Source organism: Streptomyces sp. NPDC013455 (assembly GCF_040632975.1).
Lineage (GTDB): Bacteria > Actinomycetota > Actinomycetes > Streptomycetales > Streptomycetaceae > Streptomyces.
This window is the reverse complement of record NZ_JBEYCX010000010.1, coordinates 208,304-263,715: the sequence shown is the minus strand read 5'-3', so window position 1 is coordinate 263,715 and position 55,412 is coordinate 208,304. Positions and strand designations below refer to the sequence as shown.

Annotated in this window: 52 protein-coding genes, 4 pseudogenes and 1 riboswitch (1 of these 57 cut by a window edge); of the genes and pseudogenes, 23 read left to right on the top strand and 33 right to left on the bottom strand. The window is 72.4% G+C overall.

From position 1 onward, the window contains the following. Positions 1-194: the 3' portion of a polysialyltransferase family glycosyltransferase gene (locus ABZ576_RS18950; protein ID WP_360741533.1), read on the top strand. It extends 1,141 nt beyond the left edge of the window; only the last 194 of its 1,335 coding nucleotides appear in the window; its start codon lies beyond the left edge, outside the window; it ends in the stop codon at positions 192-194. 45 nt (positions 195-239) lie between these two features. Here the strand turns inward: ABZ576_RS18950 and ABZ576_RS18945 are convergent, their stop codons facing one another. Beyond that, positions 240-2,561: a glycosyltransferase gene (locus tag ABZ576_RS18945; protein ID WP_360741531.1), complete on the bottom strand. Its 2,322-nt coding sequence runs from the start codon at positions 2,559-2,561 to the stop codon at positions 240-242. Next, positions 2,558-4,024 carry a glycosyltransferase family 29 protein gene (locus ABZ576_RS18940; RefSeq protein ID WP_360741529.1) on the bottom strand — a complete coding sequence of 489 codons (1,467 nt, stop codon included), beginning with the start codon at positions 4,022-4,024 and terminating at the stop codon, positions 2,558-2,560. Before ABZ576_RS18940 ends, ABZ576_RS18945 begins: the two co-directional genes overlap by 4 nt. A 262-nt stretch (positions 4,025-4,286) precedes the next feature. On the opposite strand from ABZ576_RS18940, the gene ABZ576_RS18935 reads away from it, so the two are divergent. Continuing rightward, a complete protein-coding gene (locus ABZ576_RS18935) occupies positions 4,287-5,423 on the top strand; it encodes an acyltransferase (protein WP_360741527.1) in 1,137 nt (378 codons plus the stop codon). A gap of 37 nt (positions 5,424-5,460) precedes the next feature. Here the strand turns inward: ABZ576_RS18935 and ABZ576_RS18930 are convergent, their stop codons facing one another. Continuing rightward, a complete protein-coding gene (locus ABZ576_RS18930) occupies positions 5,461-6,111 on the bottom strand; it encodes a TetR/AcrR family transcriptional regulator C-terminal domain-containing protein (protein ID WP_360741525.1) in 651 nt (216 codons plus the stop codon). Positions 6,112-6,189: 78 nt separating this feature from the next. Between ABZ576_RS18930 and ABZ576_RS18925 the strand changes: the two genes are divergently transcribed. Further along, a complete protein-coding gene (locus ABZ576_RS18925; RefSeq protein ID WP_360741523.1) occupies positions 6,190-7,554 on the top strand; it encodes an FAD-dependent monooxygenase in 1,365 nt (454 codons plus the stop codon). A 4-nt stretch (positions 7,555-7,558) separates the two neighbouring features. Here ABZ576_RS18925 and ABZ576_RS18920 read toward each other — a convergent pair. The 4 genes and pseudogenes from ABZ576_RS18920 to ABZ576_RS18905 all read right to left on the bottom strand — a co-directional run. Next, positions 7,559-7,789, bottom strand: a pseudogene (locus ABZ576_RS18920) (LysE family transporter); the annotation flags it as partial. A gap of 34 nt (positions 7,790-7,823) precedes the next feature. Then, positions 7,824-8,333, bottom strand: a complete 510-nt coding sequence (locus ABZ576_RS18915; RefSeq protein WP_360741521.1) for a replication initiator — start codon at positions 8,331-8,333, stop codon at positions 7,824-7,826. A gap of 1,042 nt (positions 8,334-9,375) precedes the next feature. Then, on the bottom strand, positions 9,376-9,738 hold the full coding sequence (locus ABZ576_RS18910) for a hypothetical protein (RefSeq protein WP_360741519.1): 363 nt from the start codon (positions 9,736-9,738) through the stop codon (positions 9,376-9,378). Beyond that, positions 9,735-10,985 carry a helix-turn-helix domain-containing protein gene (locus ABZ576_RS18905; protein ID WP_360741517.1) on the bottom strand — a complete coding sequence of 417 codons (1,251 nt, stop codon included), beginning with the start codon at positions 10,983-10,985 and terminating at the stop codon, positions 9,735-9,737. The genes ABZ576_RS18910 and ABZ576_RS18905 overlap by 4 nt, the downstream gene beginning before the upstream one ends. Before the next feature lie 189 nt (positions 10,986-11,174). Between ABZ576_RS18905 and ABZ576_RS18900 the strand changes: the two genes are divergently transcribed. The 3 genes from ABZ576_RS18900 to ABZ576_RS18890 all read left to right on the top strand — a co-directional run bounded on the left by ABZ576_RS18900 (position 11,175) and on the right by ABZ576_RS18890 (position 12,696). Then, positions 11,175-11,522 (top strand): hypothetical protein, encoded by a 348-nt coding sequence (locus ABZ576_RS18900; RefSeq protein ID WP_360741515.1) that lies wholly within the window; start codon positions 11,175-11,177, stop codon positions 11,520-11,522. 364 nt (positions 11,523-11,886) lie between these two features. Continuing rightward, positions 11,887-12,117: a DUF397 domain-containing protein gene (locus ABZ576_RS18895; RefSeq protein ID WP_360741513.1), complete on the top strand. Its 231-nt coding sequence runs from the start codon at positions 11,887-11,889 to the stop codon at positions 12,115-12,117. A 78-nt stretch (positions 12,118-12,195) separates the two neighbouring features. After that, positions 12,196-12,696 carry a hypothetical protein gene (locus tag ABZ576_RS18890; protein WP_360741511.1) on the top strand — a complete coding sequence of 167 codons (501 nt, stop codon included), beginning with the start codon at positions 12,196-12,198 and terminating at the stop codon, positions 12,694-12,696. 348 nt (positions 12,697-13,044) lie between these two features. Here ABZ576_RS18890 and leuE read toward each other — a convergent pair. Beyond that, positions 13,045-13,482, bottom strand: a pseudogene (leuE, locus tag ABZ576_RS18885) (leucine efflux protein LeuE); the annotation flags it as partial. Between the two features lie 236 nt (positions 13,483-13,718). Then, positions 13,719-15,299, bottom strand: coding sequence for a methylmalonyl-CoA mutase family protein (locus ABZ576_RS18880; RefSeq protein WP_360741509.1), 1,581 nt, complete (start codon positions 15,297-15,299; stop codon positions 13,719-13,721). Positions 15,300-15,378: 79 nt separating this feature from the next. Here ABZ576_RS18880 and ABZ576_RS18875 point away from each other — a divergent pair, with 79 nt between their 5' ends. Beyond that, entirely contained in the window at positions 15,379-16,197 is an 819-nt protein-coding gene (locus ABZ576_RS18875) for a L,D-transpeptidase family protein (RefSeq protein ID WP_360741507.1), read from the top strand. Between the two features lie 320 nt (positions 16,198-16,517). Here the strand turns inward: ABZ576_RS18875 and ABZ576_RS18870 are convergent, their stop codons facing one another. The 8 genes and pseudogenes from ABZ576_RS18870 to ABZ576_RS18835 all read right to left on the bottom strand — a co-directional run bounded on the left by ABZ576_RS18870 (position 16,518) and on the right by ABZ576_RS18835 (position 24,388). Then, on the bottom strand, positions 16,518-17,741 hold the full coding sequence (locus ABZ576_RS18870) for a hypothetical protein (RefSeq protein WP_360741505.1): 1,224 nt from the start codon (positions 17,739-17,741) through the stop codon (positions 16,518-16,520). After that, positions 17,741-18,403, bottom strand: a complete 663-nt coding sequence (locus ABZ576_RS18865) for an RNA polymerase sigma factor (RefSeq protein WP_360741503.1) — start codon at positions 18,401-18,403, stop codon at positions 17,741-17,743. The genes ABZ576_RS18870 and ABZ576_RS18865 overlap by 1 nt, the downstream gene beginning before the upstream one ends. A gap of 265 nt (positions 18,404-18,668) precedes the next feature. Then, complete coding sequence (locus ABZ576_RS18860) at positions 18,669-19,673, bottom strand: hypothetical protein (RefSeq protein WP_360741501.1); 1,005 nt, start codon at positions 19,671-19,673, stop codon at positions 18,669-18,671. A 199-nt stretch (positions 19,674-19,872) separates the two neighbouring features. Beyond that, a pseudogene (locus ABZ576_RS18855) lies at positions 19,873-20,439 on the bottom strand (RNA polymerase sigma factor); the annotation flags it as partial. A 142-nt stretch (positions 20,440-20,581) separates the two neighbouring features. Next, the gene (locus ABZ576_RS18850; protein WP_360741499.1) at positions 20,582-20,998 is read right to left on the bottom strand and encodes a hypothetical protein; all 417 of its coding nucleotides are present in this window, start codon (positions 20,996-20,998) and stop codon (positions 20,582-20,584) included. Positions 20,999-21,247: 249 nt separating this feature from the next. Further along, positions 21,248-21,835, bottom strand: a complete 588-nt coding sequence (locus tag ABZ576_RS18845; RefSeq protein WP_360741497.1) for a hypothetical protein — start codon at positions 21,833-21,835, stop codon at positions 21,248-21,250. Between the two features lie 91 nt (positions 21,836-21,926). Beyond that, complete coding sequence (locus ABZ576_RS18840) at positions 21,927-22,631, bottom strand: DUF4328 domain-containing protein (protein WP_360741495.1); 705 nt, start codon at positions 22,629-22,631, stop codon at positions 21,927-21,929. A gap of 128 nt (positions 22,632-22,759) precedes the next feature. Beyond that, positions 22,760-24,388 (bottom strand): glycoside hydrolase family 20 protein, encoded by a 1,629-nt coding sequence (locus ABZ576_RS18835; protein WP_360741559.1) that lies wholly within the window; start codon positions 24,386-24,388, stop codon positions 22,760-22,762. A gap of 207 nt (positions 24,389-24,595) precedes the next feature. Here ABZ576_RS18835 and ABZ576_RS18830 point away from each other — a divergent pair, with 207 nt between their 5' ends. From ABZ576_RS18830 to ABZ576_RS18790, 9 genes are all read left to right on the top strand, one after another. Further along, positions 24,596-25,144 carry a 2-oxo-4-hydroxy-4-carboxy-5-ureidoimidazoline decarboxylase gene (locus tag ABZ576_RS18830; protein WP_360741493.1) on the top strand — a complete coding sequence of 183 codons (549 nt, stop codon included), beginning with the start codon at positions 24,596-24,598 and terminating at the stop codon, positions 25,142-25,144. 191 nt (positions 25,145-25,335) lie between these two features. Further along, positions 25,336-25,716 (top strand): succinate dehydrogenase, cytochrome b556 subunit, encoded by a 381-nt coding sequence (gene sdhC / locus ABZ576_RS18825; RefSeq protein ID WP_360741491.1) that lies wholly within the window; start codon positions 25,336-25,338, stop codon positions 25,714-25,716. A gap of 5 nt (positions 25,717-25,721) precedes the next feature. After that, positions 25,722-26,204, top strand: coding sequence for a succinate dehydrogenase hydrophobic membrane anchor subunit (locus tag ABZ576_RS18820; protein ID WP_360741489.1), 483 nt, complete (start codon positions 25,722-25,724; stop codon positions 26,202-26,204). 19 nt (positions 26,205-26,223) lie between these two features. Further along, positions 26,224-27,978, top strand: a complete 1,755-nt coding sequence (sdhA, locus tag ABZ576_RS18815) for a succinate dehydrogenase flavoprotein subunit (RefSeq protein ID WP_360741487.1) — start codon at positions 26,224-26,226, stop codon at positions 27,976-27,978. Beyond that, positions 27,978-28,757 (top strand): succinate dehydrogenase iron-sulfur subunit, encoded by a 780-nt coding sequence (locus ABZ576_RS18810; protein WP_360741485.1) that lies wholly within the window; start codon positions 27,978-27,980, stop codon positions 28,755-28,757. The genes sdhA and ABZ576_RS18810 overlap by 1 nt, the downstream gene beginning before the upstream one ends. A 207-nt stretch (positions 28,758-28,964) precedes the next feature. After that, a complete protein-coding gene (locus ABZ576_RS18805; RefSeq protein WP_360741483.1) occupies positions 28,965-29,375 on the top strand; it encodes a VOC family protein in 411 nt (136 codons plus the stop codon). Between the two features lie 83 nt (positions 29,376-29,458). After that, positions 29,459-29,866 (top strand): hypothetical protein, encoded by a 408-nt coding sequence (locus ABZ576_RS18800; RefSeq protein ID WP_360741481.1) that lies wholly within the window; start codon positions 29,459-29,461, stop codon positions 29,864-29,866. Beyond that, entirely contained in the window at positions 29,863-30,381 is a 519-nt protein-coding gene (locus tag ABZ576_RS18795; RefSeq protein WP_360741479.1) for a DCC1-like thiol-disulfide oxidoreductase family protein, read from the top strand. Before ABZ576_RS18800 ends, ABZ576_RS18795 begins: the two co-directional genes overlap by 4 nt. Before the next feature lie 11 nt (positions 30,382-30,392). Beyond that, a complete protein-coding gene (locus tag ABZ576_RS18790; RefSeq protein WP_360741477.1) occupies positions 30,393-31,133 on the top strand; it encodes a TetR family transcriptional regulator in 741 nt (246 codons plus the stop codon). A 1-nt stretch (position 31,134) separates the two neighbouring features. On the opposite strand, the gene ABZ576_RS18785 is transcribed toward ABZ576_RS18790, so the two are convergent. Next, the gene (locus tag ABZ576_RS18785) at positions 31,135-32,694 is read right to left on the bottom strand and encodes an ABC transporter substrate-binding protein (RefSeq protein WP_360741475.1); all 1,560 of its coding nucleotides are present in this window, start codon (positions 32,692-32,694) and stop codon (positions 31,135-31,137) included. A 195-nt stretch (positions 32,695-32,889) separates the two neighbouring features. Next, positions 32,890-33,129, bottom strand: a complete 240-nt coding sequence (locus ABZ576_RS18780) for a hypothetical protein (RefSeq protein WP_360741473.1) — start codon at positions 33,127-33,129, stop codon at positions 32,890-32,892. Between the two features lie 91 nt (positions 33,130-33,220). On the opposite strand from ABZ576_RS18780, the gene ABZ576_RS18775 reads away from it, so the two are divergent. After that, positions 33,221-34,474: a D-alanyl-D-alanine carboxypeptidase gene (locus tag ABZ576_RS18775; protein WP_360741471.1), complete on the top strand. Its 1,254-nt coding sequence runs from the start codon at positions 33,221-33,223 to the stop codon at positions 34,472-34,474. Here the strand turns inward: ABZ576_RS18775 and ABZ576_RS18770 are convergent. Then, positions 34,422-35,330, bottom strand: coding sequence for a YihY/virulence factor BrkB family protein (locus tag ABZ576_RS18770; RefSeq protein WP_360741469.1), 909 nt, complete (start codon positions 35,328-35,330; stop codon positions 34,422-34,424). The two genes, ABZ576_RS18775 and ABZ576_RS18770, sit on opposite strands and share 53 nt — an antisense overlap. 85 nt (positions 35,331-35,415) lie before the next feature. Here ABZ576_RS18770 and ABZ576_RS18765 point away from each other — a divergent pair, with 85 nt between their 5' ends. Beyond that, a complete protein-coding gene (locus tag ABZ576_RS18765) occupies positions 35,416-36,180 on the top strand; it encodes a decaprenylphospho-beta-D-erythro-pentofuranosid-2-ulose 2-reductase (RefSeq protein WP_360741467.1) in 765 nt (254 codons plus the stop codon). Between the two features lie 87 nt (positions 36,181-36,267). Here ABZ576_RS18765 and ABZ576_RS18760 read toward each other — a convergent pair whose 3' ends face one another. From ABZ576_RS18760 to ABZ576_RS18750, 3 genes are all read right to left on the bottom strand, one after another. Further along, a complete protein-coding gene (locus tag ABZ576_RS18760) occupies positions 36,268-36,849 on the bottom strand; it encodes a 2'-5' RNA ligase family protein (protein WP_360741465.1) in 582 nt (193 codons plus the stop codon). Between the two features lie 137 nt (positions 36,850-36,986). Continuing rightward, positions 36,987-38,000, bottom strand: a complete 1,014-nt coding sequence (trpS, locus tag ABZ576_RS18755; RefSeq protein WP_360741463.1) for a tryptophan--tRNA ligase — start codon at positions 37,998-38,000, stop codon at positions 36,987-36,989. A 106-nt stretch (positions 38,001-38,106) separates the two neighbouring features. Further along, positions 38,107-39,561 carry a glycine hydroxymethyltransferase gene (locus tag ABZ576_RS18750; protein WP_360741461.1) on the bottom strand — a complete coding sequence of 485 codons (1,455 nt, stop codon included), beginning with the start codon at positions 39,559-39,561 and terminating at the stop codon, positions 38,107-38,109. Between the two features lie 34 nt (positions 39,562-39,595). Further along, positions 39,596-39,685, bottom strand: a riboswitch (ZMP/ZTP riboswitch). A 103-nt stretch (positions 39,686-39,788) separates the two neighbouring features. On the opposite strand from ABZ576_RS18750, the gene rocD reads away from it, so the two are divergent. Beyond that, a complete protein-coding gene (rocD, locus tag ABZ576_RS18745; RefSeq protein ID WP_360741459.1) occupies positions 39,789-40,997 on the top strand; it encodes an ornithine--oxo-acid transaminase in 1,209 nt (402 codons plus the stop codon). Positions 40,998-41,000: 3 nt separating this feature from the next. On the opposite strand, the gene ABZ576_RS18740 is transcribed toward rocD, so the two are convergent. Next, the gene (locus ABZ576_RS18740) at positions 41,001-41,462 is read right to left on the bottom strand and encodes a nuclear transport factor 2 family protein (RefSeq protein ID WP_360741457.1); all 462 of its coding nucleotides are present in this window, start codon (positions 41,460-41,462) and stop codon (positions 41,001-41,003) included. Between the two features lie 87 nt (positions 41,463-41,549). Here ABZ576_RS18740 and ABZ576_RS18735 point away from each other — a divergent pair. Further along, positions 41,550-42,104 (top strand): annotated as a pseudogene (locus ABZ576_RS18735) (TetR/AcrR family transcriptional regulator); the annotation flags it as partial. 79 nt (positions 42,105-42,183) lie between these two features. Here the strand turns inward: ABZ576_RS18735 and ABZ576_RS18730 are convergent. The 4 genes from ABZ576_RS18730 to ABZ576_RS18715 all read right to left on the bottom strand — a co-directional run bounded on the left by ABZ576_RS18730 (position 42,184) and on the right by ABZ576_RS18715 (position 46,195). After that, on the bottom strand, positions 42,184-43,368 hold the full coding sequence (locus tag ABZ576_RS18730; RefSeq protein ID WP_360741455.1) for a glutathionylspermidine synthase family protein: 1,185 nt from the start codon (positions 43,366-43,368) through the stop codon (positions 42,184-42,186). A 13-nt stretch (positions 43,369-43,381) separates the two neighbouring features. Continuing rightward, positions 43,382-43,798, bottom strand: coding sequence for a hypothetical protein (locus ABZ576_RS18725; protein WP_360741453.1), 417 nt, complete (start codon positions 43,796-43,798; stop codon positions 43,382-43,384). Between the two features lie 253 nt (positions 43,799-44,051). Further along, positions 44,052-44,564, bottom strand: a complete 513-nt coding sequence (locus tag ABZ576_RS18720) for a hypothetical protein (protein ID WP_360741451.1) — start codon at positions 44,562-44,564, stop codon at positions 44,052-44,054. Positions 44,565-44,803: 239 nt separating this feature from the next. Next, on the bottom strand, positions 44,804-46,195 hold the full coding sequence (locus ABZ576_RS18715) for a PLP-dependent aminotransferase family protein (RefSeq protein WP_360741449.1): 1,392 nt from the start codon (positions 46,193-46,195) through the stop codon (positions 44,804-44,806). 47 nt (positions 46,196-46,242) lie between these two features. Here ABZ576_RS18715 and ABZ576_RS18710 point away from each other — a divergent pair, with 47 nt between their 5' ends. Genes ABZ576_RS18710 through ABZ576_RS18700 form a run of 3 tightly spaced genes read left to right on the top strand, consistent with a single transcriptional unit; the run spans position 46,243 to position 47,938 of the window. Further along, on the top strand, positions 46,243-46,743 hold the full coding sequence (locus ABZ576_RS18710) for a carboxymuconolactone decarboxylase family protein (RefSeq protein ID WP_360741447.1): 501 nt from the start codon (positions 46,243-46,245) through the stop codon (positions 46,741-46,743). After that, positions 46,740-47,183, top strand: coding sequence for a carboxymuconolactone decarboxylase family protein (locus ABZ576_RS18705; RefSeq protein ID WP_360741445.1), 444 nt, complete (start codon positions 46,740-46,742; stop codon positions 47,181-47,183). Before ABZ576_RS18710 ends, ABZ576_RS18705 begins: the two co-directional genes overlap by 4 nt. Next, a complete protein-coding gene (locus ABZ576_RS18700; RefSeq protein ID WP_360741443.1) occupies positions 47,180-47,938 on the top strand; it encodes an isocitrate lyase/phosphoenolpyruvate mutase family protein in 759 nt (252 codons plus the stop codon). Before ABZ576_RS18705 ends, ABZ576_RS18700 begins: the two co-directional genes overlap by 4 nt. Before the next feature lie 46 nt (positions 47,939-47,984). Here the strand turns inward: ABZ576_RS18700 and ABZ576_RS18695 are convergent, their stop codons facing one another. From ABZ576_RS18695 to ABZ576_RS18675, 5 genes are all read right to left on the bottom strand, one after another. Beyond that, positions 47,985-48,935: an ABC transporter substrate-binding protein gene (locus ABZ576_RS18695; protein WP_360741441.1), complete on the bottom strand. Its 951-nt coding sequence runs from the start codon at positions 48,933-48,935 to the stop codon at positions 47,985-47,987. Between the two features lies 1 nt (position 48,936). Then, positions 48,937-50,871: an ABC transporter permease subunit gene (locus ABZ576_RS18690; RefSeq protein WP_360741439.1), complete on the bottom strand. Its 1,935-nt coding sequence runs from the start codon at positions 50,869-50,871 to the stop codon at positions 48,937-48,939. After that, entirely contained in the window at positions 50,871-51,992 is a 1,122-nt protein-coding gene (locus ABZ576_RS18685; RefSeq protein WP_360741437.1) for a glycine betaine/L-proline ABC transporter ATP-binding protein, read from the bottom strand. The genes ABZ576_RS18690 and ABZ576_RS18685 overlap by 1 nt, the downstream gene beginning before the upstream one ends. Then, complete coding sequence (locus ABZ576_RS18680) at positions 51,989-53,521, bottom strand: GMC oxidoreductase (protein WP_360741435.1); 1,533 nt, start codon at positions 53,519-53,521, stop codon at positions 51,989-51,991. Before ABZ576_RS18680 ends, ABZ576_RS18685 begins: the two co-directional genes overlap by 4 nt. A 114-nt stretch (positions 53,522-53,635) precedes the next feature. Next, positions 53,636-55,156, bottom strand: a complete 1,521-nt coding sequence (locus ABZ576_RS18675; protein WP_360741433.1) for an aldehyde dehydrogenase family protein — start codon at positions 55,154-55,156, stop codon at positions 53,636-53,638. Positions 55,157-55,412 lie beyond the last annotated feature (256 nt).

Here is a 55,412-nt window from a genome sequence, read left to right as displayed (position 1 = left end):
TGCGCGCCGAGACCGAGAGCTGGCTCGCGGCGAACCTCACCGAGCGGACCCTGCGCTACTTCAAGCGCAAGCGGCTGACCTCGCTGGCGCTGCCCGGCGGGGTGCCCGCGCAGCTGGGGTTCATCCCGCGCAACGCGACGGTCCGCCGGATGGCGCGCAAGGCGCGGAGCCTGCGCAGGGTCGTACGGCGCTGACGGCCGACCGAGGGCGGGCCCGCTGCCGGGCCCGCCCTGCGCCGTTCACCGGCGCAGGATCGTCCGGATCCGGGCGGCGTTCTCCTGGGTGACCTTCCACAGCAGTTCCTGGCGGTCGTGCACGTCGGCGACGGTCCGGCTGTGGTGGTCGAGGATGTGCAGGGCCCGCTCGGTGAGGACGTCCCCGAGGTTCCTCTCGTGGACGGAGATCCCCCACTCGGGGCGCTCGATGTCGCTGAGGAAGTACGCCATCTTCGGGTGCGAGATCAGGCTGAGGATGGGCGTGCCGACGCCGAACGGGATCATGCCGGCGTGCCCGCGCATGCCGATGACCAGCCTGGTCCTGGCGTACGTCTCGCGGATCTCGTCGTTGTCGAAGTCGTACATCGGGATGACCGGCAGCGAGATGCCGTGCTCCCGGCGCAGGTCGAAGGCGATCCGCTCGTCGTCCAGGGAGTGGGCGACGCACCGGACCTCGGTGTGGGCGCCGATCGCGCGGACGGCCTTCGCGATCTCGGCGAGGAAGTGGCCGTAGTCGTGCCCGAAGCGCAGTCCCGCGCGGTCGTAGGCGGCGTTGAGCAGCACGGTGTCCTCGCGGCGCGGCGGGTCGGACCAGCCCGGCAGCAACTGCCGCGTGACGGTGGTGGGGCAGGGCTGGAAGACGACCTTGTCGTGCAGCGCGGCCGGGAGCAGGGAGCGGACCCGGGCGATGGAGCCGTGGTTGCGCAGACCGAAGAAGGCGGACTTCTCCACCAGCAGCCGGAGGCTGTCGTTGAACCGCCGTGCGCGGTACGACTGTCCGTCGAAGGCGTTGAAGCCGACCGCGAAGACCATGACCGGTACGTCGATGGCCTCCAGGTGTGCGTCCGGGACGTTCCACTGCCAGGCGCTGTTGCCGTTGGGCATGGTGTCCGGGATGAACAGCCCGCCGCCGCCGATGACCAGTCCGCGCCGGGCGTTGACCCGCTCCAGGGCGGCCTCGTCGAACAGCCGGTGGGCGTGGACGGAGTGCCAGCGCCGGGAGGTGGTGTCGGCGCCGAAGGCCAGCCGGACGGTCTCGGGGAGCAGCTTGTCGCCGGCGTTGCCCTGCCGGTCCATGTAGAAGGCGACGTGCGCGAGCTGGTCCTCGGCGGCGCCCTGTTCCTGGGCGGGCACGGCGGCGGCACGCTGCGCCCACAGCCGGCTGGAGCGGTGCGTGGGGTCGACGGAGAGGCCGGCGGTGGCGTACCTCAGCGCCTCGGCGTTGTCGCCGTGCACCCAGGCGATCTGGGCGAGCCGGGCGTAGGCGGTGGCGGCCCGGTTGGGTGCGGCGGTGGCCATGAGGAGCTGTGTCTTCGCCTCCTCGTAGCGGGAGACGCTCATCAGGGCGTGCCCGAGGACCTCGTGCGGCCAGGCCTCGTCCAGCGGGATGCGCACGGCGGAGAGGATGTCGACGGCGTCCTGGTACTCGCCGGCCGCGATGTGCGCGGCGGCGACCCTGCGGGCGGCCTCGACGTCCGAGGTGCGCCGCACGTGCGGGGTGCCGAAGTGCACCAGCAGGTCGTGGTGGAGGCCGCCCTTGGCCAGGCAGGCCGCGTGGAACGCGGCGTCGCCCAGGTCGAACGCGCGCCAGCGCTCCTCGGCCTGCGCGTACCCGGCCTCGCCGCCCTGCCAGGGCTTGTGCCGGCCGGTGAAGTGCAGGATCGCGGTGTCGTCGGGCACGGGCAGGTCGCCGGACAGACGCCGCTTGACGAAGTTGTAGCGCGGGTCCAGGCGGACGAAGTCACCGTCCAGGACGGCGTTGAGGATGCCCTGGTCGTGCTTGTCGAGTTCGTAGGCGCCGCTGCGCCCGACCTCGTCGAGCCGGGCGCAGAAGGCGTCGGACAGGTACTCGCGCTGGATGACCAGGAGCCCGGAGTTGAGCTTGTGCTGCCCGTAGAAGAACTGCGGCACGGCGGCGAGTCCCTCGCGCAGCTTCAGCAGTTCGCCCAGGTCGCCGAGGACGACCATGTCGGTGTCCAGGGTGATGACGGTGTCGTAGTCGCGGATCTTGAAGACGTCGAGGATGAAGTACGCCTTGCGGACGAGGTAGTTGTCCTGGTCGCCCTTGACGTAGGAGTCGTAGTGGCCGGCGTCGACGCGGCGCAGCACGATCCGGGGGTGCAGGGCGCGGATGCGGGCGACGGAGGCGGGCTTCAGGTCGTCGTGCAGGACGACGAAGTCCTCGCAGACGCCCGGGTTGGACAGGGCGAGGCTGCGCAGCAGGGCGAGGAAGCCCGGCAGGTAGTTCTCGTCGACGAACGAGGCGAAGGCGATGCGGCGCTTGCCGGTGAGCGCGGCGCCCGAAGGGGTGGCGGTGTCCGGCACTGCCGGGGTGCTGGTGGTCATCGCAGGGATATCCTCATGTCGGTCACGCTCTGGGCCCGCTCCATGACCCATGCCTTCTCGCTGGTGTATTCGTGCACGGAGGTGATGGCGAGCTTCATGGCCTCGGGTACGCGGTAGGCGCCGGACTCGTAGAAGTCGAAGCCGATCAGGTCGAGCTTCGGACTGACGTCCAGGAAGTCCAGCAGCCACAGCATGTTGAAGCCGGTGGTGGGGATGGCGGGCCAGACGTCGGTGCCGAGCCGGCCGATGCCTCGGACCGGCCAGCGCAGCGACTCGTCGCCGAGGAACTGCTGGGCGCCGGGCACCAGGCGGTTGCGCAGGCTGTGCTTCCAGTCGCCGGAGACCCCGCCGAAGACGAGCCGGGTGGTCACCGGCCGGTCCCAGTTGAAGCCGTGCTTGTGGATGGTGGCGTGGATGTCGGTACGGCTGCCGGTGTGGCGGGGGTCGATGCGGTACGAGTTGAAGCGCACGACGAGGTCGTAGCCGTCGATCTCGGCGCCCATCGCGCTCTCGCCCACGCGGCCGGAGTTGGCGATCAGGCAGACCGACTTGCCGGCGATCTGGTTGCGGAACTCGCCGAGGCCGATCCAGCGGACCCCGCCGACGGTCGGGTCGGCGACCGGGCCGCGCATGCGGACGCGGCGCTGTTCGGCGTAGAGGGCGACGGCCTCGGTGAGCGCCGCGGGATCCGCGCCGGGCAGGCCGGTGCGCAGGTCCAGGTACTGGCTGAGGAGTTCCTGCCGGTCGGCGACCGGCGCCCGCTCTTCGGCGAGCGCGAGCAGCGCGCCGACCAGCCGGGGCTCGGCCGCCGTCCAGTCGCCGAGGGCGTGCAGGGCGAGGCCCTCGGCCCAGACGTCGGTGGCGGGGCCGGCGGCGAAGCCGGCGGCGTCCGGGCACTGGCGGCGCAGCAGGTCGAGCAGTTCGCGTTCGCGCTGGGCGGCCCGGCGCAGGCCCTCGATCCGGGCGGCGACGCCGAAGCCGTCCTCGCTGGTCAGTTCCAGATAGCGCTGGTACGCCTCGACGGCCTCCTGTTCCTCGCCGAGCGCCTCCAGGACGCGGGCGCGCAGCCGCCAGCCGGCGCGGGAGTTGCGGCGCTGGGCGAGGACGGTGTCGCCGATGTGCAGGGCGAGGCGCAGCTCGTCGTCGTAGCCGCACTCCAGGGCCTTGTTGGCGACGGCCAGCAGGGCGTCCAGCAGTTCGCCGGCGATACCGCCGGACGGGCCGGCGGTGCCCTTCACGGCCCGCTTCAGCAGCGCGGTGGCGCCGCCGGCGGGGGCGGGTGCGGGGGCGGCGGCGCCGATGGTGCTGTGCACCACGAGCAACCTGCGCAGCTGCTCGGCCAGTTCGGTGCGGCGGCGGTCGAGGCTGCCGACGAGTTTGCCGCTGTGTACGGCGCAGGCGCGCAGGCAGTCGTCCAGCTCCCCTCCACGCGCGGGTGCCCGCCGGCTCTGGACCCTTGTCATAGCTCTCCTGATTTTTGCCAGGCATATCCGCGCTTTGCGGCCGAATGCCATGCGTTTACCGAAGCGTGGGGGTGGATGGAGAAACTAGGAAGGTAAAACGACGTACAGGTGAACGAACCGGGTCGCGGGAAAGAATGGTTGGCCTGTCAACCAAGGCATTTCCGTGATTCGCCCAGGTGCCGGTGGTCCGACTCCCCCACGCCGGGGACTTTCACAAAGAAGATGAAATGATCAACACCGGTCCGGGTAGGCGCCGAGCACCATGGCTGCCTCCCTCCCCACCCTCGCCGCCGTTCCCGCTCCCCCCGACCGTGGAACGGCCCGTGCACGAAAGGGCCGTCTGCTCGCCCTGGACGGTCTGCGTCTCGTCGCCGCGCTGATGGTCTGCCTCTACCACTACGCCGGACGCGGCGGCACGGTCTCCGCGTCCTGGGGCCAGACCCCGGCCCGCGTCTTCCCGTCCCTGTCCCAGGTGGCCACCTACGGCTGTCTGGGCGTGCAGTTCTTCTTCGTCATCAGCGGGTTCGTGATCTGCATGAGCAGTTGGGGCCGTACGCTCGGCGACTTCTTCCGCTCCCGGGTCGCCCGCCTGTACCCCGCCTACTGGGTCGCCCTCGTCCTGGTCACGGCGGCGGCCGTGACCCTGCCCGCCGTCGTCCACCCGGTCCGCCCGGACGAGTTCCTGGTCAATCTGACGATGCTGCAGCAGCCCATGGGCGCCGACCGGGTGCTCGGCGTGTGCTGGACGCTCTGGGTGGAGGTGCGGTTCTACGTCCTGTTCGCCCTGCTCGTCGTGGTGCGCGGGGTCACCTACCGCCGGGTCGTGCTCTTCTGCTGCGTGTGGACGCTGGCGGCGGTTCTCTGCCGCGCCTCCGGGAACGCGCTCACCGACCAGCTCGTCATGCCCGAGTACGCGCCCTTCTTCGTCGGCGGTCTCGCCCTCTACCTGATCCACTGCTTCGGCGGCGACCTGCTGCTGTGGGGCATCGTCGCCGTGTCCTGGCTGCTCGGGCAGAGCAACGCCACACGCGGGCTGTGGCACGCCGGCGCGCAGAGCGACTTCCACCGGGAGCCGTACGTCATCCTGGCGGTCGTCACCCTGGCCTTCGCCGCCGTGGCCGCGGTGGCGGTGGGCTGGACGCGGTGGGCCTCCTGGCCCTGGCTGGTCACGGCCGGCGCGCTGACGTACCCGTTCTACCTGGTCCACGAGCACCTGGGCTGGTTCGCCATCCGGGTGCTGCACCGGGGATGGGGGCTGCCGCCGTGGCCGACGCTGGCCGTGACCGTCCTGGGCATGCTGCTGACGGCCTGGCTGATCCACCGGTGCGTGGAGCGGCCGCTCGGGCCCCGGCTGAAGAGGGCGCTGAAGAAGACCGGTGCCCCCGCTCCCTCCCGGTAGCCGCCCCCTCGGGACGCCCCGGCCGGCGACGGATCCGTCAGCGGATCCCGTACCGCGCCTCGATCCCCGCGACGACCAGCGCGAGCCCTTCCTCGAACTGCCGGTCGTAATCGTCGAAGAGCAGTTCCCCGGCTTCGGCCGCGAGCGGGAAGCCGGCCATGCGCCGGGCGCGTTCCCCGACGTCGAACCCCTCCCGGTCCTCGCCGGGCAGGGGCCGCATGCCCTGCTCCTCGGTGACGAAGCCGATGGTGTACGCGTTCAGCGTCCGGCCCGCGTCGACGGCCTGGGCGAGCGTGAAGCCCGCCGCCGTCAGCAGCCGCAGGTTCGCTTCGAGGGCGGGGGCGTGGTCCGTGCCGGTGAAGCGTGAGCCGCTGAAGACGCGGGCGCCGTCGCGGTAGCCGAGCAGGGCGGCCCGCAGCCCGCGGTTGCCCTTCAGCAGCCGCTCCTGCCAGGTGTCGGCGGGGTCGAGCGCCGTGCCGGCGACCATCCGCCGGTACATCTCGGTCGCCATCTCGTCCAGCAGCGCCTGCTTGTCCTTGAAGTGCCAGTACAGGGCGGGCGCCTTGACGTCCAGCTCCCGGGCGATGGCCCGCAGGGTCAGCCCCTCCAGGCCGACCTCGTTCAGCAGCCGCAGCGCCGTGTCGGCGACCCGCCGGCGGTCCAGGGGTGCCCTTCGTTCCGTGCTCACGCCGACAGCTTGACAGCTTAACGGCGTTAAGGGCACTCTCGTCGGCGACCGCACTTAACGGCGTTAAGGAGATAGGTGATGGATGTCCTGATCGTGGGCGCCGGCCCGACGGGTCTCACCCTCGGCATCGACCTGGCCCGGCGGGGCGTGGACGCCCTGGTGGTGGAGCGCGCCGACGGACTCTTCCCCGGATCGCGGGGCAAGGGCCTCCAGCCGCGCACCCTGGAGGTCTTCGACGACCTCGGCGTGGTGGACGCGATCCTCGCCGCCGCCGGGCCCTATCCGCACCGGATGGTCTGGAAGGACGGCGCGCGCGTGGGCGAGCAGTCGATGTTCGAGGAGGTGGAGGCGGACGAGGGCACGCCGTACACCACGCCGCGGATGATTCCGCAGTGGCGGACGCAGGAGGTGCTGTACGCGCGGCTGACGGAGCTGGGCGGGCGGGTCGCCTTCGGACGGGAGGCGACGGGCCTGACGCAGGACGCGGACGGCGTGACCGTGTCGTTCGCCGACGGCACGACGATCCGCGCGCGGTACGTGGTCGCCGCCGACGGCGGACGCTCGGCGGTCCGGCGGGCCCTGGGCGTCCGGATGACGGGCGAGACGGTGGACCCGGCGCCGTTCCTTGTGGCCGACCTGCGGCTGACGGGCCTGGACCGCAAACACTGGCACGCCTTCCCGGGGGACGACGGCGGCATCCTCGGGCTGTGTCCGCTCGCCGGCACGGAGGACTTCCAGCTCCAGGCACGCCTCGCGGAGGACGAGGAACCGGACCCGTCCCCCGACGGCATCCGCAAGCTGGTCGCGCGCCGCACCCACCTGGACGCCGGGGACGTGACAGAAGTGCGCTGGGCGTCCGGCTTCCGGCCTCGGGCCGCCCTGGCGGACCGGTTCCGGGCGGGCCGGGTGTTCCTCGCCGGCGACGCGGCGCACGTGCACTCGCCGGCCGGCGCGCAGGGCCTGAACACCAGCGTGCAGGACGCCTACAACCTCGGCTGGAAGCTGGGCGCGGTGCTGCGCGACGGGGCGCCGGACAGGCTGCTGGACACCTACGAGGAGGAGCGCCGGGCGAACGCGGCCGCCATGCTGGAGCTGTCCACGGGCGTCCACCGGGGGGAGGTACGGCGCGGCAGGGCGACGGTGCAGCTCGGGCTCGGCTACCCGGACTCCTCCCTGAGCGTGGAGACGCGCGCGGTCACCGGCCCGGTACGGGCGGGCGACCGCGCCCCCGACGGCACGGTGGCCGGCGTACGGCTCTTCGACCTGTTCCGGGGGCCGCACTGGACGGTGCTCGGCGCGACGGTGCCGGGCGTCCGCTCGCTCCCGGCGGCCCCGCAGTCGTACGGCCCCGGTGTCTTCCTGGTCCGGCCGGACGGCCACGTGGGCTGGGCGGGCGGGACGGCGGACGGGGCCGCCGCCTACCTGGCCACCGTGGGTCTGTGACCTGCTACGCGCCGGCCAGCGACAGCTTCACCGCGAACCCGAGGAACAGCGCGCCCGCCGCGGACGTGGCCGTCGCCGACAGCCGCCTGCGGCGGCGGAAGGCGGCGGCGAGGCGGGTGCCGCCGAATATCAGCGCGCTGAGGTAGAGGAAGCTGGCCGCCTGCGCGAAGGCGCCGAGGACGACGAACGAGAGCGCGGGGTAGGCGTAGCCCGGGTCCACGAACTGCACGAAGAACGTTCCATAGTCCAACTCGGCGTATTCTCAAGCCTCATGACAGCCACACAGACCGCTCCCGGCGGGGGCGGCAGTGTTGTCCGTCGCGTACGCGGTGCACCGGACCGAATGACGGAGCGGTCAGGGTGACGAACAGGCGGGGGCAGTCCCGCACCGCAGCGGGGACGTTCTTGCCGCCGGACAGGCCCGCCCGGATGAGCTGGAAGGTGTCGCCCGCGTGCAGGTAGGCGCACGGCGCGCAGACCGAGGCACGGCGGTTGCGGCAGCGCACGGCCAACCGCTCACCCGGCTCCCCGACAGTCGAATACGACGAAATCAGCTCACCCGTCAACACATCGCGGGTGACCGTGGAGCCAGACAGATAGATCGGATGGGCACAACCCCCAATAGCCTTGATCTGCTCCAGCCAGCGCGGAAACAGGGGGTCGTTTACCAAACGGATGATGTCCCGATCGGCATCGGAGAGCATCCGCAGGCGATTTTCACGCTCCAACTCAGCGGAGCGGATATTGGAAGTATTCACCTCATGCGAGGCGTTGAACACAGGGTACTTCCAAAACGAATGGACAAGGAGGAGCGCGAGCAGAAACGTAGGCGTGAGTCATCTGAAATCTCCTTGGCTTTAGCTGGGCTTAAATTGATGCAGCGTCAGAAATGAGAGCGGGTGTCGAGGCAGCGTGAGAGAGAGCGAAGACAGGCAAGGCAGAAGAAAGCTGAAGGCGTGATATCTGCTGGAGCAAGTCTATGTCTGTGTCCAAAGATTCGCTGAAGTAAGGCTTGTCGCTCGAAGTCCCATGCTCGCAGATGGATCACGGGTCGCCAACGAATTACGGCCGCGGGCACAGCACTTGAGGCACGGCCGGAGAGAACACCACGGGGACCGTACCGGGTTGCCTGGGGAGTCTGGTCGGCCGGTTGTGTCCCGGACCATGCGCGCACCGGGAAACGGGAGCGGGCAGCGGTGGACAGCAGGTGTCGGAATCTGTCTTCACTTCCTCCAGGCGCGCCTTCGGCGCGCCGCCGGGGCGGCTTGCCGCACCCCGGCCCGGCATGCGGCCTTCGGCCGGTCCGGTCCGGGGCGCCGCCGCCCCGGCGCACACCAGGCGGCCTGAGAGCGTGAGCCAGCTCCTCACAGCCGACCTTCCGCCTCGTCCCCGTGGACTCATGGCCCGTGGCTCACGGCCTCCAGACGCCCACGGCACCGATTCGGCCCCACGGCGCTCACCGGTCAGCCTCAGGCCCGCTACGGCCAACGTGCTCACCCTCGTGCCCCTCGAACAGGCCACGCCACGCCAGCAACGACACAGCTGCGCCGCACGACGCGAACCCTCTGTGGCTGGGGCCGACGGCCTCCGAGGATTTTAGGCAGCCACCATGGGGCGAGCCTCGAAGAACAGGGGGCCGATCGGGCTAGTGCGGGCAGGTCCCAAAGACTGCCCGATCCGCTAGCGAGCGTAAGGCCCCCTGTTCACTCGCCCCATCGCAGCTCCAGCCCAAAATCCCCTCCGGCCGGCGGCGTGCCAAGAACTGCGCCACTACAGGGCGAAACTCCGACTCACAGCTGGGTTCGCACGAATCGGTGGGCGTTAAGTAAGACTGTTCTCAATGGCCTCGAAGATGCCTGAGTCGGTTTCCTTCTGCCAGTCCGGCAGGTCGGGCCAATCGGCTACGTACCCCGGCTTCGGGTCATTGAAGTGCTTGAACATCTGCGCCGTCCAACACGTCGCGACGAACCGTCCCTTCTGCTCGCGCGACAGGCGGGAGGCATGCCCGGCACTCAGTTTGAGGAAATGGCGAACCTGCTCATACACGGCGCCCGCAGCCTCACGCTCCCATTCAGGCGTCTCTTCCCACGGAGTTACGTAACTCGGCTTGGGCTCACCAGGGAAGTGCTTCCGCACTCCAGCGATCCACGCCTCACGAAAGACTCGCGCGCCCTCGGTCGTCATGCCATCCCCTCTCGTGATGCCGTCAGGCTGCCGATCTCGGCCTTCAACTCGGTGATACGCCGGTCACGCCCCAAGGTGCCCAGCTCGGAAGTCAGGGAATGGAGTCTACGGGCGACGTAGCCGGACCCGGAGGCCCGCGCCAGCCGCAGGGCTTCGAGCCCGTACTGCATGACCTGCTCCAAGTCATTCCGCTTGGCGCCGATCGCCGCCAGGTCGACAAGTACCGCTCCCCGACGTCGGAAAGAGTGGCCAGCGGCCAGAGGGGCGAGCGTCAGCGCATCCTTCAACGAGGTCTCGGCCAGGCTGAGTCGGTTGAGTTGCAGGTACCGGGCGCCTCGCTCCTCCGCCAAGCGCGAGCCATCGAAGCGCAGCCATCCGCCGTTCGACACCTGGCCGCTCAGGCTGGCCACCTTCTCGGCCTCGTCCAAAGCCTCCTCGCAGGCGTCGAAGTCCCCGAGCCAGGCGAACGCCTCAGCCTGCACGGCTGCGGCCCAGTGCTTGGTCGCAAGGCTGCTGTCTCCACGCAGGGCGACACGGCGCGCGGCCCCAAGTGTGTCCGCAGCACGCTTGTAACGACGCTCGGAGAGGTCTACGTAGGCGCTCCGGATGAGGGCGCACGCCCAAAGGTCGTAGGCGCCAGCCTCCTTGCTCGCGCTGGCCGCAAGCGAGTACGAGGCAGCGGCATCGTGGTACCGGTTGGCGTCGAAGGCCAGCTCGCCCGCCAGCTGGAACAGGTCGCCAGCCGCGAAGCAGAGCGTCCCTGTCTGGGCCCGCCCATCGCGCAGCGCATCGTTCAAGGCAGTGAGCTGAGACTGCACTACCGGGTACACCGCGTGTTTGGTGCGGGCGAGTTGGTAGACCTGCCACAGATGACCGTTCATGCGCCCGAAGTCGTCGCCGCTGTCCTCCAGGGCCTCCGCCTCGCCCGCAGGTATGGCAGCGACCGCGCCGGACACCGCTATGAGGCGCAGAAACTCGCGTCGGATCATCTCGTCTGGGTCCCCTGGGCTGTGGTGGGCACTCGACGCCGACCGTACGGGCTTCGGCTGCACCTCGGCTGAAGTAAGCAACGCATCGAGTTCGTCAAGGTCCATCTGTAACACCTCGGCGACCTTGGCCCGCTGAGGAGGCTGGGGCTTGGATTTACCCGTCTCCCATCGGCCTACGGTGCGCCGGTCGACGCCTACCGCGAAGGCAAACCCTTCTTGGGTAAGGCCCCGAGCCCTACGCCTGTCGGCGATGCTCATGCAGGCCCCCTTCCCGGGATCTCGCCGTGCCCAACATGCCGCCTGTCCCATGTCCCAGAGATGTCCCAACACTGGCCCGTGAACGCCGTGGTCCGCACGCCTTTCGCGCGGAACGCTGGTCTCCATCCGGTGAAACCGCCGTCAGCCAGCGAGGGACACGCCGTGAAGACCGAGACGAGCAGATTCGAAGTGACAGCGCCGACCGAGGACGGCGTACCGATCGACGTCGAGCTGATCCAGGACAGCACCGACGCCGCCCTCTCGGCGAGACTCGGCACCTCGACCCGCGCCGACATCGACGCCAAGACACCGGCCTTGATCGGGCACCTGCAATTGCTCCTCGGTGAGGAACTGGGCGCCGACGACGAGCTGGTCATGCAGCAATTCCGCAAGGCGTACTCGCTGCTCGACCTGAAGAACCGCCCCAGCGCGGAGGCCCCGACCTTCACGGCCTACTTCTTCATGCGCGAGGTCGCCGACCTGACGCGCCGACTGCTGTGGATCTACACCCAGAGGAGCGGGACGGGTGCAGCGTGAGCCCCAAGGCGCAGCAGGTGATTTACGTGATTGCCCTGCTCGGACTCATGGCCGCTCTCGCGGTCGGAATCCTCGCCGGTCCAGAGGGAAGCACAAGCGTCCACTCGGCTGGCGCCAATGGCTTCTCCAAGGGCTCATGATCGCGGCGTCCGTGTTGATCATGGCGGCCTACTGGCAACTGACCACCTGAACATCCGTCCCCGAGGTGACTCACCGGTCGCTCCCCCACGGCCAACACCCCTCGGGGGCGGAGCCAAGCGCCCACCCCGGCCAGGAACAGGAAGGCCGGGCCGGGGTGGGTCGGCAAGTGCACTACGGCGCGGAGACCGCATCTCCCCAACGTTGCACCAGGAAGGACTACCCGATGAACGGCAACCTCTACACCCTGTCGGCGGACGGCGTCGAGACGACGAACTTCTGCGGAGGCCCCTGCACCGAGGGCTGCGTCGACTTCGCCGCCATCCCCGGCGCCGCCGACTCGTACGTGGTCCGCGACTCCAAGCCCGAGGGCGCCGGCAAGGAGCTTCGGTTCACCGCAGCCGAGCTCGACGACTTCGCCCTCGGCTGGGTGAAGAACCGCGGCCTCACCGCCTGACCCTGCTACACCTCTCATCCTCGGCGGGTCGTCCTACGCGCATCAGGGCGGCCCGTCCTCCCCTCTTGGAAGGCGCGCATGAGCTGGACAGGACACTTCCACGGCTACGGCCCGTGGATCGGATCGCCCGACAGCTACCACCGGGAAGGCGACCGGCGGCCTCCGCATCCTGACCCCCCTGCTCCTCCCGCCTCGGACGAGGACAAGGCGGCCATCCGCATCCTTCAGCGGTACCGCGAAGTGATGGCCGAGTTCCCGACCTCGAACCTGCCGCCCATGATGTCCGGGCACTGGCTGATGAAGCGGAACCAGGCGGCCCATGAGCGCACCTGGACGGACGCCACAGCGGCTCTCGACTGGATGGTCAAGCACTTTCTTGACAACCCCCCGATGCAGCGCGAGGACGGGCGTCAGGCGTACGCGAGCCTGGACACGAGACGCGAATACGTGCTGGATGTCCTGCCGGTCGGCGTGGACGTGAGCTGGGTGTACTACAACCGGCCGGGCAATATCGTCTCGCTCAACCTGGTGTGCTGCCCGAACCGTCACCACCCCGACCTCACGTGCCCGCTCGCGTAACGTAGGACGGCCCCGTGCATGACGAAAGCCCCCACCTTGCGCGGGTGGGGGCTTGCCTGCCGCTCTCAGTGAGTCGGACGAGCGGCTGACCAAGTTGGCCAAGCGGGCCGGTATCACTCTCTGAGCACCGTCACGGTGATCGGCTGCCGCTTCCGCCTACTCGGCCTACTGCCCAGAGCCGCGAACGGGGTGACGGCAGGTTCCTGGGGCTCCTTCTGGAGCCTCTCAGGCAAGCCCAGGGCTCCTAGCGCCCGCCGCTGCTCCTGGGGGCTCATGAGGGCGAACAGTGCCGCAGCCTGGTGCACGTCAGACAAGACAAACTCCCCGGTCAGAGCGTTCCGATTCTGCCACTTTCTGCACGAAGAAGGCGACGAAGAACAGGATCGCCTTGGGGTTGAAGAGGCTCACGACCAGGGCCCGGCGGAACGGCCGCTCCTCGGCGGCCCTGGCCGGCGCGGCCTCCACGGCGGACCGCTCCCGGCGGTCGCGCCACATCTGCCACGCGGCCCGCAGCATGCCGACCGCCAGCCAGGTCAGGTATCCGGCCCCGGCGTACTTCACGATCCCGAACAGCAGCGGGTTGGCCTGGAGCAGCGAGGCGACTCCGGCGGCGGACAGCGTCATCAGCACGGTGTCACCGCACCACACGCCCGCGGCGGCGGTGTAACCGGCGCGCACGCCGCGCCGGGCGGCCACGGACAGGACGTAGAGGGAGTTGGGGCCGGGCAGCAGGACGATCAGGGTCAGGCCCGCGAGGTAGGTGGGGAGATCGATGACGCCGAACATGGAGAGGAGTGTGGCACGGGGGTACGACAACCCGGCCCGGGGTTGCGGTGGTCCGTCGCCGCCGGGGAGCCGGGAGGCAGTGTCGGGCCCGGGCCGGGGGTGGCGGTCGTGCGTCGGCGCCGGGGAGCCGGGAGGCCGTGTCGGGCCCGGGCCGGGGGTGGCGGTCGTGCGTCGGCGCCGGGGAGCCGGGAGGCCGTCCCGGCCGGGGATGGCCGTCGTTCGTCGACGCCGGGGAGTCAGAACGCGTCGCTCGGCACGTAACTGCCCCACACCTCGCGCAGCGCCCCGCACACCTCCCCCACCGTCGCCCGCCCCCGCAGCGCCTCCTTCATCGGATACAGGACGTTGTCCTCCCCCTCCGCCGCCTTCCGCAGCGCGTCCAGCGCCGTGGTCACGGCCCCCTGGTCCCGCTCGGCGCGCAGCGTGCGCAGGCGCTCCGCCTGCCGGGCCTCGATGGCCGGGTCCACCCGGAGCGGCTCGTACGGCTCCTCCTCGTCCAGCCGGAAGCGGTTGACGCCCACGATCACCCGCTCCCCGGAGTCCGTCTCCTGGGCGATGCGGTACGCGTTCCGTTCGATCTCGCCCTTCTGGAAGCCCCGCTCGATGGCCGCGACCGCCCCGCCGAGGTCCTCCACCCGCCGCATCAGGTCGACGGCGGCCTCCTCCACGTCGTCCGTCAGCCGCTCGACCGCGTACGAACCGGCGAACGGGTCCACCGTCGCCGTCACGTCGGTCTCGTGCGCCAGCACCTGCTGCGTCCGCAGCGCCAGCCGGGCGCTCTTGTCCGTCGGCAGCGCGATCGCCTCGTCGAAGGAGTTGGTGTGCAGCGACTGGGTGCCGCCGAGGACGGCCGCCAGGGCCTGGACGGCGACCCGGACCAGATTCACCTCCGGCTGCTGCGCCGTCAGCTGCACGCCCGCCGTCTGGGTGTGGAAGCGCAGCATCAGCGACCTGGGGTTCTCCGCGCCGAACTCCTCCTTCATGACCCGCGCCCAGATCCTGCGGGCCGCGCGGAACTTGGCGACCTCCTCCAGCAGCGTGGTACGGGCCACGAAGAAGAAGGACAGGCGCGGGGCGAAGTGGTCGACGTCCATGCCGGCCGCCACCGCCGTACGGACGTACTCGATGCCGTCGGCGAGCGTGAACGCGATCTCCTGCGCGGGGGACGCGCCCGCCTCGGCCATGTGGTAGCCGGAGATCGAGATCGTGTTCCACCTCGGGATCCCGGCGGTGCAGTACCTGAAGATGTCCGCGGTCAGGCGCAGGGAGGGCTTCGGCGGGAAGATGTACGTCCCGCGCGCGATGTACTCCTTCAGCACGTCGTTCTGGATCGTGCCGGTCAGCCGGTCCGCCGCCACGCCCTGTTCCTCCGCCACGAGCTGGTAGAGGAGGAGCAGCAGCGCGGCCGGCGCGTTGATCGTCATCGACGTGGAGACCTGGTCCAGCGGGATGCCGTCGAACAGCACCCGCATGTCGTCGATCGAGTCGATCGCCACGCCCACCTTGCCGACCTCGCCGTGCGCGAGGGGTGCGTCGGAGTCGTGGCCCATCTGGGTGGGCAGGTCGAAGGCGACGGACAGGCCCGTGGTGCCGTGCGCGATCAGCTGCCGGTAGCGGGCGTTGGACTCGGCCGCCGTGCCGAAGCCGGCGTACTGGCGCATGGTCCAGGGACGGCCGGTGTACATGGTCGGGTACACCCCGCGGGTGAACGGGTACGCGCCCGGCGCGCCCAGCTTGTCGTCCGGGTTCCAGCCGGTCAGGGCGGCCGGCCCGTAGACCGGCTCGATCGGCAGGCCCGACTCCGACTCACGTGCCATGGATGCCTCCGCGGTAGGACCGGTACTCCTCACCATGCCCCGTAGTTCGGCGCCGGTCACGCGGGGAAACATCTCCGGCATGAGGATCCCGGGGACACCTGCCGCCCTGCTCGCCTCGGCCGCCGCGCTCGCCGCGCTCTGCGGGTGCACGGTGCAGCCGGTGGACGCCGACGGCAAGGGCGGCCCGCCGGTGGGGGTGCGGGTGCCGGACGGTCGCGCTCCGCTCCCCGCCCGGACGACACCCGCCGCCCAGCCGGTGCCCGCGCCCCGGGTGCTGTGGTCGCGCGGGGACAGCGGGCCCGGGGTGCGGGAACTGCAGGCGCGGCTGCGTCAGGTCGCCTGGCTGGCGGTCGGGCCCACCGGGGCGTACGACGGCGCCACCGAGCGGGCGGTCAGCGGCTTCCAGGGCAAGCGCGGGCTGCCGCGGACCGGGGCCACGGACACCGTGACCTGGCAGCGGCTGGTGGCGATGACGCGGCCGCCGGGGCGGTGGGAGCTGTACCCGACGGGCGGGCAGCCGGCCGCCGCGCCCGATCCGCGCTGCCTGACCGGACGGGTGCTGTGCATCAGCAAGAGCAGCCGGACACTGCGCTGGATGATCAACGGACAGACCCTGTCCACCATGGCCGTGCGCTTCGGCACGCAGTACACACCGACCCGCGATGGTGTGTTCACCGTCTACTGGAAGTCACGGCACCATGTGTCGACCCTCTACGACGCACCGATGCCTTACGCGATGTTCTTCAGCGGGGGCCAGGCGGTGCACTACTCGTACGACTTCGCGGCGCGCGGTTACGCGGGCGGCTCGCACGGCTGTGTGAACGTCCGGGACGAGACGGCGATCGCCGTCCTCTTCGCGCAGGTGCGGGTCGGCGACAAGGTCGTCGTGTCCTGGTGAGCGCCGTGCCCCGGTGAGAGAGGCGGGAGGGGGCCTGCGGGGCGCGGGCGGGACCGGGGGAACGTGTCCCGCCCGCGCCAGGTGCACGAGCCGTGGGTACGGGGGGAACCCCGGCTCAGTGCGACGGCCGATGACCAGTCGGCTCACTCATTACTGCGTCGAGAGCTCCAGAAACGTCACACCTCGGGGCGAAGTTTTTTCTTCGATCACATCACCGCAGGTCAGAGGGTTGCGTGGGGCGGGTGTGTCGGCCGTGAGGGGTGGGGGGACAGGGGCGTGGGCGGGCTGCGCTGCCCGGGAGGGCGATGGGCGGGGGCTGCTCAGAGAGCGGTGTACGTCGGGTCGGGCGACGGGGCCGCCCGGTTCCCGCCCGGCGCGCCGGGGTGCGGGGCGAAGGCGGAGGAAGCGGGCGCGGCCCCGTCGTGCCGGCCGCCCGTGCCGGCGCCGGTGCGGTCGCCGGCACCGCCGCCGGTTCCGCCGGTCCCGCGGCCGTGGCCCTTGCCCGAGCCCTGACCCCTGTCCCCGTCCTCGCCCTTGTCGTTGCCGTCGTTGCCCTTGCCCGAGCCCCGGCCCTTGCCCTTGTCCTTGTCCTTGTCCGAGCCTTCGCCCTTGCCCGAGCCCTTGCCCGAGCCCTTGCCGGAACCCTTCTCCCCGTCCTGCCCGGAGCCGGAGGAGTTGTCGCCGGCGGTGCCGCTGCCCTTGCCGCTGCCCTTGCCGGGAGGGGAGTCGTTCGCGGCCAGGAGGGCCTCGCAGAACATGGTCACCCGGGGGGCGCCGCCCGCCAGGTTCTCCAGTGCGCGCTTGCGGCCGGTGTCCAGGTTCTTGCCGTCCCGCAGGATCCGGCAGGCCGCGGCGGCACCGGGCCAGCGGGCGCCGGGCGTCGCGGAGGGGGCCTGGGAGCCGTGGAGCGCGCCCGTGCCCGGTCCACCGCCCGGTGGCTCGGCCTTCCCGGAGGCGTCCGGCTGCCCGCCGCGGCTGCCGCCCGGGGTGCCCGGCGCCGTCCCGCCGCCGGCCGTGGCCCGCGGGGAGGTCGAGGCGATCGGCCCGGCGGAAGCCTCCTCGGCGGAACGGGAGACGGCGGGGCCGGGGCGCCCCTTGCCGAACGGCGTGGGCAGTACTCCGCTGCCGGCGGCCACGGCGACGCCGCCGAGCGTGCCGGCGGCCACCACGGCAGCGAGGGCCAGGCGCACCGGGCGGGCCCAGCGGGGACGCCGGGCCGGGATTCCGGTACGGGTGGGGGCGGTGATCCGCACCAGGCCCGCGTCGGCGTCGGGCACCGGGGGGCGGGCGGGGACGGAGGCGTGGGCGGCGGCGGTGCGCTCCGCCTCGGCGGCCTCACGTGCCTTGCGGAACGCGGCCAGCGCGGCCTGTTCGCCGGGGAGCTCGCCGGCGGCGGGAGCCACCTCCGCGGACAGCGCGCCAAGTGCCTCGGAGAGGCGTTTGGCCTGGTCACGGGCGGAGGGATCGACGGCTTCCAGCGACTCTCCGCGCAGCAGGCGTTCCGCCGTCTCACGGTTCAGCCACGTGTACTGCTCGTCGGCCATCACAAGTCCTTCTGCGTCCGCGTACGCATGTGCGTCACAGTTGCGGACGTCACCGCGCCGCGGCGCGGTTCTCGCTGCGGCGGAAGCGCGTCCAGTCCGCCCGCCGATTCCGGATCGGCTCCGATCAGCTCCGCGAGCCGCTTCAGACCACGGTGCGCGGCGGTACGGACGGCGCCCGCGCGCTTGCCGAGCGTCTCGGCCGCGGTCTTGGCGTCCAGACCGACGACGACGCGCAGGACGACCGCCTCGGCCTGGTCCTGCGGGAGCCGGGCGATGAGGGAGAGGGTGCTGTCGGTGGCCAAAGCCTCGATGGCCTCACCGGCCGTGTCCGACTCGGCGGCGCGGCCGGTCAGCTCGGTCTCGTCACCACCGATGGCGGGGCGGCGGCCCCGCATGCGTATGTGGTCCAGGGCTCGGTTGCGGGCGATCCGGGCGGCCCAGCCGCGGAACCGGTCGGCGTCACCGCTGAACCGGTCCAGGTCGCGGGCTATCTGGAGCCACGCCTCGGACGTGACGTCCTCGGCGTCCGGATCTCCGACCAGCGTGCGCACGTATCCGAGCAGCCGGGGATGCACTGCGCGGTACACCGTGCGGAACGCGGTCTCGTCCCCGCCCTGTGCCGCACGCACCGCGGCGGTCAGCTCCGCGTCGTCCCCCAGCACCGTACTCCCTTTACGCCTGTCTTCGGTCGGCGCGAAAGGCACGTTACGGCGTGAAAGCTCTGTCCGTCCATGTCTGTAAAAGATGCAACTAACTCGTGACCGTGCGCGGGTGTGCGCAGGGTGAGCTCGCGACGGGCCGGGTGTGACAGAAACCGCACTCACGGCGCTGAGAAGAGTACGGGCCGCACGCGGCCCGCCGACGCGACGGTCGGGGCCTCTCCTGTGGGGGGTGGCGGCCCCGGCCGTTGCTTCAGCTCGTACGTGGCTACGGCTCGCCGCCCGGCCTTCCCGCGGCCGGCGGCTCCTGACCGCCGCCCCTGGTCCCTCCCGCGCCGCTGTCACCGGTGCCGCCCGTGCCGGACGCCTCGCCGGTGGCGCCGTCCGTGCCGGTACCGCCGGAGGCCCTCTCCTTGCCGGTGCCGCCGGATCCGGTCGAGGCGCCGTCCTCGCCCGTGCCGCCGGACGTGCCCGCTCCGCCGGAGGTGCCGGCCTCGCCGGTGCTCTCGTCGGCGGTCTTCTCCCCGGCGCTCTCGTCGGCGGTCTTCTCCCCGGCGCGCGCCGTCCGGGCGGCGCAGTAGTCGGCGACCTTCCGGGCGCCACCCGCCGCGGTGACGAGCCGTTGCCAGGCCGTCGCCTCCACGCCGGGGCCCGGCTCGCCGGCCCTGGCGTAGGCACGGCAGGCGATGAGGGTGTCCTGGCCGAGGGTGTCCTGGGCGGCGGCCGGGTCCCCCGGACGCGCCGAGGGGCCGGCGGATCCGGCGTCGGCACGTCCGGTGGGCGAGCCGTCCACCGGGGCGCCGTCCGCCGGGGCGCCGTCCGCCGGGGTGTGCGGGGCGCCCGGAGACGACCGCGCGGAGTGTGGTGCCGGTGCGGTCCGGTCGTCGCCCTGCGGGCCGGACCCGGCGGAGCCGATCGCCGCCACGGCGACTCCGCCGACGGTGAGGCTCGCGAGTGCCAGCGAGAGCGTGGTCCGCAGCGAGCGGCGGGCGCGGCGCGGCTCCCCGGGGCGCCGGTCGTCCCGGACGCCGGTACGCGTGTCCCGCGCGGCCACCTCCCGTGCGGCCGCCTCCCGCGCGGCCCGGAAGGCGGCCACGGCGCTGCGCTCGGCCTCGGGGTCTATGCGCTCGACGCGCAGCGCGGCACCGAGCCACGCCGCCAGCTCGGCGAACTCCGGAGAGCCGCCTGCCCCGTCGGCCGGCGCGGTGACGGTACCGCCGGGGTGCGCGCGCCGGCACCCGGGCAACCCCTCGCCGCTGTGCCGTTCACCCATGTCCGTCCCCGTTCCCGTCCTCGTTGCCAGCCTCGTTGCCGTCCTCGTTGCCGGCACCGTTGCCGACCTCGTTGCCGCCGGTCCGCCCGGAGTTCCCGCCGGTCCGCCCGGAGTCTTCGCCCGTCCGCCCGGACTCACCCGGCGCCGGTGGGCCGGTATCCGCCACCCCGTCGGGGTGCGCGGCACCGGGTCCGGGCGCGCCGAGCCGGCGGGCGAGGCGGCGCAGCCCCCGGTACGCGGCCGTGCGGACCGCTCCCGGGCGCTTGCCGAGGACGCGGGCGGCGGCCGGGCCGTCGAGGCCGACGACCACCCGGAGCAGCACCGCCTCGGCCTGGTCCCGGGGCAGCGCACGCAGCAGCTCCAGCGCGCGCTCGGTGGAGAGCGACTCCAGGGCCTGGTCGTGGGTGCTGTGCCGGCCGGGCAGCTCAAGGGCGTCCTGTCCGAGCCGCGCCGCCCGGGGCCGTACCCGCTGCCGGCGCAGGTGGTCCAGGGCGCGGTTCCGGGCGATGGCCGCGGTCCAGCCGCGGAACCCGGCGCCGTCTCCCTCGAAGCGCCCGAGATCGCGGGCTATCTCCAGCCAGGCCTCGGAGGCGACGTCCTCCGCGTCCTCGCCGACCAGGCCCCGCAGGTAGCCGAGCAGGCCGGGATGCACGATCCGGTACGCCACCGCGAACGCGGCCTCGTCACCTTCCTGGGCCCGCGCGACGGCCGCGCCCAGCTCCCCGTCCCGCGGCTGCGGGCGGCGGGCTTGCCCTCCCTGGCCCAAGACCGTCCTCGTTCGTACCGAGTTCCTGGCCACCGCGTGGCGCTTCCCTCACGATGCGACACGCTCCGGCCGTGTCGGTCGCCCTCCACGATCACCAGCGCCGGCCCGGACGGAAGTGTCACAGCCGGACGGGCCCGACCGGTCAGCGCGCGGCGGTGGCGTCCCGGCACAGCAGCCGGAGGGAACCGGTGCCGCCGTAGCAGCGGCGGGCCTCCTCGATGGGGTCCCACAGCCGGCCGTCGGGGGTGCGCACCCAGTGGTCGCCGCCGGTCGCCCACCACTCGGCGCCGGTCTGCCGGACGATCACCTCGCCGGCGTAGGCGCCGAAGCCGCGCAGCACGTTCTCGACGGCCTCGTACGGCGGCTGCTCGCGGCGTATCTCCTCGATCATCCGGTCCACCCGCCACAGGCTCTGCGCCGAGTAGTCGAGCCGCACCCGCGCGCCCTCGCGCATGGTCGCCACCGCGTCCGCCGCCCACCGCGCGGGCTTCGCCGCGGCGTGCGGCCGGGTGTCCTGCTGCGCTGTCCCGTACGGCGTCGTCCCGTACCGCGCTGTCACTTGGGCTGTCAGTTCGGCTGTCACATAGGGAAGAGCGAGCCGGGGCGGGGTTTCGTCACTGGGTTCCGGACCGTTTCACCGACGCTCCGCCAACCGTCGCAGGACCGCCCCACCTCCCCCGCCGCAAGAGCACAGGCCCGCCCCGCGCGCCAGGTCCCCGGGGAGATCGAGAAGCCCCTCCCACCCGGCTCTCCCGCAAGGAGCACGAGGCCTCTCACACTCCGGTTCCCCGCACGAGCACGGGTCCCCTCACGCCCCCGCCTCCGCCGCGCTGCGTGCCCGGCGGGAGACCACCGCGCGCAGCACCCGGCGTCCCTCCACCGACACCTCCAGTGCGCGGCGCAGCCCCTGCGCGCCGTAGTCGGCGAGGAGTTCCAGGACCGCGGCCTGGCGGCGCAGCTCGGCGGCGACGAGCGGGGGCAGCTCCGCGGCGTCGCCCGCGCGCCCGGCGTCGATGCCGGCCGCCGCCGGGGTGCCGTCCGCGACCGGGGTGCCGTCGGCGGCCGGGTCGAGCAGCCGGTGGACGCGGAGCGAGGCGACCGAGCAGGCGTCGGCCCACGGCCGTACCGCGTCGGCGGTGCGCTCGGCCGGGGCCGCCTCCAGCATGCGCAGGGCGAGCCGCGCGGCCTCGTCGTCGGCGCGGCCGGCGACGTCCAGCGTGTCGCGGGCCCGGGCCAGGCTCCCGGCCCAGTCGGAGCCGTCGGCGAGGCTCGCCCACAGCGGACGCAGCAGCTCGTCGTCGCCGCCGAGCAAGGGCAGGCACCGATCCAAACAAGCCAGGCCGCTGGCCGCCAGTCCGCGCTCGTCGGCCTGTGCGATCAGTTCCACCAGGCTCATGAATGCCTCCCTTGCCAGGGCGCCGACCGGTACGGAGCCCGCACTTCCCCTTACTGCGTGCAACGGCGCGGGAGTGTCACAGCTACGGTTTTCAGCCAAGCACCGGGACCGGCAGCTCGCCGGAGAACACCTTTCGTTCCTGCATCCGGGTCAGCCGCAGGACCACGACGGCGGCCAGGACGGCGGGGACGATGTCGAGCGCGTCGGAGAACAGCATCACCTTGGCGGCCTCGCGCAGTTCCTCCGCCGTCTCGGCGCGCCGGGAGACGGTGTCCGCGTACCGGCCCACGAAGAGGTCGGCGATCCACAGCGTCCACCAGGCGTTGACCGGTGTGTGCCCGGACCGCTCGCCCCAGGGGGCGCTGGCGTCCCAGCTGTCGGCGACGATCCGGCGCGGGAACCACAGGTTCACGATCGGGCAGAACCAGGCGCCGATGGTCCAGCCGCGCTTCATCCGGTGCCCGGCGGCGTCGAACACCTCGGCGTTCACCCTGATCCGCCACAGCCAGCACAGGTAGACGATGCCCGTGGCCACCAGCGCGACGCCCTGGGCGATGCCGGCGACGCCGTAGAGGGTGTCCGCGCGGTCGGCCCGGTCGACCACGTCCGCACCGACGAGGCCCTCGGCGATGTCGCCGGTGACGTCCACCTCCAGCAGGTCGGCGTAGCAGGCGAACAGGTCGGCCGCGACGGCGAGCCCGAGCAGGGCCACCACGGCCCGGCCGAGCGCGGCCGGCGAGCGCAGCCGGGGCCCGGCCGGGACGACGTACGGCGGTGCGGGCACGGGTGAGGTCATGACGAGGTTCCCCCGAAGAGGTGCAGGGCCCGGGAAGGGCGGAGTGAGAGTGGCGCGCGGCTCTCCCCGAACCGGGCGCGTGATCACCGGAACATACGGTCGGGGGCCGCCGTACGTCCATTCGGTTGTCAGTCCAGCCGGTCCGCCAGCCTGGCGAAGTCGGCCCAGGACAGTGCGGGCCTGCCCGGATCCCACAGTTTCTGCACGGTGGCGCGCAGCGGCATCCGGATGCCGGCGGCGACCTGCGCCGGCGTCTGGGCGTTCGCCAGGTCGCACCACACCGCGAACGTGCCGCCGAGGATCTGCCCGTCGTAGCGCGCCGGGACGGCGGCCGTGCCGCGCAGCACCCGTGGGTTCCACTGCTCGTAGATCCGCTGCCCGGTCGGGTAGACGAAGGTCTGCGGCTGACCGAGGACGTAGTAGAGGAACTCGTCGTTGTAGTTGATCACTTCGCGGCCGGCGTCGAGGTACTCGGCCGGCTGCCGGGCGCCGATCTCCTTGCCGGTCCAGTAGGCGACCTGGAGATTCTTGTCGGGCTGTACGGAGGTGCCGCGCAGGAAGCCGTCGTTCCAGGCCCGGACGGTCCGGTCGTGGGCGCGGACGGTGGCGGCGCGGTCGTCGAGCCAGCCGGTGGTGAGGTCGGCGACGGTGCCGCCGGAGCCGTACCGCTGCCGGGCGGCGGCCGCCAGCTGCGGGTAGGAGGCCTGCGGGTCGGCCACGGTCAGCGCCTGGTACTCGTCGCCGCCGAGGTGCCACCGGCCGCCGGTGAAGAGCCCGGCGTACTCGTCGAGCAGGTCGTCGACGAGCTTCGCGGAGGCGTCCTGGGAGATGTCGATCGCGCCCCGCGTCGGGACGCCGCCGGCGTTGCGCAGCTGGAGGTCGGGGTGGGCGGCGAGGACCGCGCCCAGGTGGCCGGGCGAGTCGATCTCGGGGACGACGGTGATGTGCCGGCTGTCCGCCAGGTCCAGGATCCGCTTGACCTGCGCCTTGGTCAGGTGGTCCGGGGAGACGATCTCGGGGTGGCTGGTGGACTCGATCCGGAACGCCTGGTCGTCGGAGAAGTGCAGCCCCAGCTCGTTGTACTTCAGGTCCCCCAGCTCGCGTATCCGGTCCTCGATCCAGGAGGCGGGGAACGGTTTGCGCGCGATGTCGAGCATGAACCCGCGCACCGGCTTGGCCGGCTGGTCCCGTACGACGCCCTCGGGCGCGGTGCCCCCGCCGCGCACCTCCTGCTTGAGCGTCCGGGTGCCGTAGAAGACCCCCGCCTCGCCGGGCCCGCTGATGTCGACCCGCCCGTCCCGGACGGTCATGGTGTACGACTCCTGGTCCCCGCCCCCGCCGCCGAGCGCGAGCCGCACGTCGCCCGCCCGCACGTCGTCCTTCTCCCCCGCGTACGCCAGCCCCAGCTCCCCGGCTATCAGCCGTCCCTCGTCGGCGAGGGCGGCGTCGCGCACCACCACCCGCCCGCCCTGGTGCGGCTGCCAGCCGGGGCCGCGCGCCGGGGTGTGGGAGCGCACCGCGGGTATGGTGCGCGGCGCCTGCGAGAGCGGGTAGGACCGGCTCGGGCTGGGACTGGCCGACGGCGTGCCCTCCGCAGCCCGTTCGGCGCCGGTGCCGGGCACCCGGCCGGACGACGACTGCCGGGCGCCGCCCGGCGGCGTCCGCCCGCCCCCGTCCGAGGAGGCCCACACGCCGACGCCCGTGCCGAGCGCGACCGTCCCGACGAACGCGGCCGCCACCACGGCCCGCTTCCGCATCACCTGTCGCGCCGGTGCCCGGCGCCTGCGCCTGTGCTGGGTCACCCTGCCAACGTACGACCGTTCCACCGTTCATCCGTCACCCGAGCGGCCCGAAACTCTTCCGTTCGGGTGAAATTCCGGTATCCCCCGGACACACCATGACCACTCTCGATAACCTGACGACACACCTTTCACAGCTTTCACGCATCCCCTGCCACGCCACATGTGACGCGAGGACCCACGCTGCCCGCCCACCGTCTCCCGTATCTCCCCACGCCTCTCGACACCTTCAACGCCGCACCCGCCGACGAGGCGCGCGCCCTCCTCCTGCACTGCCTGCGCAGCCTGCGCTGGGCCCACCGGATCGCCGACCACCGTCCCTACCCGGATCCGGACGCCCTGCTGGCCGCGGCGGACGAGGCGGCGTACGACCTCTCGCCGGCCGACCTGGCCGAGGCCCTGGCGGGCGAGTCGCTGCCCGAGCTCCCCGAGGACACGTACTCGGCCGCCCACATGGCCCTGGCCGCAGCCCGCGCGGCCTACGAGGCCCGCTTCGGCCACGCGTTCGTCATCTACCCGGGCGACGTGCCGGCGGACGAGGTCATCGACCACATCCTCCAGGCGATCCGGTCACGATTGACCAACGATCCGGAGGAGGAGCGGGTCATCGCGGCGGAGGAGCTGCGGCGCCTCGCGAGGGGGCGGCTCATGGGTCTGCTCCGCGGCGCGGGCAACCGCGCGACCAGCCCAAACGTGCCCGTATCCGGCAAATGACCGCCGAACCCGCCCCGGCGGCCCCACCCGCTAGCCCAACCGCGTGCCACTTTGATCACACCGGTAGGCCCCCCGTAAGGCAGAGCGCGGCGCCTCGCTACGATGCTGGGGGCCGGTGGACCGTACCCGGCCGGGCCCGACCGACAGTGAAGCCGGCGCGGCCCTAGTCCCCGCTCCCGGAGGGTTCTTCCGTGCCGGCTGGAACGCTGTACCGCGGCCGGGAAGGAATGTGGTCCTGGGTGGCTCACCGAGTCACCGGCGTCCTCATCTTCTTCTTCCTGTTCGTTCACGTGCTGGACACCGCTCTCGTGCGTGTCTCCCCCGAGGACTACGACAAGGTCGTAGCCACGTACAAGACGCCGATCGTCGCGCTGCTGGAGTACGGCCTCGTCGCCGCCATCCTCTTCCACGCGCTCAACGGTCTGCGCGTCATCGCCGTCGACTTCTGGTCGAAGGGCCCGCGCTACCAGAAGCAGATGTTCTGGACCGTGATGGGCGTCTGGATCGTCCTCATGGCGGGTGCGGTCTACCCCGTCCTCGGCCACGCCGCTCGTGTCCTGTTCGGGAGCTGACGCCCATGTCCACGACTGAAACCACCGCGTCCGGAGTCGGCCCCGTCGAGGGCGCCCCCCTCTACGACGTCGACAACCCGGCCCCGCTGATCGAGGCGCCCCGCAAGCGCACCAAGAAGACCCCGAAGTCGACCCGGGGCAACTTCGAGCTGGCGGCCTGGCTCTTCATGCGCCTGTCCGGCGTCGTGCTGGTCGTCCTGGTCATCGGCCACCTGCTGATCCAGCTCGTGCTGGACGGCGGTGTCTCCAAGATCGGCTTCGCCTTCGTGGCCGGCCGCTGGGCGTCCCCGTTCTGGCAGGTCTGGGACCTGCTGATGCTGTGGCTGGCGATGCTGCACGGCGCCAACGGCCTGCGCACCGTCATCAACGACTACGCGGAGCGCCCGAACAGCCGCCTGTGGCTGAAGGCGCTGCTGTACACCGCCACGGTGTTCACCATCCTGCTGGGCACGCTGGTGATCTTCACCTTCGACCCGAACATCCGCTAGGCACGGGGCTGCGAGAATCATGAAGATCCACAAGTACGACACCGTCATCGTCGGCGCCGGCGGCGCGGGCATGCGCGCCGCCATCGAGGCGACGAAGCGCAGCCGCACCGCGGTCCTGACCAAGCTCTACCCCACCCGCTCCCACACGGGCGCCGCGCAGGGCGGCATGGCCGCAGCGCTGGCGAACGTGGAGGAGGACAACTGGGAGTGGCACACCTTCGACACGGTCAAGGGCGGTGACTACCTGGTCGACCAGGACGCCGCCGAGATCCTGGCGAAGGAGGCCATCGACGCCGTCCTCGACCTGGAGAAGATGGGTCTGCCGTTCAACCGGACCCCGAACGGCACCATCGACCAGCGCCGCTTCGGCGGCCACAGCCGCAACCACGGCGAGGCCCCGGTCCGCCGGTCCTGCTACGCCGCGGACCGCACCGGCCACATGATCCTCCAGACGCTGTACCAGAACTGCGTCAAGGAGGGCGTGGAGTTCTTCAACGAGTTCTACGTCCTGGACCAGCTGATCACCGAGGTCGACGGCGTCAAGAAGTCGGCCGGTGTCGTCGCGTACGAGCTGGCCACCGGTGAGATCCACGTCTTCCAGGCGAAGGCCGTCATCTACGCCTCCGGCGGCTGCGGCAAGTTCTTCAAGGTGACCTCCAACGCGCACACCCTCACCGGTGACGGCCAGGCCGCCGTCTACCGCCGGGGCCTGCCGCTGGAGGACATGGAGTTCTTCCAGTTCCACCCGACCGGCATCTGGCGCATGGGCATCCTGCTCACCGAGGGTGCCCGCGGCGAGGGCGGCATCCTGCGCAACAAGGACGGCGAGCGCTTCATGGAGAAGTACGCTCCCGTCATGAAGGACCTGGCGTCGCGTGACGTCGTGTCCCGCTCCATCTACACGGAGATCCGCGAGGGCCGCGGCTGCGGTCCCGAGGGCGACCACGTGTACCTGGACCTCACCCACCTGCCGCCGGAGCAGCTGGACGCCAAGCTCCCGGACATCACCGAGTTCGCGCGGACCTACCTCGGCATCGAGCCCTACACGGACCCGATCCCGATCCAGCCGACCGCGCACTACGCGATGGGCGGCATCCCGACCAACGTCGAGGGTGAGGTCCTGGCGGACAACACCACCGTCGTCCCGGGCCTGTACGCGGCCGGCGAGGTCGCCTGCGTCTCCGTGCACGGTGCCAACCGCCTGGGCACCAACTCGCTGCTGGACATCAACGTCTTCGGCCGCCGCGCGGGCATCGCCGCCGCCGAGTACTCGGCGAAGGCCGGCTACGTCGAGCTGCCGGAGGACCCGGCGTCGCTCGTCGTCGAGCAGATCGAGCGGCTGCGCACCTCCACCGGCAACGAGCGGGTGGCCACGCTGCGCCGCGAGCTGCAGGAGACCATGGACGCCAACGTCATGGTGTTCCGCACGGAGCAGACGATCAAGACGGCGGTCGAGAAGATCGCCGAGCTCAAGGAGCGCTACAAGAACGTGGCGATCCAGGACAAGGGCAAGCGGTTCAACACGGACCTCCTGGAGGCGATCGAGCTGGGCAACCTGCTCGACCTGGCCGAGGTCATGGCCGTCTCGGCGCTGGCCCGCAAGGAGTCCCGCGGCGGTCACTACCGCGAGGACTACCCGAACCGCGACGACGTCAACTTCATGCGCCACACCATGGCGTACCGCGAGGTCGGCGCCGACGGCTCGGAAACCGTCCGTCTCGACTACAAGCCGGTCGTCCAGACCCGCTACCAGCCGATGGAGCGTAAGTACTGATGGCTACCCCTGTTCTGGACAAGGCGGACGCGGCCGGCCAGCCCGAGCCCGGCTTCGCCGACTCCCCCTACATCACGGTCACCTTCCGCGTCCGCCGGTTCAACCCGGAGGTCGCGGCGGAGGCCGCCTGGGAAGACTTCCAGCTGGAGATCGACCCCAAGGAGCGGGTCCTCGACGGCCTCCACAAGATCAAGTGGGACCTCGACGGCACCCTCACCTTCCGCCGGTCGTGCGCGCACGGCATCTGCGGCTCGGACGCGATGCGGATCAACGGCAAGAACCGCCTCGCCTGCAAGACGCTGATCAAGGACATCAACCCCGAGAAGCCGATCACGATCGAGCCCATCAAGGGCCTGACGGTCCTGAAGGACCTGGTCGTGGACATGGAGCCGTTCTTCCAGGCGTACCGGGACGTCATGCCGTTCCTGGTCACCAAGGAGACGAACGAGCCGACCCGTGAGCGCCTCCAGTCCGCCGAGGACCGCGAGCGTTTCGACGACACCACCAAGTGCATCCTGTGCGCCGCGTGCACGTCGTCCTGCCCGGTGTTCTGGAACGACGGCCAGTACTTCGGTCCGGCCGCGATCGTGAACGCCCACCGCTTCATCTTCGACAGCCGGGACGAGGCGGGCGAGCAGCGCCTGGAGATCCTCAACGACCGCGACGGCGTCTGGCGCTGCCGTACGACCTTCAACTGCACGGACGCCTGCCCGCGCGGCATCGAGGTCACGAAGGCGATCCAGGAGGTCAAGCGCGCGCTCATCACGCGTCGCTACTGATCCGCCGGACGCCTGCGGCACGTCGGGCCCCGTCCCCCGGTCACGCACCGGGGGGCGGGGCCCTCGCCGTACGGCCACCCCGCGCCACCGTCGGTCCGGACCCGTCCCGCCCGCGGTGAGCCACGGACGGGACCGCCGCCGAGCCCCACCGGGAACCTTCCGGTGGGGCTCCTCGCATCTGGGCACGAGGACTCCTAATCTGACGACATGTCAGACGAAGAGTCGTACGAACTGCTCGGGTTCGACAACGTACTGCTCCCCGTCGGGAACCTGGCGGAGGCCCTCGGGTTCTACGAGCGGGCCGGTTTCAGCGTGGGCTTCCGGTTCGACGAGGCCGGGATCGCGCTGCTGAAGGTCGGCGGGGAGACACCCGGGATCCTGCTGCGCGCCGACGAGGAGCTCGGCCACCGGACGCCGCCGTGGCCCTCGCCGCGCGTCTGGCTGGAGGTGCCGGACGCGCGGGCGGCGGCGCGCAGGCTGGCGGCCGCCGGCATCGCGCCGCTGGACGAGGTGTTCCAGGTGGCCACCGGCTGGACCGTGGAGATCGCCGACCCGTGGGGGAACGTCATCGGCTTCACGGACTACACCAAGCGCCCGGCGCTGGGCCGCAGGGGCTGACCCACCCCCGGTTGAACGCGTTCAAAAATGGGTCTAGAGTCATCCCTGTCAGCGTTTTGAACGCGTTCAAGAAGGGGTGGGGCATGGACCGCACCGTCATCGCCTACGTCATCTACCTGGCCGTCAGCATCGCGCTGACCGTCTGGGTGGCCCGCACGCTCAGCCGCAACGGCCGGATCTTCCTCGCCGACGTGCTGCGCGGCAACGAGAAGCTGGCGGACGCCGTCAACCACCTCCTGGTGGTCGGCTTCTACCTGGTCAACCTCGGCTTCGTGGCGCTGTACCTGGGGGACGACGAGACGATCGAGGACACCCGCGGCATCTTCGAGGCCCTGTCGACCAAGCTCGGCGTGGTCCTGCTGGTGCTCGGCGTGATGCACCTGGGCAACGTGTACGTGCTCAACCGGATCCGCCGGCGCGGGGTCATGGACCGGGAGCAGCTGCCCCCGGTCACCCCGCAGGAGTGGATCGCTCCGACGGCCGGGGCGTGACCGCCGTGACCACCGTGACCACCACGGAGGGCCGGGGCGCCGCGAGCGCCCCGGTCCGCGGGCTGACCCTCCTGTACGACGCCGAGTGCGCCCTGTGCCGGCACCTGGGCACCTGGCTGGCGCGGCAGCCGCAGCTCGTGCCGCTGAGGCTGGTGGCGGCGGGCTCCGCGGAAGCCCGCGCCCGCTTCCCCGGGCTCGGTCACCCCGCCGGCCTGGACGAGATCACCGTCGTCGGCGACTCCGGGCAGGTCTACCGGGGCCCGCGCGCCTGGATCGTCGTCCTGTGGGCCCTGCGCGCGCACCGCCCGCTGGCCCACCGGCTCGCCACCCCGGCCGGCGCCGGGCTGGCCCGCGGGGCCGTCCTCGCCGCCGCGAAGTGGCGCGAGGGGCAGTGGCGGGGAACGCAGTGGGGCGGCCAGGCGTACCGGCGGGCCGACGGCTGGTGCTACCACCCGCGCTCGGGCTGGACCTACGAGCCGCCGTCCTGCTCCGGCACCGCCCCCGCCAGTCGTTAGGCTCTTCTACCGTGCCCGCGAAGAACGACGGCCCCGAGGCGGCCGGCCCCCAGAGCAGCAAGTCCGAGCAGACCCGTGCGCTGATCCTGGAGACCGCGATGCGGTTGTTCCAGGAGCGCGGGTACGACAAGACGACGATGCGGGCCATCGCCAAGGAGGCCGGGGTCTCCGTCGGCAACGCCTACTACTACTTCGAGGGCAAGGAACACCTGATCCAGGGCTTCTACGACCGGATCGCCGCCGAGCACCAGGCGGCGGTCCGGGAGGTCCTGGACCGGGAGACCGACCTGGAGGCCCGGCTCGCGGGCGTGCTGACCGCGTGGCTGGACATCGCCCGGCCGTACCACGAGTTCGCGGTCCAGTTCTTCAAGAACGCCGCCGACCCCGACAGCCCGCTCAGCCCCTTCTCGCCGGAGAGCGAGCACGCGCGCGAGCAGGCGATCAGCGTGCACCGGGAGGTCCTGGCCGGCTCGAAGTCCAAGGTGGCCCCCGAACTGCGGGACGTCCTGCCGGAGTTGATGTGGCTGTCCCAGATGGGACTGGTCCTGTACTGGATCTTCGACCGCACGGAGGACCGGGAGCGCAGCTACCGCCTGGCCCGGCGCGGCGCCCGTCTCACCGCCCGCGGGGTGTCCCTGGCCCGCTTCCGCGTCCTGCGGCCGCTGGTGCTGGAGGTCCACGAGCTGTTCACGGACTTCCTGCCCGGCATGACGAGGGTGCTGCCGGATCCGGGGCGCGGGCGGGACGAGTGACTCAGATCCAGTCCAGCCGCCACAGCCGCAACACGCCCGTGCCGTCCGTCAGGTACTGACCGCCGACCACGTCGTCGGTGCTGACCACGTAGTCCTTGCGCTGCCACAGCGGGAGCAGCGGAACGTCCCGGGCCACGGCCTTCTGGATCTCCCGGAAGTCCTTGGCGGCCCGCCCGCGGTCGGCGAACTGCCTGCTGTCCAGGACGAGGTGGTCGACCAGCTTGTTGCGGTAGCCGGTGTTCATGGTGGAGCCGGTGCCGACGAGCGGGGCGCCGAAGGTGTCGGGGTCGGGATAGTCGGCCACCCAGCCGACCGCCCACGCGTCCAGCTTCCCGGCGGCCCACTGCCGCTGGAAGTCGGTCCACTCGTAGCCCTTGACGTCGACCTCGAACATGCCGGTCGCCTCCAGCTGCTTCTCCAGCTCCGCGGCCTCCTCGGCCCCCGCGCCCCGGCCGGTGCCGTAGCCGAGGGAGAAGCGCACCGGCAGGTCCGCCCCGGCCTCGGTGAGCAGCTCGCGCGCCTTGCGGGTGCTCGGCTTCGGGTAGGCGTCGAAGAACGACGTGGTGTGGCCGGTGATGCCGGTCGGGATGAGCGAGTAGAGCGGGTCGACGGTGCCCTGGTAGACCTCGGCGGCCAGCCGCTCGCGGTCGACCAGCCAGGCCAGCGCCCGGCGCACCCGCACGTCGTGCAGCGGGGAGCGGGAGCGGGTGTCGAGGTACAGGTTGCGGGTCTCGGAGCTGTCGGCCTCGGTGACGCGCTGCCCCGGGTCGCCCGGGTTCAGCGCGGAGAGCACCCGCGGCGGCAGCGTGCGGGTGGCGACGTCGATCCGCCGGGCCTTCCAGGCGCGGTCGAGCGCGGCGGAGTCGGCGTAGTAGCGCAGCTCGACCGGCCGGCCGATGCGGGTCAGCCGGCCCCGGTAGTGCTTGTTGGGGGTGAGCTCGGCCTTCTCGCCCTCGGTGTACGCCGTCAGCCGGTAGGGCCCGGTGCCGTCGGCGGCGGCGTCCGTGCGCAGGGCGTCGGCCGGGTACTTCTCCTTGTCCACGAGGGAGCCGGCGCCGGTGGCGATCTTCAGCGGGAAGGTGGCGTCCGAGGAGGACAGGTGGAAGGTGACGGTGTCCGGGCCATCGGCGCTCACCGAGGCGAGCGTGTCGAACAGGGACGCCGGGCCGAGGTCGGAGTCGATTGCCTTGACCCGGTCGAAGGAGTACTTCACGTCCTCGGCCGTCAGGGCGCGCCCGCTCGGGAAGGTGATGCCGGGGCGGAGCGTGCACCGGTACGTCCTCAGGCCGCTGCCCTGGAACGCACAGCCCGTCGCCGCGTCCGGGACCGGCTCGACCCCGCCCGGATCGAACGTCAGCAAGGTCTGGAACACGTTGCCGAACAGCGCCCAGGATCCGGAGTCGTAGGCTCCGGCCGGGTCCAGTGCGGTGATGCCGTCGGTCGTGCCGACGGTGACGGCGCGGTTCTCGTTCCCCTGCGACGGCAGTAACTGCCAGCCGCCGATCCCCGCGACGGCGAGTACGAGCAGCGTCACGAGAATCCGCATGCGAACAGATCGCATGGTGGTGCCCTCCCCGGGCCCGTCGAGGCCCTACCCCTGGCCCAGCACGACTCCGTCACTCCCCCAAGTGACGCGGCTCACCTAACCACACGGCTTTCGCCGGGGGGAAGGGCTTTCTGACCAGAGCCGGAAGAACGTGCCGAGACACCGTTCCTCCCGGTTTTCACGGCTCGTTCACGACCCGGGGCCTTGTGGCTATGACCTCCGGCGCAGTGCGCGCAGGCCGCGCAACCCGATGACCCCGATGACCGTCCCCAATACGAAGGAAACGACCGCCAGCAGCAGGTGCACCCAGAAGTACGCGGTCGGGTGACCGTCGTCGAAGGCGAGTCCGCTGCTGTCCTTGACGAGGTTCTTGACGAAAGTGACCCAGATGACCCAGCTCCACACCCCGAAGGCGAGCAGGAACCAGGAGACGGGGCGGCTGAGCTTCATAGGGCCAGTATCGCCGTTCCGGGTGCGGTGCCGGGCCGGGGGTGGGGCCGGAAGTGGGACTCCGCGGTCCGGTGCCGGTACGTTCTCGACCGTGCCCGCACCGAAGAAGACCGGCCGGCGATCGCTGCTGGTGGCCTCCGCCACCCTGCTGTCCCTGTCCGTCACCGCGCCTGCCGCCCTCGCCGACCCGTCCCCCTCGGCCTCGGCCTCGGCGAGCCCCACGGCCACACCCCCGGCCGTCATGTCGACCGTGGGCGGCGCCCGGCTCGGCCGGCCCGGCACCCAGGTCGACCTCGCGCCCGGGGTCCCGGTGCTGCCCAAGGACCTCACCGCCCGCTCCTGGATCGTCTCCGACGCCGAGTCGGGGCAGGTGCTCGCCTCCCACAACGCGCACTGGCCGCTGCCCCCGGCGAGCACCCTGAAGATGCTGTTCGCCGACACCGTGCTGCCGCGCTTCCCCAAGGGCACCCGGCACAAGGTGGCCGCGCCGGAGCTCAAGGGCATGGGCGCGGGCTCCAGCGTGGTCGGGATAGCGGAGGGCCGCACCTACACCGTCCACGACCTGTGGCTCGGGGTCTTCCTGCGCTCGGGCAACGACGCCGTGCGCGTGCTGTCCGCGATGAACGGCGGCATCGGGCAGACCGTCCGGGACATGCAGGACCACGCCAAGGAGCTCCAGGCCCTGGACACGCGCGTGGTCTCGCCCGACGGCTACGACGCGCCGGGGCAGGTGTCGTCGGCGTACGACCTGACGCTCATCGCCCGCTCCGGGCTGCAGAAGAAGGACTTCCGCGACTACAGCTCGACGGTGCGGGCGAAGTTCGGGTCGGCGGAGATCCGGAACACCAACCGGCTGCTGAGCGGCGACACCGACGTGCCGGTCTACCCGGGCATCGCGGGCGTGAAGAACGGCAACACGACGAACGCGGGCGCCACCTTCACCGCGGTCGCCGAGCGCGGCGGCAAGGTCCTGCTGGTCACGGTCATGAACCCGGAGAAGCACGAGCACAACGAGGTCTACAAGGAGACCGCCAAGCTGCTCGACTGGGGCTTCCAGGCGGTCGGCAAGGTCCGTCCGGTGGGTGAGCTGGTGCCGCCGAGGAGCGCCGTGCCGGCCACCGCCGAACCGGACGGCGGCGCGTCCACCGAGCCGGGCGGCGGCGCGTCCGCCGGCGGGCCGGGCGCGAGGGCGGCGGCGAGCGCCGGCACCGGGTCGGGCACCGGCGGCATGGGGATCGCCCTGGCCGTCGCGGGCGGACTGCTGGTGCTGCTCGGGGGCGGGGCCTTCCTGGTCAACCGACGCTGGCCGCTGCCGGACCTGATGCGTCGTCGGACCCGTTCCTGAGCTCGGCCTCCTTGCTGCGGGTCGCCGTCCAGGAGGCGCAGAACAGCACGATCTTGGCGGTGAAGTTGATCCACAGCAGCAGCGCCACGGGGACCCCGAAGGCGCCGTACATGCTCTTCGCCGCGATGCCCTGGATGTAGCCGCTGAGGAGCAGCTTCAGCAGTTCGAAGCCGATCGCGCCGAGCAGCGCGGCGACCAGCAGACGGCGGCGGGGCGGCTCGACCCCGGGCAGCAGGGTCAGCACGTAGAGCAGGACCAGGAAGTCGGCGAGCACGGCGACGGCGAACGCGGCGATCCGCAGCAGCACGCTGCCCCAGCCGTGTTCGTCCAGGCCGAACCGCCCGGACAGCCAGCCGACGGCGGCCGAGGCGAGGGTGGACGTGGCGAGCGTGACCAGCAGGGCGCCGCCGAGCCCCAGCAATATGCCGGCGTCCTTGGCCTTGGTGACGACCGGGTTCTCCTCCTGGTCCGGCAGCTCCCACACCGCGCGCAGGCAGTCCCGCGTCTGACCGACCCAGCCGATGCCCGTCAACAGCAGTACGGCGCCCGCGATGACGCCGACCGTGCCGGCGTTCTGCACCAGGGAGGTGAGGTCCAGCTGGTCGGACAGGCCCGGGAACTGGTCGGCGATGCGGTGTTCGACCGTCTTCTGGCGGTCCGGGCTGAGGGTGGCGGCGGTGATGGCGGCGGCCACCGTCAGCAGCGGGAACAGGGCCACGAAACTGACGAAGGTCATGGCCGCGGCCAGCCGGGTCCACTTCACCCGGTCCAGGCGCTCGTAGGACCGCCACGCGTGGGTGGCCGTCAGCCGGGTGACGATCGGCCCGATGCCGGGCAGCTTCTTCAGCCAGTCCATGGTCCGACTGTGCCCGCTGTGCGGGAGCGTCAACACCGCGTTTCTTCGCCGAAACGGTCATATACGGGCTATACGGTCAGCTGTCATGAAGGATGCCACGCCACCGCCCACCACCCTGCCCCGGTCCCTGCTCGTCCTCGGCGGCACGTCCGAGATCGCGCTGGCCACCGCGCGCCGGCTGATCGCCCGCCGCGCCCGGACGGTGTGGCTGGCGGGCCGCCCCTCACTCGCGCTGGAGAACGCCGCCGGCGGCCTGCGGGCGCTCGGCGCGGACGTCCGCACCGTCGCCTTCGACGCGCTCGACCCCGAGTCCCACGAGACGGTCCTCGGCAAGGTCTTCGCCGAGGGCGCCGTCGACATGGTGCTGCTCGCCTTCGGCATCCTCGGCGACCAGGCGCACGACGAACGCGATCCGGTCCGCGCGGTCCAGGTGGCCCGCACCAACTACACCGGGGCCGTCTCGGCGGGCCTGGTCGCCGGCCGCGAACTCCAGGCGCAGGGCCACGGCGCGCTCGTCGTCCTGTCCTCCGCCGCCGCCGAACGCGCGAGGCGCACCGACTTCATCTACGGCTCCAGCAAGGCCGGGCTCGACGCCTTCGCCCAGGGCCTCGGCGACGCCCTGCACGGCACCGGCGTGCACGTCATGGTCGTACGCCCCGGCACCGTGCGGACACGGAAGACGGCCGGACGGCGCCGGACGCCGCTCGCCACCACCCCGGAGGCGGTCGCCGCGGCCGTCGAACTGGGCCTGCGCAGGCGGTCGGAGACGGTCTGGGTGCCGGCAGCGCTCCGCCCGGTGCTGTCGGTCCTGCGGCACCTCCCGCGGGCGGTCTTCCGCCGGCTGGGCTGAGCCGGCCCGGGAGCGCGGGGCGCCGGGCCACGGCCGGACGACGGCCCCCGGCGGCCCCGGCCGGGCGGCTGCGGCGGGCTCAGGACGTCAGGGCGCGACCCGCGGAGCATACGCGTCCGCGTGACCGGCCTGCGGCGGTACGACGGTTCCCCCGAAGGTGTACTCGCGCAGCTTGCGCCAGACGCCGTCGGCGCCCTGCTCGTACAGCGCGAAACCGGTGCACGGCCACTCGGCGTCGAAGCCCGCGAGCTCCTCGAAGGCGCGGTCCATCGCCGCCTCGTCGATGCCGTGCGCGACCGTGACGTGCGGGTGGTACGGGAACTGGAGCTCGCGCGCCACCGGGCCGGAGGCGTCGCGGACCCGCTGCTGGAGCCGGGTGCACGCCTCCGCGCCCTGGACGACCCGGACGTAGACCACCGGTGACAGGGGGCGGAAGGTGCCGGTGCCGGACAGCCGCATCGGGAACGGCCGGCCGGCCGCGGCGACCTCGGTGAGGTGCGCCTCGACCGCCGGCAGGTCGGCCTCGTCCACCTCGGTCGGCGGCAGCAGCGTGACATGGGTGGGGATACCGTGAGCCGCGGCGTCGCCGAAGCCCGCGCGCCGCTCCTGGAGCAGGCTGCCGTGAGGCTCCGGAACCGCGATCGACACGCCGATCGTTACGGTCCCCACGTCGTCTCCTGTCGTCACGTCTGTTGTGTTCTCAGTCGTCCGGGTATCGACTGTACGGCTATGCGTGTCCTGTGGGCAGGCGCAGCGGAAGTGATGTGCAGCGCTCTGCCCGCGCGGACCCGTGTGGTCGTACGCCCTCAGTGCTTCGCGGGGAGGAAGCCCACGCGGTCGTACGCCTGCGCGAGGGTCTCGGCGGCGACGGCGCGCGCCTTCTCGGCGCCCTTGGCGAGGATCGCGTCGAGCGTCTCGGAGTCGTCCAGGTACTGCTGGGTGCGCTCGCGGAACGGCGTCACGAACTCGACCATGACCTCGGCGAGGTCGGTCTTGAGCGCGCCGTACATCTTGCCCTCGTAGTCCCGCTCCAGCTCGGCGACCGGCCTGCCGGTCAGCGTGGAGTAGACGGTGAGCAGGTTGGAGACGCCCGGCTTGTTCTCGGGGTCGAAGCGGATCACCGTGTCGGTGTCGGTGACCGCGCTCTTGACCTTCTTGGCCGTCGTCCTGGGCTCGTCCAGGAGGTTGATCAGGCCCTTCGGCGTCGACGCCGACTTGCTCATCTTGATCGACGGGTCCTGGAGGTCGTAGATCTTCGCCGTCTCCTTGAGGATGTACGGCTTGGGGACGGTGAAGGTCTGTCCGTACCGGCCGTTGAAGCGCTCGGCGAGGTCGCGGGTCAGCTCGATGTGCTGGCGCTGGTCCTCGCCGACCGGCACCTCGTTGGCCTGGTACAGCAGGATGTCCGCGACCTGGAGGATCGGGTAGGTGAACAGGCCGACGGAGGCCCGGTCGGCGCCCTGCTTGGCGGACTTGTCCTTGAACTGGGTCATGCGGCTGGCCTCGCCGAAGCCGGTGAGGCAGGTCATGACCCAGGCCAGCTGGGCGTGCTCGGGGACGTGGCTCTGCACGAAGAGCGTGCAGCGGTCCGGGTCCAGGCCGGCGGCCAGCAGCTGCGCGGCGGCGAGCCGGGTGTTGGCCCGCAGCTCCTCGGGGTCCTGCGGGACCGTGATCGCGTGCAGGTCGACGACCATGTAGAACGCGTCGTGGGTCTCCTGGAGGGCCACCCACTGGCGGACGGCGCCGAGGTAGTTGCCGAGGTGGAACGAGCCGGCGGTGGGCTGGATGCCGGAGAGCACGCGAGGTCGGTCATTCGCCATGCTCTCTATTCTCTCAGAGAGCACAGTGGGTTCGGTGCGTGGGGAACTGCGGACCGTGGCGGGGCTGGTCGCGCAGTTCCCCGCGCCCGTCGAACCGAGGGGCGCTTCAGCCGAGGTCGACTTCCGGGTACAGCGGGAAGCCGGCCACCAGGTCCGTCGCCCGCTGGGAGATCTCCTCGGCCACCTTCTCGTCCAGGACGTGGGCCGCCTTGGACGGGGCGCCCGACTTGGTGGTGCCCGGCTCGGTGGTGGTCAGCACGCGGTCGATCAGGCCCGCCACCTCGTCCATCTCCGCCGTGCCCAGCCCGCGGGTGGTGAGGGCGGGGGTGCCGACGCGGATGCCGGAGGTGTACCAGGCGCCGTTCGGGTCGGCCGGGATGGCGTTGCGGTTGGTGACGATGCCCGAGTCGAGCAGGGCCGCCTCGGCCTGACGGCCGGTGAGGCCGTAGGAGCCGGCGACGTCGATGAGGTTGAGGTGGTTGTCCGTGCCGCCGGTGACCAGGGTGGCGCCACGGCGCATCAGGCCCTCGGCGAGGGCGCGGGAGTTGTCGACGATGCGCCGGGCGTAGTCCTGGAAGGCGGGCTGCCGGGCCTCGGCGAGGGCGACGGCCTTGGCGGCCATGACGTGCGGGAGCGGGCCGCCGAGGACCATCGGGCAGCCGCGGTCGACCTGGTCCTTGAGGGAGTCGTCGCACAGGACCATGCCGCCGCGCGGGCCGCGCAGCGACTTGTGGGTGGTGGTGGTGACGATCTGGGCGTGCGGGACCGGGTCGAAGTCGCCGGTGAGGACCTTGCCCGCGACCAGGCCGGCGAAGTGGGCCATGTCGACCATGAGCGTGGCGCCGACCTCGTCCGCGATCTCGCGCATGATCCGGAAGTTCACCAGACGGGGGTACGCGGAGTAGCCGGCGACGATGATCAGCGGCTTGAACTCGCGGGCCTGGGCGCGCAGGGCCTCGTAGTCGATGAGGCCGGTGGCCGGGTCGGTGCCGTAGGAGCGCTGGTCGAACATCTTGCCGGAGATGTTCGGGCGGAAGCCGTGGGTGAGGTGGCCGCCGGCGTCCAGGGACATGCCGAGCATGCGCTGGTTGCCGAAGGCGCGGCGCAGCTCGGCCCAGTCGGCCTCGGTGAGGTCGTTGACCTGGCGGGCGCCGGTCTTCTCCAGGAAGGGCACCTCGACGCGGTCGGCGAGGACGGCCCAGAAGGCGACCAGGTTGGCGTCGATGCCGGAGTGCGGCTGGACGTAGGCGTGGCGGGCGCCGAAGAGCTCGCGGGCGTGCTCGGCGGCGAGGGCCTCGACGGTGTCGACGTTGCGGCAGCCGGCGTAGAAGCGGCGGCCGACCGTGCCCTCGGCGTACTTGTCGCTGAACCAGTTGCCCATCGCGAGCAGGGTCGCCGGGGAGGCGTAGTTCTCCGAGGCGATCAGCTTGAGCATCTCGCGCTGGTCGGCGACCTCCTGGCCGATGGCGTCGGCGACCCGGGGCTCGACGGCCCGGATGACGTCGAGCGCGGCGCGGAAGGCCGTGGACTCGGTGGAGAGGGGGGCGGAATTCTCGGGCATCGGGAAACCTCCGGACGGCGTGCGTACAGCGTTCACGTTCGGCCCAGGCGCACGGCACTCTTTCCCGCTCGGGCCGCTCCCTGATGGTCCGTCCCATCCCAGCGCGCCAGTCACGGCCCGCTGATCAGCCTACCGGGCGCGCCGCGCGGCACAGATCCCGCGTCCACCATCCGAGCGAGGATAGGAAGGAGGTCACCGTCGAGTCAGAGTCGTCTCCGGGAGAGGCCGTGACCGCTGCGAAAGACCTCATCGCCACCGCCGACGCGCACTGCGCGCCCACCTACGACCCGCTGCCGGTCGTGATCGCCACCGGCGAGGGGGCGTGGCTGACGGACGTGGGGGGACGGCGGTACCTGGATCTGCTGGCCGGCTACTCGGCGCTGAACTTCGGGCACGGCAACCGGCGGCTGGTCGAGGCGGCCCGGCGGCAGCTGGACCGGGTGACGCTGACCTCCCGCGCCGTCCACCACGACCGGTTCGCGGCGTTCTGCCGTGAGCTGGCGGAGCTGTGCGGTATGGAGATGGTGCTGCCCGCGAGCACGGGCGCGGAGGCGGTGGAGAGCGCGGTGAAGACGGCCCGGAAGTGGGGCTACCGGGTCAAGGGCGTGCCCGCGGAGATGGCGAAGATCGTGGTGGCGGGCGGCAACTTCCACGGCCGTACGACGACGATCATCAGCTTCTCGACCGACCCGGAGGCGCGGGCGGACTACGGGCCCTACACACCCGGGTTCGAGATCGTGCCGTACGGCGACCTGACGGCGATGCGGGCGGCGCTCACCGAGAACACCGTCGCCGTGCTGCTGGAGCCGATCCAGGGCGAGTCGGGGGTGATCGTGCCGCCGGCCGGTTATCTGGCCGGGGTGCGGGAGCTGACGCGCGAGCGGAACGTCCTCTTCGTCGCCGACGAGATCCAGTCGGGGCTCGGCCGGACCGGGCGGACCTTCGCGTGCGAGCACGAGGGGGTCGTGCCGGACGTGTACCTGCTGGGCAAGGCGCTGGGCGGCGGGATCGTGCCGGTGTCGGCGGTGGTGTCGAGCGCGGCGGTGCTCGGGGTGTTCCGGCCGGGCGAGCACGGGTCGACGTTCGGCGGGAATCCGCTGGCCTGCGCGGTGGCGCTGGAGGTGATCGCGATGCTGCGCACCGGGGAGCACCAGGCGCGGGCGGCCGAGCTGGGCGAGCGGCTGCACCGGCGGCTGGGCGAGCTGTCCGCGGCGGGCCGGGTGACGGCGGCGCGCGGGCGCGGGCTGTGGGCCGCGGTGGACGTCCCCCGGGCGGCCGGCACCGGGCGGCAGGTCTCCGAGCGTCTGCTGGCCCGCGGGGTCCTGGTCAAGGACACCCACGGGTCCACGGTCCGGATCGCGCCCCCGCTGGTGATCGGCGAGCAGGACCTGGACTGGGGGGTGGAGCAGCTGGGGGCGGTGCTGGAGGGTGCCTAGCCGTCAGCGCAGGGGGAGGCCGGTGGTGTGCTCGTCGGCGCCGCGGGGGCCGAAGATGCGCCGCTCGGTCGCATCGATGGCGACGTCGTCGATGCTCGCCTCGCGGCGGCGCATCAGGCCGTGCGCGTCGAACTCCCACAGCTCGTTGCCGTAGGAGCGCCACCACCGGCCGTCGGCGTCGCGGCACTCGTACTGGAAGCGGACGGCGATCCGGTCGTCGTGGAAGCTCCAGAGGTCCTTGCGCAGCGCGTAGTCACGCTCGCGCCGCCACTTCTCGGTCAGGAAGGCGACGATCTCCTCCCGGCCCGTGATGAACCGGTCGCGGTTGCGCCAGACGGAGTCCGGGGTGTAGGCGAGCGCCACCCGGTGGGGGTCGCGGGTGTTCCAGGCGTCCTCGGCGGCCTGCACCTTCCGGCGGGCGGTTTCCAGGGTGAACGGCGGATACGGCGGGCGGTCTTCGGTCACGGCGGCCTCCTCGTATCGAGAACGAGCGTTCTCGATCTGCTGCGACTAAGGTAGAGAACGAACGTTCTCAGCGTCAAGGAGACCCGGATGCCGGCCCCGATCACCGAAGAGCAGCACCGCCTGGACCGCGAAGCGCTCCTGGACGCGGCCGAGGCGCTGTTCTACGCGCACGGCATCCAGGCGGTCGGCATGGACCGGGTCCGCGAGGTCTCCGGCCTGCCGCTGAAGCGGATCTACCGGCTCTTCGCGACCAAGGAGGACCTCGTGGTCGCCATGCTCCGGCGGCGCGACCGGCGCTGGCGCGAGAGCCTGGCCGCCCACGTGGAGAGCGTCCCGGATCCCCGCGCCCGCGTCCTCGCCGTCTTCGACTGGCTCGCCGCCTGGTTCGCGGAGCCCGGCTTCCGCGGCTGCGCCTGGATCAACGCCCACGGCGAGCTGGGCTCGTCGTCCGAGCCGGTCCTCGCCGAGGTACGGCTCCACAAGCGGGCCTTCCGGGACCAGCTCACGGCCTGGGTGCGCGCCACCGGCGCACCGGTGGCCGAGGCGGTGTTCCTGCTCGCCGAGGGCGCCATCGTCACGGCCGGCATCAACGGCGACCCGGCGCCGGCCGGTCAGGCGCGGGCGGCGGCGGAGAGACTGCTCGAAGCCGCGGGTCCCACGGTGCCACCGGGACGGTCCGCGCGGCGCAGCGAGGCGGCGGACCCGCTCCCGCGCGGTGACCTCAGAGGATCACATGGGGCAGGAAGCGGGCGTACTCGTCCGTGATCAGGCCCGTGGATTCGCGCAGGCCCAGGCCCGCCGGCTCGCCCTGGACCACCCAGGCGCCCAGCACGACATGGTTGCCGTCGAAGGCGGGCAGCGGGGCCAGCTGCTGGTAGCAGCAGGGCTCGTCGCGCGGGACGGCCGGCGCGCCCGGCTCGTGCACGGTGACGCCCTCGCCCTCGCGGCCGAGGAGGGGCTTGGCGACGTAGCCGGTGGTGCCGGCCAGCTCGCGCGGGCCGTCCAGGTAGGCGGGCAGCAGGTTGGGGTGGCCCGGGTACAGCTCCCAGAGGACCGGCAGCAGGGCCTTGTTGCTCAGCAGCATCTTCCAGGCCGGTTCGATCCACAGGGTGCTGCCGGTCCCGCCGCCGTTGTCCAGGGTGTCCAGGACGTGCCCGCCGAAGGCGTCGGTGGTCAGCCACTCCCAGGGGTAGAGCTTGAAGATGCCGCGGATGAAGCGGAGCCGGTTGTCGACGAAGCGGCCGGAGAGGGTGTCCCAGCCGATCTCCTCCATGGCGAGCCAGTCGGTGGTGAGGCCGGCCTGCTCGGCGGTCTCCTTGAGGTAGGCGACCGTCATCAGGTCCTCGCCGAGCTCGTCGGCCGAGGAGTGCGCGAAGTGCAGCGGGCTGCCGGGGGGCAGCAGGGCGGCCTGGGACCGCCAGGCGTCGACCAGGCGCTCGTGCAGGCTGTTCCACTGGTCGGCGCCGGGGAAGCGGTCCTCCATCCAGAACCACTGCGGGGACGCGGCCTCGACCAGCGAGGTGGGGGTGTCGGCGTTGTACTCCAGCAGCTTCGCCGGTCCCGTGCCGTCGTAGCGGAGGTCGAAACGGCCGTAGAGCGAGGGCAGTTCGGCACGCCGGTGCCAGGCCTCGGCGACCGCGGCGGCCACCCGCGGGTCGGTGATGCCGAGGTCGGCGAACCGGTCCTCGGCCACGATGTGTCCGGCCGCCTCCAGGCACATGCGGTGCAGCTCGGCGACGGTCTCCTCCAGCGCCTCCACCTCCTCCAGGGAGAAGACGTAGCAGGCGCTCTCGTCCCAGTACGGGCGCAGGGAGCCGTCGGGGTGGCGGGTCAGCGGATAGACGAGGCCCTGCTCCTCGACGGTCCGCTGCCAGCCGGGGCGGGGGGTGAGGGTACGGCGTTCCATGTGCGTGCTCCGGTCAGCCGCCGGAGCTGCCCTTGCCGCCGCCGAAGCCGCCGCGGTGGACTCCGCCGCTGCCGCTGCCGCCGTGGTGGTCGTCGTCATCGTCGTACGAGCCGCCGCCCGAGCCGCCGCCGGGCTCGGTGAAGGAGCCGCCGTCGACCCAGCCGCGCTTCTCGGTGCCGTCGTAGTACCAGGCGGCGTCGGCCTGCTTCCGCAGGCCCTTCTTCCGGCCCGCCGTCTTCCCGGCCGCGCCGGTGGTCCGGCAGTCCTTGTCGGGGACGACCTTGTACCCCTTGGCGAGGTTGTAGCTGTCGCGGTCGACGCAGCGCTTGTCCGGGTCGTCGGAGGAGCAGGCGGTGAGCGCGGCGGCCAGCAGGCCCATGCCGCCGAGGACGACCGTGCCGGAACGGAGCTGCCTTCGTGTCTGCGCCATGGTGGTTTCTCCCCCGTCGGATGCCGTGTGCGGCGATCGGTGTTCCGGCCGCCAGCCTAGAGATCGCCGCACGCGCCCCCCGCCGGGGGCCCCGCCTCACGGCCCCCACCGAAGCCACTTCGCACCGTTTGATCCGCTGTGCGCCCTTGGCGCGGGGCCCCCTCGGGTCGGGCGACGGTGCCGGGGCGGGGGGCGGGTGAAGGAGGCCGGGCGGACGGTGGCCGCGTGGGAGGCGACCGCGCGGGAGAGGCGGTCACCAGTGGGGGCTGCCCACCAGGTAGGCGATGCCGGCGAGGACGGCCAGAAGCAGCGACGGAATGGCCAGGCCCTTCGCGAGCGAGGTCAGCGTGCGCGTGGTGCTCGCCGCCGGCCGCGCGTAGCGGTTGCGCCGTGCCGCCAGCTCGTGCCGGGCGAGCGCACCGGCGACCAGCGTCACCGCGGCGGTGATCAGGGACACCACGAGCGGCGTGAGGGCTCCGTGCTCGCGCACGTTGTCCTCGACGTTGCCGTACACGCCTTCCCCGCTGCGTTCCACGACCGCCGCCAACGCCGCCTGGACGGCCAGGACGACCGAGACGGCCGCGGTGCCGGCGAGGACGAGCGCGGCACCGGCGAGGGCGGGCGCCCGGTGGGCGCCGGACGAGGCTCGGGCCCTCTCCCGGCCCCGCGCGGCCGGGGACTTCACGGGTGTGCCCGGGGGCGGCGGCGGTGCCGGCGGCGGCTCGGGCGCGGGGGGCGGGCGGCGCGAGGGCTCGACGATCGACATGTCCCCCTCGGGCGGAGGACGGTCCGGCGCACGCGGCTCGGCCGGCGGCCGCTCCGGCTCCTGCCGCCGCTGCGGCCGGCCGGGCGGGGGCCGGGAGCCGGGGAGGCTCGGCCGGGTACCGGACGGGGGCTGAGCGGCGGGCGGGGGCTCCGCGGCGGGGCCGGACGAGGCGGCGGGCTCGTGCTCCCAGTCTCGTCCGCGGCCCGGCACCGGCAAATCAGCCGCGCGGCGGCGGGACGCTACGGCAGCACCCGGCACAGCGCCTCCAGTGCGCCCGCCCACGCACTGTCCGGCGGTGTGCCGTAGCCGACGACCAGGGCGTCCAGGGGCTCGGTGACGGCGTCCGGGTGGCGGTGGAAGGAGAGGCCGTGCAGGGCCAGGCCCTGCCAGGCCGCCGCCTGGACCACCGACTCCTCGGAGCCGGGCGGGAGGCGCAGCACCGCGTGCAGGCCGGCCGCGATGCCCGTGACTCTCACTCCCGGCGCGCGCGCGGCGACGGCGGTGGTGAGGGCGTCGCGGCGGCGGCGGTACCGCAGGCGGGAGGAGCGGACGTGGCGGTCGTAGGCGCCCGAGGCGAGGAACTCCGCGAGGGTGAGCTGCTCCAGGGCGCCGACGGTGTCGGCCCGGCCCTTGGCGGTGGCGGCCTCCGCGGCCAGGGCCGGCGGCAGCACCATCCAGCCCAGCCGCAGTCCGGGCGCGAGCGACTTGCTGGCCGTGCCGAGGTAGACGACCCGGTCGGGGGCGAGGCCCTGGAGCGCGCCGACGGGCTGGCGGTCGTAGCGGAACTCGCCGTCGTAGTCGTCCTCCAGGACCAGCCCGCCGGTGCGGCGTGCCCAGGCCACGACGGCGGCCCGGCGGTCGGGGTGCAGGGGTGTGCCCATGGGGAACTGGTGGGCGGGGGTCAGCAGCACCGCGCCCGCCCCGCCCGGCTCGCGCGGGTCCGTGCCCAGGGCGTCGTAGGGCAGCGCGGGTGTGGCGAGGCCCGCGTCGCGCAGCAGGGCCCAGTGGACGTCCAGGCCGTACGACTCCACCGCCACCGTCCCGACCCCGCGGGCCCGCAGCACCTTGCCGAGGATGGTCAGGGCGTGCGAGAAACCGGCGGTGATCACGATCGTGTCGGGGTCGGTGCGCACCCCGCGGGCGCGGGCGAGGTAGCCGGCCAGGGCGGTGCGCAGTTCGGGGCGGCCGCGCGGGTCGCCGTAGCCGAGGGCGTGGAAGGGGGCCGTGGCCAGGGCCCGGCGGGTGGCCTTGAGCCACTCGGTGCGCGGGAAGGCGGCGAGGTCGGGGGTGCCGGGGATCAGGTCGTGGCGGGGCCGGGAGGGGGCGCGGTGGGGGGCCGCCGGGGTGGTGCCCGCGGGCGTGGGCACGCCGGTCGCCACCCGGGTGCCGGAGCCCTGCCGGGCGGTGAGCCAGCCCTCGGCGACCAGGTCGGCGTAGGCCTCGGCGACGGTGTTGCGGGCGATGCCGAGGTCGGCGGCGAGGGTGCGGGAGGAGGGCAGCCGGGTGCCGGGGGCGAGCCGGCCGGTGCGGACCGCGTCGCGCAGCGCGTCGGTCAGGCCCCGGCGCAGGCCGCCCGACGCGGCCGGTTCGAGGTGCAGGTCGACGCCCAGAGTGGCCCAGGATCTCGCCATGGAAATGGACCATACCCCTGGGCTGCCCGGCTCCTAGGGTCGAGGACATGAGCACTGCACAGGAACCCGTCGAGTACGCCCCCGAGCAACCGCAGCGGCTGCGCTGGTCCGACCACGCGCCCGAGGTCTACAAGGCGATGATCCGCCTGGACACCGCCGCCAAGCAGGGGCTGGACCACAAGTTGTACGAGCTGGTGAAGATCCGCGCCTCGCAGATCAACCACTGCGCCTTCTGCCTCGACATGCACACCAGGGACGCCCTCGCGGCCGGCGAGAGCGTGGAGCGGATCGTGCAGCTCAGCGCGTGGGAGGAGTCGCGGCACTTCTACACCGCGAAGGAGCTGGCGGCGCTGGAGCTGACCGAGGCGGTCACCGTGCTCACCGACGGCTTCGTGCCGGACGAGGTGTACGACCGGGCCGCCAAGCTGTTCGAAGAGGCCGAACTGGCCCAGCTGATCGCCGCGATCACGGTGATCAACGCGTGGAACCGGTTCGGCGTGACCACCCGGATGGCTCCGGGCCACTACCGGCCGGGGCGGCACGCGTGAGCCGTACCGGGCTGCTGGACCCGGCGGTCCGGCAGGCGATGGTCGCGGTCAGCGCGGCGGCGAAGAAGGGGCTCGGCGATCCGGTCCTCGCCGAACTGGTCATGATCCGCGCCTCGCAGATCAACCACTGCGCCTTCTGCCTCGACATGCACGCGCGGGCGGCCCGGGAGAACGGGGAGCCGGAGGACCGCGTCCGGCTCCTCGACGCCTGGGAGGAGACCGAGGGCCTCTACACCGAGCGGGAGCGGGCCGCGCTGGCGCTGACCGAGGCGGTCACGGTCCTCACGGAGGGCTTCGTGCCCGACGAGGTGTACGACCGGGCCGCCAAGCACTTCGCGGAGGCCGAACTCGCCCATCTGATCGCCCTGATCACCGTCATCAACGGCTGGAACCGCCTCATGGTGGCCCGTCGCGTCCCGCCAGGAGGTATGCGCCCATGAGCACGGTGGAACGGTTCCGCGCCCTGCACCACGGACGCGCCCCGGGCGACCCGCTGATCCTGCCCGGGCCCTGGGACGCGGCCGCCGCGCGGGTCTTCGTCGCGGCCGGGTTCCCGGCGCTGGCCACGCCGAGCGCCGGAGTGGCGGCCTCGCTCGGGTACGAGGACGGGGCCACCCCGGCCGACGAGATGTTCGCGGCGGTCGCGCGGATCACGCGGGCGGTGGACGTGCCCGTGTCGGCGGACGTCGAGGGCGGCTACGGGCTGGCGCCCGGGGAGCTGGTCGAGCGGCTGCTGGAGGCGGGGGCCGTCGGCTGCAACCTGGAGGACTCCGACGGGGGTGTCCTCAAGGACCCGCACGCGCACGCCGAGTACCTCGCCGAGGTCCGCTCGGCCGCCGCGGACCGGCTCTTCGTCAACGCGCGCGTCGACGTGTTCCTGCACGGCGACAAGGACCCCGAACGGGCCATCGAGCGGGCCGCGGCATACGTGGCGGCGGGCGCCGACTGCGTGTACCCGATCCTGGCTCCGGCGGACGTGCTGCCGCTGCTGCGGTCCGGGATCCAGGGCCCGCTCAACGCGCTCGCCCTGCTGGAGCCGGATGGCCCCTCCCCCGCCGAACTCGGCGAACTGGGCGCCTCCCGGGTCACGTTCGGGCCGGGCCTCCAGCGACGGGCCGCGGCGGCGCTCCGGCGGATCGCCGAGGACATCCCCGCCCGGCGGCACGCTCCGGCCGCCGGGCCGGCCGGAGCGTGACCCGGCGGCCGGCGGCCGGCGGGGAGTGACTTACGGCCGGGGCGGGTCAGGGCAGCCACCGCTTCCACACGGAGGGGTGGCTGTCCACCCACTTCTCGGCCGCCTCCTGCGGGCTCAGCTTCTGCTCGGCGATCATCAGGGAGACCTCGTTCTGGTCCTCCGTCGTCCACCGGAACTTCTTCAGGAAGGCCGCCGCCTCGCCGCCGGACTTCGCGAAGTCGGCGTTGAGGTACTTCTGCAGCGGGGTGTGCGGGTAGGCGCAGGCGACCTTCGCCGCGTCCGCGTCACAGCCCTCCTTGTACGGCGGGAGTTCCACCTCCGTCATGGGGACCTTCTCGAACAGCCACTGCGGCGCGTACCAGTACGTCAGGAACGGCTTCTTCTCCTTGGCGAACTGCTTGATCTGGGTGATCTGCGCCGCCTCGGAACCGGCGAAGACGACCTGGTAGTCCAGCTCCAGGTTCTTCACCAGCGCCTTGTCGTTGGTGACGTAGGAGGGGGAGCCGTCCATCAGCTGGCCCTTGCCGCCGCTCTCCGGGGTGCGGAACAGCGAGGCGTACTTGTTCAGGTTCCGCCAGTCGGTGATGTCGGGGTGCCGCTTCGCGAGGTACGTCGGCACGTACCAGCCGATGTGCCCGGTCACCCCGAGGTCGCCGCCGCGCGCGATGGTCCGCTTCTCGGTGACGTACCGCTCCTCCTGGTCGGGGTGTCCCCAGTCCTCCAGGAGGGCGTCGACGCGGCCCTGGCTGAGGGCATCCCAGGCGGGCACCTCGTCGACCTGGACGGTGTCGACGCGGTAGCCGAGCTTGTGTTCCAGGAGGTACTGGGCGACGGCCACGTTGGACTGCGCGCCCACCCAGGACTGCACGGACAGGGTGACCGTCTTCGCACCCCGGGCGTTGGCGAACGGGCTGGCCTGCTCGGTCATGTCGGCGGCGCCGCAGCCGGTGGCCAGGGTGAGCACGGCGACGGCGGCCGTGACGGCGGTACGGCGCATGTCAGGCTCCCTTCCTCGTACGGCGCTCGGTCGGCTGGGTCACCCGGTCGAGCATCAGGCCCAGGCAGACGATGGCGGCACCGGCCACCAGGCCGGTCGCGAGGTCGCCCTGGGCGAGGCCGAACACGACGTCGTAGCCGAGGGCGCCGCCGCCGACCAGGCCGCCGATGATGACGACGGCGAGGACCAGGACCACGCCCTGGTTGACGGCGAGCAGCAGCGCGCGCCGGGCCAGCGGGAGCTGGACCTGCCACAGCTGCTGGCGGCCGGTCGCGCCGAGCGAGCGCGCCGACTCCAGCGCGGCCGGGTCGACCTGGCGCAGCCCCTGCGCGGTGATCCGGACGACGGCCGGCAGGGCGTAGACGACGGCCGCGGCGACCGCGGGGGCCCGGCCGACGCCGAACAGGGCGACGACCGGGATCAGGTACACGAACTGCGGCATGGTCTGGCACACGTCCAGGACCGGCCTGAGGACGCGCTCGACGCGGTCGCTGCGGGCCGCGGCGATACCGGCCGCGAAGCCCAGGACGAGGGTGACGGCGACCGCGGCGAGCACCTGCGAGAGGGTGTCGAGGGACGGCTCCCACACGCCGAGCACGCCGATCGCGGCCATGGCGAGGACGGCGGTCAGCGCGGTGCGCCAGGTGCCGATCAGCCAGGCGAGGCCGGCGACGACGAGCAGCACCGACCACCAGGGCAGCCACTGGAGCCCGTCGCGGACGGGGTCCAGCACCCAGGTGGTGAAGTGGCCCGCCCAGACCGCGGTGCCGCCGACGACCGGGACGCCCGAGTAGAGGTGGGAGGTCATCCAGTCGACGGCACGGTTGACCGGTTCGGCGAAGTTCAGGGTCCAGCCGGCGGGCCAGTCGAGGGCGCCGAGCAGCCGGGTGGCGAGGGCCACGGCCGCGGTGGCGGCCAGGGCGTACGGCACGCCGATGGTCCGCGGGCGGCCGGCCGCCGGCGCGCCGGCTCCGGCCGCGGCGGTGACGCGGTCCAGGACGACCGCGAGCAGCACGATCGGGATGCCGGCCGCCAGGGCCGCGCCGACGTCGACCGAGGCGAGGGCCTGGTAGACGCGGTCACCCAGACCGCCGCCGCCGATGACCGCGGCGATGACGGCCATGGACAGCGCCATCATGATCGTCTGGTTGAGGCCGAGGAGCAGTTCCCTGCGGGCCAGCGGGATGCGGGCGGTCAGCAGCCGCTGGCGCGCGGTGGCGCCGAGTGACTCCACGGCCTCCAGGACTTCGGGGTCGGCCCCGCGCAGGCCGAGCGCGGTGAGGCGGGCCATCGGCGGGGCTGCGTACACGACGGTGGCGAGGACGGCCGCGGGGACGCCGATGCCGAAGACCAGGACGACGGGGAGGAGGTAGGCGAAGGCCGGGAGCACCTGCATGGTGTCCAGCACCGGGCGCAGGGCGCGGTCGAGCCGGTCGGAGAGGCCGGCGGCGAGGCCGAGCAGCGTGCCGACGAGGACGGAGGCGAGCACCGCCACGACCATCAGGGCGAGGGTCTGCATGGTCGGGACCCACATGCCGAGGGCCCCGCAGGCCAGGAAGGCGGCGGCCGTGCCGGCGGCGAGCCGGGGCCCGGCGACGCGCCAGGCGACCAGGGCGCCGAGGACCGTGACACCGGTCCAGCCGGCGGCGAGGAGCGTGAGGTAGACGGCGCGTACGGAGAGGACGACCGCGTTGCTGACGTAGCCGAAGAAGTAGAGGAACAGCGGGTGGCTGTCCCGGTTGTCGATGACCCAGTCGCTGGCCGTGGCGAGCGGCTTGGAGAGGCTGACGGTCAGCTCCTCGGGCCACGTCCCGCCGTGCAGAAGGGGTGCCAGGACCGCGGTGAGGAGTGCGAGCAGGAGGAGTTTGCCCGCGGCCCGGCTCCTGAGGACGCGGGGCCGGACGGTACGGGAGGTGGGGACGGTCAGCGTGGCCATCAGACGGCCTCCGGGCTGGTGCGGGGGGCCGGCGGGGTGGGGCGGCTGTCCTCGGCCGCGGCGGGGACACCGGCCACGACGCCGAGCAGGCACTCGTGGTCGACCACGCCCAGGCACCTGCCCTCGTCCATCACGCGGGCCGGTTCGCCCGCCCGGGCCACCGCCTCGATCGCCTCGGCGACCGTCGCCTCCGGCCTGACCGCGGGGCCGCCCGCCGTCTCGTCCGGGGACGCCGGGCGCATGGCCGTACGGCAGGTCACGACCTGCTCGCGCGGCACGTCCCGGACGAACTCGCGGACGTAGTCGTCGGCCGGGGAGCCGACGATCTCCTCCGGGGTGCCCAGCTGGACGACCCGGCCGTCGCGCATCAGGGCGATGCGGTCGCCGAGTCTGAGGGCTTCGGTGAGGTCGTGGGTGATGAAGACCATCGTGCGGCCCTCCTCGCGGTGCAGGCGGGCCACCTCGTCCTGCATGTCCCGCCGGATGAGCGGGTCGAGGGCGCTGAAGGGCTCGTCGAAGAGCAGCACCTCGGGGTCCACGGCCAGCGCCCGGGCGAGGCCCACGCGCTGGCGCTGGCCGCCCGACAGCTGGCCGGGCCTGCGGTGCTCCATGCCCTCCAGGCCGACCTTGGCGACGACCTCGGCGGCCCGCTCGCGCCGCTCGGACCTGCCGACGCCCTGGATCTCCAGGCCGTAGGCGACGTTGTCGAGGACCGTGCGGTGCGGGAGCAGGCCGAAGTGCTGGAAGACCATGGCGGCGCGGTGGCGGCGCAGTTCGCGCAGCCGGGCCCGGTCCATCGCGCGGACGTCCTCGCCGTCGATGGCGATGGTGCCGGCGGTGGGTTCGATCAGCCGGGTCAGGCAGCGCACCAGGGTGGACTTGCCGGAACCGGACAGGCCCATCACGACGAAGACCTCGCCCTTGCGGACGTCGAAGGAGACGTCCCGGACGGCGGCCGTGCAGCCGGTGCGGGCGCGGAGGTCGGCGGGGTTCAGGGCGCTGAGCTCGGGGTCGGCCGGGACCCGGCCGGGCTTCGGGCCGAAGACCTTCCACAGTCCGGACACCGAGAAGACGGGCTCGGTCGTGGTGGGCGGCTTGCGGGTGGGGACGGTGAGGGTCATCGCAGGTCACCTCCGATCAGGTCGACGGCCTTCTCCCCGACCATGAGCACCCCGATCATCGGGTTGACGGCGGTCATGGTCGGGAAGACGGAGGCGTCGGCGATGCGGATGCCGTCGAGACCGCGGATCCTCAGCTCCGGGTCCACCACGGCGAGTTCGTCGTCGGCGGCGCCCATCTTGCAGGTGCCGGCCGGGTGGTAGACGGTGTGCGCCACCTTGCGGGCGTACTCGCTCAGCTCGGCGTCGCCGAGGACCTCCGGTCCCGGGCACACCTCGCGCTTGAGCCAGCCGGCCAGCGGCTCGGTCCGGGCGATCTCGCGGGCGATGCGGATGCCGTCGACCAGGGTCCTGGCGTCGTAGTCGTCCTCGTCGGTGAAGTACCGGAAGTCCAGGGCGGGCTTCACGGACGGGTCGGCGCTGGTGAGGTAGAGGCGGCCGCGCGACTTCGGCTTGGGGATGTTCGGGGTCATCGAGACGCCGTACGCGGGCCGTTCGTAGCCGAGGCGCTCCGGATTGTCCGTGAACGGGATCTGGTAGAAGTGGAACATCAGGTCCGGGCCCGCGTGATCGGGGTCCCGGCGGACGAACAGGCCCGCGTCGGAGTCCATCGCGGAGTTCTCCGGGATCGGGCCGTGGGTCTCCCAGACGATGACCGACTCGGGGTGGTCGAGCAGGTTCTCGCCGACGCCCGGCAGGTCGTGCACGACCGGGATGCCGAGCGCCTCCAGGTCCTGGCGGGGGCCGATGCCGGAGTGGAGCAGCAGGCGCGGGGAGTCGACGGCGCCCGCGCACAGGACGACCTCGCGGCGGGCGCGGACCAGCAGTTCCTCGCCGTCCCCGGTGCGCGCGTGGACGCCCTCGGCGCGGGTGCCGTCCAGCTCCAGCCGGTGCGCCCAGGTCTCCAGGAAGAGCGTGAGGTTGGGGCGCTCGTCCATCACCGGGTGCAGGTAGGCCACGGAGGCGGAGGAGCGCTTGTTGTCCTCGGGGTGGTAGGCGAGGTCGAAGAAGCCGACGCCCTCGGTGAACGGCTTGCGGTTGAAGCCCTCGATCCGCGGTACCACGAGCGCCGAGCGGGCGGCGTCGACGAAGTCGCGGGCGATGGCGTTCCGGTCCTTCTCGTCGACGGAGACGATGTTGTTCTTCAGCCGGGCGAAGTAGGCCTCCATGGGGACGGCACCCCAGCCCTTGGCGCCGGCGGCCTCCCACTCGTCCCAGTCGGAGGGCAGGGGCTTGAAGGAGATGAGGGTGTTGTGCGAGGAGCAGCCGCCGAGGACGCGGGCGCGGCTGTGCCGGATGTGGGAGTTGCCGCGCGGCTGCTCCACCGTCGGGTAGTCGTAGTCGAGTTCGCCGCCGAGCAGGCCCATCCAGCGGCGCAGCGTGAGGACGTCGTCGCGGCCGACGTCGCTCGGGCCGCCCTCGATGACGGCGACGGTGACGTCGGGGTCCTCGGTGAGGCGGGAGGCGATGACGGAGCCCGCCGTGCCGCCGCCGATGACGACGTAGTCGAATTCGTGGGTGTGATCGGGCATCGGGTGGTTACTCCTGGGGGGTGGGAGGTCGAGCGGGGACCGGGAGCGGGGAAGTGGGGCCCTGCTCCCGGGCCCGGGGGCCCGGGGGTGCGGTGTGCTCGCGGCGGCGCGGGCTCAGCCGGCGAACCAGCGCACCGGCTTCGGCGCGAGGTTCTCGTAGACGTGCTTGGTCTCGCGGTACTCGGCGAGACCGGCGGGCCCCAGTTCGCGGCCGGTGCCGCTCTTGCCGAAGCCGCCCCACTCCGCCTGCGGCAGATAGGGGTGGAAGTCGTTGATCCAGACGGTGCCGTGGCGCAGGCGGGCCGCGACCCGGCGGGCCCTGGCGGTGTCCGCGCTCCACACGGCGCCCGCGAGGCCGTACTCGGTGTCGTTGGCGAGGCGGACGGCCTCGTCCTCGGTGCGGAAGGTCTCGACGGTGAGGACCGGGCCGAAGACCTCCTCGCGGACGACCCGCATCTCGCGGTGGCAGGCGTCGAGCACGGTCGGCTCGTAGAAGTAGCCGGACCCGGGGCGGTCCGGGGACGGCTCCGGCCGCTTGCCGCCGCAGCGCAGCACCGCGCCCTCCTGGAGCGCCGCGGCGACGTACGCCTCGACCTTGGCGCGCTGCTGCTCCGAGACGAGCGGGCCGCACTCGACGCCGTCCGCCGTGCCGCGTCCGAGCCTGATCCGCTGCGCCCGGCGGGCGAGTTCGGCAACGAAGCGCTCGCGGACGGACTCCTCGACGATGAGCCGGGCGCCCGCGGAGCAGACCTGGCCGCTGTGGATGAAGGCCGCGTTGAGGGCCTGGTCGACGGCGGTGTCGAAGCCCTCCTCGGTGGCGCAGGCGTCGGCGAAGACGACGTTGGGGTTCTTGCCGCCGAGTTCCAGGGCGACCTTCTTGACGGTGGGCGCGGCGGCCTGGGCGACCTTGGTGCCGCTGACCAGGCCGCCGGTGAAGGAGACCAGGTCGACGCCGGGGTGTTCGGCGAGCCGGGCACCGACCGTGTGGCCGGGGCCGGTGACGATGTTGGCGACGCCCTCCGGCAGGCCGGCCTCGGTCAGCAGCCCGATCAGCTCGACGGTCGTCAGCGGGGTGATCTCGCTGGGCTTGACGACGAAGGTGTTGCCCGCGGCGAGCGCCGGGGCGATCTTCCAGCTGGCCTGGAGGAGCGGGTAGTTCCACGGGGTGATCAGCGCGCAGACGCCGACTGGCTCGTGCACGACCACGCTGTGGATGTCGGGCGAGCCGGCGTCCACCACCCGGCCCGGGGCCTCGGCGGCCACCAGGTCGGCGAAGTAGCGGAAGGCGTCGGCGACGCAGTCGATGTCGACGCGGCCCTCCTCGGCGGTCTTGCCCGCGTCCCGGCTCTCCAGCAGGCCGAGTCGCTCGCGGTCGCGCACGAGGAGGTCGGCGACGCGGCGCAGCAGCGCGGCGCGTTCGCCGGCGGGGGTGCGTGGCCAGGGGCCGTGGTCGAAGGCCTGCCGGGCGGCGGCCACCGCGCGATCGGCGTCCTGCTCGTCGCCCTCGGCGACCACGGCGAACGGCCGGGCGTCCGCGGGGTCGAGGATCTCCCGGGTCGCGCCGGAGATCGCCGTCAGCCACTCGCCGCCCACGTGGATGGTCGCCCGGGCCTGTCGTTCCGTTCTGTCCGCCATGATCGGTGTTGCCTTCCGTTCCTGTTCCGTGCCCCTGTGTCACCTGGGTGACCCGGTCAGGGACCGTGGCCACCTGCCCCAGGCCCCCGCATCGCATGCGGAATCGAAGGCCGAAAGTGCGCCGCGTCACGGAAAACCCCGTCTAGAAACGACAGAAAAGGGGCAAAGGCGGGCGGAGGTGGGGTGCGGGAGGGCGGCGCGGCGACCGGAGGGCCGGGACGGAGGGCGCGGAGGGGGCGGACGGCCGGGGCGGCGC

Coding starts and splice junctions, on each gene's coding strand:
- ABZ576_RS18945 (WP_360741531.1), bottom strand. CDS start 2,561: ATGACCACCAGCACCCCGGCAGTGCCGGACACCGCCACCCCTTCGGGC.
- ABZ576_RS18940 (WP_360741529.1), bottom strand. CDS start 4,024: ATGACAAGGGTCCAGAGCCGGCGGGCACCCGCGCGTGGAGGGGAGCTG.
- ABZ576_RS18935 (WP_360741527.1), top strand. CDS start 4,287: ATGGCTGCCTCCCTCCCCACCCTCGCCGCCGTTCCCGCTCCCCCCGAC.
- ABZ576_RS18925 (WP_360741523.1), top strand. CDS start 6,190: ATGGATGTCCTGATCGTGGGCGCCGGCCCGACGGGTCTCACCCTCGGC.
- ABZ576_RS18910 (WP_360741519.1), bottom strand. CDS start 9,738: ATGACGACCGAGGGCGCGCGAGTCTTTCGTGAGGCGTGGATCGCTGGA.
- ABZ576_RS18905 (WP_360741517.1), bottom strand. CDS start 10,985: ATGAGCATCGCCGACAGGCGTAGGGCTCGGGGCCTTACCCAAGAAGGG.
- ABZ576_RS18895 (WP_360741513.1), top strand. CDS start 11,887: ATGAACGGCAACCTCTACACCCTGTCGGCGGACGGCGTCGAGACGACG.
- ABZ576_RS18890 (WP_360741511.1), top strand. CDS start 12,196: ATGAGCTGGACAGGACACTTCCACGGCTACGGCCCGTGGATCGGATCG.
- ABZ576_RS18880 (WP_360741509.1), bottom strand. CDS start 15,299: ATGGCACGTGAGTCGGAGTCGGGCCTGCCGATCGAGCCGGTCTACGGG.
- ABZ576_RS18875 (WP_360741507.1), top strand. CDS start 15,379: ATGAGGATCCCGGGGACACCTGCCGCCCTGCTCGCCTCGGCCGCCGCG.
- ABZ576_RS18870 (WP_360741505.1), bottom strand. CDS start 17,741: ATGGCCGACGAGCAGTACACGTGGCTGAACCGTGAGACGGCGGAACGC.
- ABZ576_RS18860 (WP_360741501.1), bottom strand. CDS start 19,673: ATGGGTGAACGGCACAGCGGCGAGGGGTTGCCCGGGTGCCGGCGCGCG.
- ABZ576_RS18845 (WP_360741497.1), bottom strand. CDS start 21,835: ATGAGCCTGGTGGAACTGATCGCACAGGCCGACGAGCGCGGACTGGCG.
- ABZ576_RS18840 (WP_360741495.1), bottom strand. CDS start 22,631: ATGACCTCACCCGTGCCCGCACCGCCGTACGTCGTCCCGGCCGGGCCC.
- ABZ576_RS18835 (WP_360741559.1), bottom strand. CDS start 24,388: ATGCGGAAGCGGGCCGTGGTGGCGGCCGCGTTCGTCGGGACGGTCGCG.
- ABZ576_RS18820 (WP_360741489.1), top strand. CDS start 25,722: ATGTCCACGACTGAAACCACCGCGTCCGGAGTCGGCCCCGTCGAGGGC.
- sdhA (WP_360741487.1), top strand. CDS start 26,224: ATGAAGATCCACAAGTACGACACCGTCATCGTCGGCGCCGGCGGCGCG.
- ABZ576_RS18810 (WP_360741485.1), top strand. CDS start 27,978: ATGGCTACCCCTGTTCTGGACAAGGCGGACGCGGCCGGCCAGCCCGAG.
- ABZ576_RS18805 (WP_360741483.1), top strand. CDS start 28,965: ATGTCAGACGAAGAGTCGTACGAACTGCTCGGGTTCGACAACGTACTG.
- ABZ576_RS18800 (WP_360741481.1), top strand. CDS start 29,459: ATGGACCGCACCGTCATCGCCTACGTCATCTACCTGGCCGTCAGCATC.
- ABZ576_RS18785 (WP_360741475.1), bottom strand. CDS start 32,694: ATGCGATCTGTTCGCATGCGGATTCTCGTGACGCTGCTCGTACTCGCC.
- ABZ576_RS18780 (WP_360741473.1), bottom strand. CDS start 33,129: ATGAAGCTCAGCCGCCCCGTCTCCTGGTTCCTGCTCGCCTTCGGGGTG.
- ABZ576_RS18770 (WP_360741469.1), bottom strand. CDS start 35,330: ATGGACTGGCTGAAGAAGCTGCCCGGCATCGGGCCGATCGTCACCCGG.
- ABZ576_RS18765 (WP_360741467.1), top strand. CDS start 35,416: ATGAAGGATGCCACGCCACCGCCCACCACCCTGCCCCGGTCCCTGCTC.
- trpS (WP_360741463.1), bottom strand. CDS start 38,000: ATGGCGAATGACCGACCTCGCGTGCTCTCCGGCATCCAGCCCACCGCC.
- ABZ576_RS18750 (WP_360741461.1), bottom strand. CDS start 39,561: ATGCCCGAGAATTCCGCCCCCCTCTCCACCGAGTCCACGGCCTTCCGC.
- ABZ576_RS18730 (WP_360741455.1), bottom strand. CDS start 43,368: ATGGAACGCCGTACCCTCACCCCCCGCCCCGGCTGGCAGCGGACCGTC.
- ABZ576_RS18725 (WP_360741453.1), bottom strand. CDS start 43,798: ATGGCGCAGACACGAAGGCAGCTCCGTTCCGGCACGGTCGTCCTCGGC.
- ABZ576_RS18720 (WP_360741451.1), bottom strand. CDS start 44,564: ATGTCGATCGTCGAGCCCTCGCGCCGCCCGCCCCCCGCGCCCGAGCCG.
- ABZ576_RS18715 (WP_360741449.1), bottom strand. CDS start 46,195: ATGGCGAGATCCTGGGCCACTCTGGGCGTCGACCTGCACCTCGAACCG.
- ABZ576_RS18710 (WP_360741447.1), top strand. CDS start 46,243: ATGAGCACTGCACAGGAACCCGTCGAGTACGCCCCCGAGCAACCGCAG.
- ABZ576_RS18700 (WP_360741443.1), top strand. CDS start 47,180: ATGAGCACGGTGGAACGGTTCCGCGCCCTGCACCACGGACGCGCCCCG.
- ABZ576_RS18695 (WP_360741441.1), bottom strand. CDS start 48,935: ATGCGCCGTACCGCCGTCACGGCCGCCGTCGCCGTGCTCACCCTGGCC.
- ABZ576_RS18690 (WP_360741439.1), bottom strand. CDS start 50,871: ATGGCCACGCTGACCGTCCCCACCTCCCGTACCGTCCGGCCCCGCGTC.
- ABZ576_RS18685 (WP_360741437.1), bottom strand. CDS start 51,992: ATGACCCTCACCGTCCCCACCCGCAAGCCGCCCACCACGACCGAGCCC.
- ABZ576_RS18680 (WP_360741435.1), bottom strand. CDS start 53,521: ATGCCCGATCACACCCACGAATTCGACTACGTCGTCATCGGCGGCGGC.
- ABZ576_RS18675 (WP_360741433.1), bottom strand. CDS start 55,156: ATGGCGGACAGAACGGAACGACAGGCCCGGGCGACCATCCACGTGGGC.